Consider the following 57,671-nt stretch of genomic DNA (forward strand, 5'->3'; position numbering starts at 1 on the left):
TGAGATGAGATTTCCCCTTACGCCAAGTAAGTAAGATCCCTCAGAGACGATGAGGTTGATAGGTCCGAGGTGGAAGCGTGGTGACACGTGGAGCTGACGGATACTAATGGATCGAAGACTTATCTATCCTTTAAAAAAGAAGTCGGAAGAGACGTTCGCTCGTCCGATGGTTGAATGATTACCTTATCCAGTTTTGAGGGTTTACAAAAAAACTTGTAATTTGCCCTTGATTTTTCGCTCAAAAAACAATACAATATATCTTGTCCTTGAAAAAAAGGAAATAAGATCTGGTGGTGAAGGCGAAGAGGTCACACCTGTTCCCATGCCGAACACAGAAGTTAAGCTCTTCAGCGCCGATGGTAGTCGGGTCGATCCCCGTGAGAGTAGGACGCCGCCAGGTTTTACATTATTCCAACGTAGCTCAGTGGTAGAGCAATCGGCTGTTAACCGATCGGTCGTAGGTTCGAATCCTACCGTTGGAGCCATATTTTGGAGAGCTGTCCGAGCTGGCCGAAGGAGCACGATTGGAATTCGTGTAAACCGTTACCACGGTTTCGAGGGTTCGAATCCCTCGCTCTCCGCCATAAGTTCATTTTTCCACAATGGCCCGTTGGTCAAGTGGTTAAGACACCGCCCTTTCACGGCGGTATCACGGGTTCGAATCCCGTACGGGTCACCACTTCATATGGAGGATTAGCTCAGCTGGGAGAGCACTTGCCTTACAAGCAAGGGGTCGCAGGTTCGATCCCTGCATCCTCCACCATTACCGCAAGATAACTTCATACTTTATGGGAATTAGAAAACCCACAATATCGCGGGGTAGAGCAGTTCGGTAGCTCGTCGGGCTCATAACCCGGAGGTCGCAGGTTCAAATCCTGCCCCCGCAACCAAATTACTTTAATGAACTACGTTGAACTAACTTCTTCGTTCATTAATAGTTAATAGGGTCCGGTAGTTCAGTTGGTTAGAATGCCTGCCTGTCACGCAGGAGGTCGCGGGTTCGAGTCCCGTCCGGACCGCCATTTTCATACTTAGGCTATACATAAGATTCGGCTCGGTAGCTCAGTCGGTAGAGCAACGGACTGAAAATCCGTGTGTCGGCGGTTCGATTCCGTCCCGAGCCACCATTTTTTTAGCCGGCCTAGCTCAACTGGCAGAGCAACTGATTTGTAATCAGTAGGTTGGGGGTTCAAGTCCTCTGGCCGGCACCATTTGATGCTAGTAGGCATATACAACATGGAGGGATAGCGAAGTTGGCCAAACGCGGCGGACTGTAAATCCGCTCCCATCGGGTTCGTAGGTTCGAGTCCTACTCCCTCCACCATTTATAATTTAATCATTCAAATAGGGGTATAGTTTAATGGTAAAACTACGGTCTCCAAAACCGTCAATGTGGGTTCGATTCCTACTACCCCTGCTTTTTTTCTATGGCGGTTGTGGCGAAGTGGTTAACGCACCGGATTGTGGTTCCGGCATTCGTGGGTTCGATTCCCATCAGCCGCCCCATTTAATTTCACTTTGGGCCATAGCCAAGCGGTAAGGCAACGGTTTTTGGTACCGTCATGCGCTGGTTCGAATCCAGCTGGCCCAGCCATTTTCCACTGCGGGAGTAGTTCAGTGGTAGAACACCACCTTGCCAAGGTGGGGGTCGCGGGTTCGAATCCCGTCTCCCGCTCCATAATATTTCAATCATAATTGAGTACATGTTAGAATAAACTAAAATACTACTGATCTTGTAATGGCGGCATAGCCAAGCGGTAAGGCAGAGGACTGCAACTCCTTTATCACCGGTTCGATTCCGGTTGCCGCCTCCAATGAGATTTTGCCGGTGTGGCGGAATTGGCAGACGCGCACGACTCAAAATCGTGTTCCTCACGGAGTGCCGGTTCGACCCCGGCCACCGGTATTAAATAAAGGTGTTAAACCCTATGAAATCAGTGCTTTGATTAATTCAGAGCACTGATTTTTTTGTATTCAAAATTGATTAATTCAGTGCCTAATCGTGTGGACAACAAATACGGTTATTGAATGCCTTTTAAGACAAATCATCTTAAAGGGAGCTGAACATTATGACAAAAATGAACAAGCAAAACTTAGAGAAGCGGGAAAAGAGTGTAAAAGAACTTTATGAGGATTTCCAATTAGGGAATAGGGTGAAAAACCTTTCTGAAATGACTATCATTTACTATAAGCAAAACCTATCTTATTTCTTTGATTACTTAATTGAAACGAGTATAGAGTTTGTAGGTGACATTAGAAAATCTCATATCGACCGTTATATTATGTGGTTAAGAGATAAAAGCTTAAAGGATACGACTATTAATACTTATTTGAGAGCTGCTAGAGCACTTCTCTATTTTGGAATGCGGGAAAGCCATTTAGAAAGCTTTAGTATCAGTCTTATAAAAGCCAATAAAGAGCAAAAGGAACCATATAGTGATGAAGATATCAAACGATTAATTAAGAAGCCAGAGATGAAGTCTATTGGCTTTGTAGAGCATCGCAATTGGGTAATGGTTAACTACTTATTAGAAACAGGTAACAGGTTAAATACCTTACTAAACCTCAAAGTAGAGGACATTGATTTGGAGAACGGAATGGTAGTCTTAAATACCACAAAGAACAGAAAAGCTCAGTACAATCCAATCAGCGAGTACCTAATAATGATAATTAAGACTTATGTACGCAACTATGAGCTAGGAGCGGAGGATTACTTGTTTGTTAATGAGTTAAAAGAACAAATGACTAGAAATTCTGCTCAGCATGCCATCTCACGTTACAATAAAAGCAGAGGAGTTGAAAAGACTTCCATACATGCTTTTAGACATACATTTGCTAAACATTATATAACTAGTGGTGGAGATGCATTTAAACTCCAGCGGCTTTTAGGTCACTCAACCTTAGAAGTTACTATGAATTATGTGAATTTATATTCGGAAGACCTAAAAGAAGGATTCAATAACCATAGTATATTGGGCAAATTCAATGCAAATAAAAGATTTAATAGAGGTAAGAGATAAGAAGGAGCGGGTTTCCGCTACCATACACAAGATTTAACTTCTCAAACGATTAAACCATACCTAATGTATTGTAAGGATAACGGAAACAAGCCAAAGACATTTAACAATAAGCTTAAGCTTATTAGAGCTTGGGTTAGGTGGGTGTTAGATGAAGAGATAATTGATAAGGACATATGTAAGCACATCAAGTTAGTAAGAGAAGATGAGAAACGTTTTCATTAAAAGGTATTAATGTACAAGGCAAATTTAAGCGAGAGACAGTTGCTTGCCAGAGAAGTAACAAGACAGTACATTGGTTACTTTCAGCATGACCTTAAAGATATTTTAGATAAGTATGACCCGCTGCGAGGTCTTATATAAAAGAGGACTACATGTGTCCTCTTTTATAAATTACCACCTGTTATTTGCCACTTTTCACTTGATTACAAAACCTATGCATTAAACGTGCATTTTCCGTTATTGTTTCCCCGCCTCTCCAATAAGGTACATGATGGTCAACTACGCTATCATCAATAGAATGGATTCTTTGTTTGCAATAAACACAGGTGGGAATTTTGTTAAACAACTCTTCCTTGATTTCGTAACTAAAACTTCTTGGATTTTTTTTGCTATTTATGATTGACTGTAATTCTCCATTCCATATATTAAACCTATAACGGACATTCGTTCTAGAGACAGTTCCATCTTGCGGTAGAAATTTAGGGTCATTAAGCATTATATTTATTAAAGCTTCTCTTATTGCATCACTATTAGGGACAATCTCATGTTTACTGTACTGTGCAAAACTCGTGGTGATTAAATCAAACAGGGCTTTATTGGGTCTACCCCAAACTAACTTTTTGTTTTTGATTGTTGCAGTTTTGAAAGAATTTTCACCAAAAATCGTGTTAGTTAAGTGCAAAGCCTTTAGAAAATCCTTTTTGTAGCTTTCAAAAATTTTAATTCTATCAACTTCTTTTTCTTTATCAAACTTGACTTTGTTATCTTTCATGTGAGAGTTTAGAAAACGTTTAAGACTACCTTGATAATTGGACACTCCATTAAGGTGAAATGAGAAAAACCTTAACACCGTCTCTGAGTCTGCCATTCTCGTTGTAGAACGTCCATTAAACATCATAGAATGAAGAAGTTTGTTTTTAGCCATCTTTTTAATAAACTCATTATAGGAGCCTCTATAGACACAATTCCTAAGTTCTTGGTCATTTAGGTTTGCAGAGCCACTATTAATACGCTCGAAAATTTCAAATTTAACTTCCTCATCTGATTCTGCTGAAACTTTTATTACTGATAAAGGATAACGTGATATCTTTAATTGAAATTCTTTGTCTAATTGGGAGTAAGTTTTTCCATTTAATTCATTAAATATCTTTAGTCCATCTAGTTGGAATTCTCCATCCATAAAATTAAAAGTTGAGGTTAGCCTTTGTTGACCATCTATTACCAGTTCAATACCAGTAGTTTTATCTTCTGCTGTATATATAAGAGGTATAGGGACATTTAATAACAGCGACTCTATTAATTGAGAAGCTTTTTGTCTACTCCAAACGTAGTTGCGCTGAAAATATGGTTGCTTATCTAGTAAGCCATCTGTTTCATCATTTTTCAGGTCACGTATTCTTCTTTCAGACCTATTAAAGTCAATTTTCCTTCCAATAATGAAAACCCCATCATCATTATCTTCACCTTCAGTAGATATATCGTCTTCTTCAAATTCTTCTTCAAATTCTTCTTCAATATCTTCCTCAATATCTTCCTTATCTATCACTTTGGTACTTTTAGAACCTTTACCACCTGCATTTTCTGAAGACTCAAATAAGCTTATTTGTTCAATATCTTTCATCGAAAACTCCTCCTCCCAGAATATATTTATTATAATTCTTTATGGAATTTTTTACTAGTTTTTTTGGATAGAGAAAAAGTTGTAAGGGATTTTTAGTGAAATTTGAATGAATTTAAGCTACTAAAATGGTTGATATAATGTGATTTAGCCATCTATTTCTATAATAGTCATTTCAAGACCATATATTAGAAAGTCGCCCTGTGTACAGTGTATAAGACTTATTTAAGGTAAATACAGGAGCTAGACATACGATAATTGAAGTTCCTTAGTGTTTTCCGCTTGAATTGTAAGATGTGTTAAATAACCATGAGCAGTTGAAGGATTTATTTTAAGTTAGAGAAGACACAGCTTCAAACGTAGCTGTGTCTTTACTGATAAAGAAAGATTTATTCTAACCAAGCTTTATCTTTCTAAGTCTGTCATTCAGAATAAGCTCGACTTTTGTATCAAATCCTTGTTTTTTGTACAAAAGCATTTGTTTTAAATCTTCATCTGTCAGAGGGATTATAGTTCCTCTATCGTCATTAAGTGTATCCCTGCATCTATTTAAAAATAGGTTCATGTCATTTATTTCTCTACACATTAGAATACCAAACTTTCCTCTGTTCCATGAGAATCTACCCGAGAGTTGGTCTAACTCAGGGTTTTTTGGGTCTTCGGAATAATTTTTACACTCAAAGAAGATATACTGAGCAGGCGTTTGATGTGTAGTATGGAGGGAATGAAAAAAGCCGCTTCCTGCTGAATTATCAAATGTAAAATCAATTCTTTTCCTGCCTTCATGAATTGGTTGTTCTACCTGAGGAGCGGTTAACTTTGGGTAAAATAACAAGCTCACAATGCCTACAGTAAGTCTATGGTAATCAGAAGCTTTCTTCGCACCTGAAGGGATAGCTTCTAATTTGTCAATGAGATAGTCAATCACTTCCTCTATTTCTTCGTCTTCATCATTAATTTCTTGTAGTTCATCATTTCCAATGGGGGTTAAGTGTTTATCACTTTTAATCTCTTGTTTGAACTCACTGAATATTTCTGGATGGTCTTTTGTAAATTCTCTAATTTTTCCTTTGCTTGATGTGTACCCATGTTCTATTAAACTTTTCTTGGTGACAAACCTCTCTTCCTTTCCATCTTTGTCCCTTCTTTTTTGTACTAGGGTGGTATTTAATTTTAATTGTTCGTTTTGAAGAAAGTTCAGTACAAAATGCTGGTGGTATTTCTGGGGAGTATATTCTTTAGAAAAAGACACTAATGACTTAGGTGTAAGAATAATCTTTTCACTGTTAATTACTAGCATTTTTTCAAATGAGTTTTCCCACTGAGCAGTCGCTCTGTTCCAATAAAATCCAGTAGGTACATGTTCAGTTAAAGGTATTCCCCATAATTCACATTGATTAATAGTGTAGTCTATTAAGTGTTTTTTAATAATATTTGTGGTCATATCAGATAATTTGTCCTTGCCAAAGCCATCCACAAAAATTAGGCAGTCTTCTAATTCTTCAACTAACCCAGATTCAATTGCTTTACTTTCTATCAAACTATCTAAAATTGATTGAGTATCTTCACTTCCCACACCTTTCCCCTTAGGAGAACTAATAGATACCCCCAATCTAGTTTCGTTGGGTTCATCAAGGTTTTCGAATAGCCTCCTTGCACTGTCCATATCATTCCTACTTATTAAATCAATTAGGTGTTGGAAAAAGTGTCTAATTGTCTTTGAAGCCTCAAAAGACAGCTTATCGTTTTTTATTGCTAGAAATGCTGGGTCGATAAAAAGGGGGATATCAGTATTAATATCAATGTTTACAAAGTCTATTTCATGTTGAGATTTTTCTAGGTTGAATATTTCAGTAATTTTCAAACTACCACTCTCCTATAGGAATATTTAACCAATATAAACCTATTCTATATTATTAGTACTATTATGACTACTGTACAAAACATAAAGAAGTCCTAATTCTAGGAATCAGAAAGTTGCCAATTTGAATGAATATAAATTACAAAATATTTATTACATGCTTTATCTCTTAACGGTAAAATAGAAATGGTAAATAATATCTAATGGAGGTAATATATGTACGATAACGAGTCTTCTATTTCTTTTCTCGATAACTTTTCCTACCACAGAGAGTTTGGATATGCGTATTTTCTTCACTTTAGGTTCAAAGACCAACAAAATGTTAGTGTTATTAGGTTTAGTGAGGTACGGAGAATTTCTAAAGATATGTTCTTACTTCAATACTTTAATTATGACCAAAAGAACTCTAGGATAGCTAATATTACAGGTCACCAAATCCACGTCAAGGAAGAGGAAATTGTTAAAATTAGTATTTTAAAAGAAGATAATAGATTTCAACCGAGTTATGTTCTTAATAAGTAAAGGAAAGGTTATGCTTTTTAGTGTACGTTTCATAAGCTAAGTTTAGAAAATATTCTTTGGAGGGAAAAACTTTGCCAGATTTTACAGATAGTACTCATGTATTCCTAAAGTTTAATGAAACAACCCCAGAATTTAAAAATGTACAGTCTACAATATTTGAGCATCTTAACGTTTACTTGAAAAACAATAGTGTAATTTGGGGACATTTTTCAAGTAGAAATATCAAGGACATATCAGATAAAAGAAAAGCTAAGTTGAATACTCAGTTAAAGGAAGATAAAACCACTTTTGTCTTTTTATACAATAGCAAAAATAAAATCTTTTATGTAGCTAGTTTGTTAGGAATTTATAATCAAAAAGGGATTGTAAAGCACCCTAATCCAAAAGATTACATACCAGAATACTATCATAGTAAAGTTGGTAAAACTGAGAGAACAAAACCTAAAGAGCTATTACCATATATCTACTTTGAGTTAACTGATTTATATCCTATAGAATTGAGTGAGGCTCAAAGTATTTTTCTCCTCGATAAAAATAAAAAAATATTGGAAGTAGGCGGCATGTCAACGCTTATGTATGTTAGATTGACAAAGAAATTTTACGATAAATTATTAAATAAAGTTACCGAAGAGAAGGATAGAACTAAAGAAATATTACCTGAAATTGAGAACTTAGAAGAAAGTTACAATGTTGGTTCTTTGTCAAAAGTTGAAGCACCTGATTCAAAAGTAAATCTTAAGACTAAAACAAACGATGAAAGTAAAAGATACAACCCAATTAAGAGAAACTACTTGGAAATTCAGAAAAAAAATTCAAGAGTAGGACTAATCGGAGAAAAATTAGTCTTTGAAAGAGAAAAAAGTGTATTAAAGGAATTGGGAAGAGAAGATTTGGCTTCTAAAGTAGAACATGTTTCTCAAACAAAGGGGGACGGGCTTGGTTATGATATAGAGTCCTTTACAGAAGCAGGTGAAGTGAAGCATATTGAAGTGAAAACTACCACTGAAGGAATTGAAAGCGAATTTTTTATTGAAGAGTCAGAAGTTCAATATTCTCGTGAAAATCCAGATAAGTTCTATTTATATAGAGTTTTTAGTTACGATAAGGAAAGTGGAAATGCTAGTCTATTCACCAAAAAAGGTAATGTGGAAGATACTTTCAAATTAGAACCCAAAACTTATAGAGCCAAATAGAGAGGAGATAAAATAGGGTGTGATTTCTATATTGGTCTTTGCTCTAGAGATGGTTCTAGTTACAGAAAAGCAGCCTAATTAATGGTTGCTTTTTTTATTGCACGAAAATTATTTACACGTAATACAAAGTTACATGTTTAATATTTTGATTGTTCTGATTTTACCGTAAGTTAGTAACTTAGTGTAACAGTAAAATACTGTGTTACTAATTGACTGAATATTGAAAAAAATAAATTGACAGGCGCTGTGACGGTGCTTTAAGCTGTTATATGTGGTTCTCAGAACTATAATAATAGGAGGCGATGTTTATGAAATCTTACACCCATGCCAAAGGATTTAACGTCACATCAGTTGAAGGTATATCAGGAATATACTTATTCATGGATGCGAATCAAGACCTAATTTACATTGGAGCAAGTAGAGACTTTAGAAATCGAATAAATTCTCACGTCTATCAAATTAATCCAAAACTTACCAAGGATGTTCAGTATCTTTATGTAATAAAAGCAAACCCTGGGGAAGAGTCGACTTTACATGTACTTGAGCATCTGTTTATATGGTATCTTCATTCCCTCAAGAATCATGCTCATTGGCTTTACTATGGTTCAAATTTTCATATTAAAGAGATAGCTATTAAACATGGACTAAACATAAGGAGTACAATATATCACTACCTTATGAGCTTTGAAACTGGTCTTTTAATAAGAGAATATGAAGATGATGGTAGTTTCAAAAGGTACGGAAGTAAGGAAGAGTTTAAGCAAAAAAAAGTAATTTGTTCAAAGGAGGGAGGGTGCATGTGTTTTCGATGTGTAATGAAAAATAATCGTAGAGAGGGGAGGTAATTCTAGATAGAGGTATGGGGGAGGTTACGCATGATAGGGGAGAAATGCAAATTATATAGGAAGTGTAAAGTATGTAAGGGAACTAAGTGGTATCAAGAGTTTTCCTTGAAAGGTAAAGGGAAAAGAAAGACGTATTGTAAACGTTGTAAGTCTAAGAGACACACACTGAAGCTACCACAGACTGCTTATTCAATGAATACTGAAACATTGGAAAAGGGAGAAATAAAAGTACGTCTTAAATTGAATTCGAATCGAAAGATTGAATACACAGTGCCGCATGAGCAAGCAGTTCTAATGATAGATGAAGGAATTGCTGGAATAGTACATGAAACACTCATACATAAATTTTATGACAGGAAAAGTTTTAAGAAAGCAATATTAAAGAAATACAACTACACTTGCTGCTACTGTGGAAACTTCGGGGACACGGTTGACCATATTAAAGCTAAGTCCCAAGGAGGTATTAGTGGGTTTAAGAATTGTATATGTGCTTGTCGGAGTTGTAATAGAAGTAAAGACGACTTAAGTATAGAGGACTTCATTAATTACATGGAACCTTACCCAGATAATATTGAAAAATCGACAAGGCGACTATTTCAGCAATTCCAATACTCTATTAACCTTTTGAATATGGAGGAGGAACAGGAGATAAAGAATTCAGAAGACAATGATAATACCAAAGACTTAATCAACCTCATTGAGAAAACGGAAAAAATTCTAAAAATGTATAAAGTAAAGAAATTAAGTCGCCTTTAGCTGCCATTTAACTAAACATAATGACGTATTTAGTACGATAGAAGAGGAAGGGGGATAATTACCACATTTGCCCCCTCCTTATTCTGTGGAAGCCTATAAGTACACTCAGCCACACCAAAGACGGTGTAAATAACCGATACGAAGCGGATTTTTAGGGGAGGAGAGCCAATAATAATACTTCATTGAATAGGGTTTATATTGCAGTTTTCGAAACAAGTGGAGTTTAGCATTATTGTAATTTTAAGTGTGGGAACTTCATGAAACCCGGGTCATCTTAAGAGTGATTGACTTGTTACTAAATCATAAAGTGAGTAAAACTCATCCAGTGAAAATCTCTATTATTAATTAACAGGCTCTAGAAAAACAATTGTAATATCAAAATCTTGGAAATATAATGAAGTGTAATGCAAAAAAGTTAAAATAGACCATTAAAATTGATATGAATTAACTTAGAAAGAGAGAGACTGCTTATGGAACAACTGAATATCCAAAATCCAATAAACATAATTGATGCAACTTGTGGAAGAGGAAAAACCTCTTGGGCAATTCAAAGTATGAATGAGGCCGATGAAACTGAAAAGTTTATGTTTATTACCCCCTTTTTATCAGAGGTCAAACGCATAAAAAAATCTGTTACTAATAGAAAGTATTATGAACCAGAAGTTGATAAAGGGGTTACAAAACTAGATAGTCTAAAGAAATTAGTGAGACTTGGTAAGAATATTGTTAGTACCCACGAGTTATTTTCAAATATAGATGAGGTAACGTTAGGACACATTGCATCGCAAAAGTACACTTTAATATTAGATGAAGTAGCAAACGTTATAGAGCAAGCGCAAATATCAAAAGATGATATCAAATTGTTACTTGGTCACGATGGAAATGAACCTTACGTTACAGTTGATGAAAATGGTTTTGTGGAGTGGAAGAGAGAACAGTATGATGGAGCCTTTAATAGAATTGAGAGGCTAGCAAGAACAAACAATCTGATGATTTTTAATGATACAGCAATGTTTTGGACTTTCCCTGTCTCAGTATTTAAGGCTTTTAAAAAAGTGAATATACTAACTTATATGTTCTGGGGACAATCTCAACGCTATTATTTCAAAATGTTTAATGTTGATACGTATTTCCAGTCAGTAGAATTCGATAAATCTACTAATCGTTTCGAATTAGTACCGTATGTTAAGCCTACTAAAGAAAATGTAGAGTTGCTAAAGCAAAGAATTAAGATTTATTATCCTTCGAAATCAAATGAAAAAAACATGAATGAAATAGGGGATAAAAGGGGAGCTTTTAGCAGAAGTTGGTTAACTAATTCCGTAAAAGATGAAGAATTGATGAAACAAATTAAGAAACATTCCTATAACTTCTATTGGAACAAATGCAAGGTTAAATCTGATGGAGTGATGTGGACGTGTTTAAAAGATTTTGAGAAAAAAGTTTCGCCCAAATCTGCAGCAAAACAATTTGTCTCTCTAACTGCAAGGGCTACAAATGACTATATTGATAAAGAAGTCTGTATTTATCTAGCCAATCGTTTTATGAATCCAGTTGAAAAGAGATTCTTTCAATTCCATAAAGTTAAGGTGGATGAAGATTTTTGGGCATTGTCAGAACTAATCCAATGGTTGTTCAGGAGTAGAATACGACGTGGTGAAACTATTGATTTATATATCCCTTCAAGCAGAATGAGAGGATTGTTAGAAACGTATCTCAATGGAGAAGCTGTGGCGTGGTTTGAACAGGAAGAAATCTTTATCACAAACTAGAACTTTCTATGTAATATTTTGCATAAGTGAATGCTGAAACGCTTTATTTTACTGCTGTTATTCGGAAATTCCTTATAAAGAAGTATAAGAATATGCATAAGTGTTCAGTTTGAAATCTGATATACATGCCTCTAATCGAAGCAAAGCGGAGATTAGTGGCATGGTCGGGGAGGAGCGAGTGAGGGACGAACGAGTGACGGGCTGACAAGCCGAAGCTCTGTGAAAATAGAAGAAGGCGTTGACCACGCCCGTCACTTCGCTATCGCTTCGTTCCTCCTCGGCAGTTGCTCGTTCTTCACCTGCGTTCAGAACGGCAACTATCATTGTCATTACGCATGGGAAACAGATACTTGGTAAATAGATTACTCTAGAGAAGTCTAAAGAAAGTAGCATTTATATTGCTGCTTTCTTTATTATAGCTTCATAATATCTTTAGGTAAATGAGCACAATAATGGTGTAATTCACCTTCGAAAACTGAAAGGAGTACTTAATTTGTGAAGATAGCCTTGATAAGTTGTACTAAACTAAAAGCAAATTATCCGTGTAGTGCTAGAGAGATGTATCAAAATTCACCTTTGTTTAAGAAAGGTGTTAGTTTCATTGAACAGAAAAACTACGATGAATGGTTTGTATTGTCTGCAAACTATGGACTGTTAAAGCAGGATGATGTTATTGAGCCATATGATGTAACTCTTAATGACATGAAATCATTAGAACGAAAAAAATGGGCTGACTTAGTATTAAAGCAAATAGATTATTTGCAGCTGCACCTAGAACAAATTGACTTCTATGCTGGAAGAAAGTATAGGGAACATCTAATTCCTATCATTGAACAAAAAGGCATAAATTGTTGTGTCCCCCTTCAAGGAAAAGGGATAGGTGAACAGTTACAGTTCTATACCATAAATACTAAATTAAAATAAAAGAATGAGGTGGTATTAGGTGAGTATTCCCCAAAATATTAATAGGGAACATGTCATAGAGGCTATTCAAAAGATTGATAGAGATAGAGTGCCCAAAAAAAGGGCGAGGTCAAGATTTAAACTTTCTTATGAAGGTAGAAATTATCCCCCCAAATATGTAATATCAATTGCAAACATCTTTGCAAATGATGAAGAATACCCACCTTCTAAGTTTAGTGGGGGAGATGAAACAAATCGCTTCCTAAGGAAACTGGGGTTTACAATAATTGGGGATATTAAAAATGAAGATGAAGTTCAGAGGGAGAATGAAGATATTAGTATCCCAAATTTAGAACCGTCATCACGGTCAAGGGAATATAGTTTTTACAGTAATGATGAAAAGGATTCTGTAGTTTATGAGTACCTATTTAAATCTAAGCCTCATCGTTGGTTAGATGAAAGAATACTAGAAATTGCACCTGATAAGAAAACAGGACATGAAGCTATGAATATTCTCCACTTTATAGGGCTTAAAGACAAGCATAAAGGAATATTCAAGGGTTATGATATGGGGCGAGCTATAAACAAATTAGAGCAGCAAGATTCTAACTTTAGTTTAGTTATTGAATCTCTACAAAGGTACTCAAAAAAGAAGAATGAAGCAGCCCATTCTGCAACCAAATACATTGAACTTGATTCAATCGCTACATGTACACTAGAACAAATTGTAGTGAAAGAGACTGAGAAAGAACAAGTCATTAAGTCAAGAATAGGTCAATCAACTTTCAAAAAGGCTCTGTTAGCAAAAGAAAAGAAATGTGGACTATGCGGTGTCTCAATTGTACGATTGCTAGTAGCTAGTCATATTAAACCATGGAGTCAATCTAATCATAAAGAGCGTTTAGACGTTAATAATGGGTTGCTATTGTGTCCAAATCATGATGTTTTATTTGATAGTGGATATATTAGTTTTGATGAAAATGGTGCGATTTTAATTTCAGTTATTCTTGATGAGCAATCCAAGGTTTTTCTTAATATCAATGAAAATATGAATATAAGGATGAACGAAAGGCAACAGCAATATATGAAATGGCATAGAGAGAATAAATTTGATATCAAACACTTAGAGTAAGCTTGATAGAACCTCTATAAAGATTTTTTTAATAAAATGATGATTTTATTACTTCTAACCTCTGTTTCTTAAACAGACTGTACATGGTCTTTTTATTACTTTAGGGGACGATAAATTTGTTTCGGAATAAGCAGTAATTATTGAGATAGTAGATAATACTTAGTAAAAATTCCCTTCGATAAATGTTACAATTGCTTCAAATATTATTTACTGAGGTGGATGTATGTCAGACCGAGAAAAAGTATTACTTACTTGTCCTCATTGCGGTAATAAGACGCCAATGAGGCTATTAAACCAATACAGACATCATACTTGCGATTCATTTGAAGGACACTATGAAATTGATTTTGAGGACATTTTTGAGGTTTTTGAATGTCCAACATGTTCAAACATTAATTTATTCTACACCACATGGAACTCTGAAGACGCATTTTACTTAGGGGATTACAATTACGAAGGTGGGGAGTTTTTATTCCCTGTTGAAGATAGACTAAATACAAGCAGGCTACCAACTACTGTGAAGAACGCTTATGATTCTGCATTAAGAGTAAGAAACATTGATAATACTATGTGTATGGTAGGATTAAGACGAGCTTTAGAAAAAATGTGTAAAGATAAAGGGGCTACTAAGGGGCAACTACATCAAAAGATAAATGAATTGCAACAAAAGAACATTCTACCTCCACTTATGGGGGACATATCTTCTGTACTAAAGGATATTGGAAACATGGCGGCTCATGCAGATGAGGTAGAGTTTGAAAAGAGAATGGTTAATAGCATGTTTAGATTTACTAATAAAATTCTGGAATATGTTTACCTTCTTCCAAATGAATTGAAAAGAGCAAGGCAAGAGATAGAGTTACTTTCGGAACGAGCTGAAGCTGAATAAGGTGGATTGCATGTTTAAAAAGATTGATAGACGAATATGGATTGCTCTGGGGTTAATACTAATTTTCCCAATTATATTTAATTACACCTTCCTTCAATTTTCAGTTTGGGGAGTTGTGGGTGATGAGGATAGTTGGATAAGCTTTTGGGGGAATTACTCAGGTGGACTCATAAGTGCGCTGGTGGCTTACATAGTTGCTAAGACGCAAGTGAAAAAGCAGTATGAGAATGAAATGTCTTCTAAAAGATACACTGAGTTTATTTCGCAATTACCTTCTCTTATTAGAACTAAGATTGAGCTTGAAATGTGCTACCAGAACCTACTTGAAGCAGCAGGATACAGAGATGGATTCATCCAATATTTGATGACAGTTGAGTATGCTAACGAAGACTTAGATGATTATGCTGATGATATAGAAGTGGACAAAAACTCTCAGTCTTTAACTCTACAGCAGATTAATGCGAATTCCTTTGAACTAATTAATGACTTCTTTAATACAGATTTAAGTATACAAGTGGTAAGCTTCTTCAATTTTTACCATAGGTTTGTTAAAGCCTTGGCTTATGAAGATAACTTTAGGGCGAGAGATATGGAGGATACATATTTTATGGGTGAAAAGTTTCGACTATGGAATAAGTTTGATAACGGTAATGTATTAGACGAAGTGAACAAATTAATTGAAGACTTAAATAAAGAAATTCAAAGAGTAAAGATTGCAAAAGAAACTGGTTCAATCCCACCTCAATAGGAGTAATTCAGATGAACTTACCAGTAAAACAACACATTGTGCCACAAACACACTTAAAACAATTTTCTTCTGGAAGTGAAAAAATATGGTTGTATCAAAAAGATAATAAACACTTCAGAGAGCAAAGTATCAAGAAAGTTCCAATAGTGAAGGACTTTTACACTGTCACTGACGAGGAAAAAGATGAGAAGCTTTATGATTTGGAAAAATTTTTGGCAAATCAAATTGAGCCACTTTACCCGCCATACATAGAACAACTTCAGAAAAGAGAAGTGTTAAATAATTTGATGAAAAAGCAATTCGCTTATTTTGTATCTTCTCAAAAGTTGCGGACAGTTGGTATGAAAGAAAAGATAATAAACGAGATTGAAACAGCCTTTAGAAAAGGTGAAGCTGGTGAATGGTTTGATAAGACTTCAATAGAGCAATTTACTCGCAATTTCTATATTGGTGAAGAAGAGATTACATATGAAGAATTTCTTGAAAGAGCAGACGGGAAGTTGGAAGAAGTAACTTTGGATATTAGCGAGGATTGTTTTGTGCAATTCATTCCAGAAAAAATAACGGAATTTGCGGGAAAGCTTGCTGAAATGAATTGGAGCTATTTAATAGCTCCCAAACACAGATATTTTATTACATCAGACAATCCAGTAATTTTAGAAAGTGAAATTGCCGACTCAAATTTTTCTATCGAGGGTGGTGTATTTCCTTTAACTCCACATCTAGCACTTAATATTGGCTCTTCAGAGGAGAGGTTTAAAAAGATAGGTGCAAAAGATGTGAGGAAAATTAACGAACAAATAGTTAAACATTCTGATAGATTTATCTTTTCTCATAATGAACGGTTCTTAAAAAGTAATATTCAGAAATTCATTTAAAATAAAAAGAGACCATTTAATAGGTCTCATACTTCTTATTCAAATAGTTCATCCATTTTTTCAAAGTCTGAAGGTGCTTGGTTTTCGATTTTGGAAAATAAATCATTAAGTTGTTTTCTTAGCTTTTGAATATTTGTGGATAGAGAACCGTCTTGTGGCGATTTTGTTAATTCATAAATATGACCATTCTCTAAGTATTTAAGTCTGTTTTTAATTTCTTGAATCTCGAAATCATAGTCTTTAGCTATGTCAATTCTTTGAACGCTCATAGTAATTCCTCCTTTTATTATTAACTAATTCTCTGAGTGAGTTATGGATTCCTTCTATAAGTTATGACTTCTCCAGACAACTTTTCACAAAGCTCTTCGTAGTCTCCTTGTACAGGTTCATTTGTAAATTTCACCTCTGAGGCTGGAAGAGTTTTGTTCTGGTAAATTTCTTCATCGAACAAACCTTCAGTACTAATGCTTTTTGACCTCCAACTGCTACCATCCAAACCAGTTCTAACATAAATAAACATAATAAATTCCTCCTTTATACTATAATCGTTAGAAAAGAGGAATTTGGTGTCATAAATATTTTAAATAGAATACGAAAATGAAAGAATAGACGGAAAGAGTTTTTCATTAACCAGTTACTTTAAGTAGAGATAAGCCAGTAGGTCTAAGAAGTCTTTACCCACATGTCGCTATACACGAGTCGCTTTTCTGTTGTAAGCATTCCCAACTTATGATTTAATGAATTAAGAGGTATTTAATAATCGTATGGACAACTACATAATTAGCATTGATTAAACATTGGTTAAACCCAGTTATGACAACGGTGTGGCGGAATTGGCAGACGCGCACGACTCAAAATCGTGTTCCTTACGGAGTGCCGGTTCGACCCCGGCCACCGGTATTAAATATTATTGTAATGACGGCGTTATCCTTGTTGAAGGATAACGCCGTTTTTCGTTCCACTAAGTAAGTATCTTCCGAACAGTCGCATACTCATCTCAAGAAGGTTTTCCGATTAATTTTAGAGGGAAAGAGATAGGTAAATGTTTAATCTAGGAGGCACAAACATGGCAAATGAATCTAAGGTAATCCATCACATTACAGACTACAATGAATTTAAAAATACTTGCTTAGATAACGATGGAATGGCTTTTCCTGAACTTGAAAAGATAATGTATGACTATATATTAAGTCAGCCTTCTGAAACGATGAAATTTCAGGAGTGTGTGATTAAAGAAGAGCCAGGTGAAAATGAAGAATTGAGAAAGGTTCATCTTACTTTCCGCGATTATAATATGAATAATTATATTCGCTTATGGGGTTTTAAAAGTAATGCAGATGGCCGCGTTGTGGACATGAAGGTAGACGCTTTAGATCCAGAAACCAATGAAGTGGTGTACGAACGCCAATTGTCATAGAGGGGATTGGGTGCTTAGTTTTTACTTGGCCCCCTTTCTTAACTGGATATGCATATATTTTTAAACCAATGTCTAGTACATTGGTTTTTTTGTGCTGAAATAAAGAGATGATTTGGTAGATTGAAGAATTTGAAGAGCAAGATCACTCACTCCTCAGAGCTTCAAGTAAAAAGTCAGTATGGTATTCGGGTACTCTGGAATTCATGATAGAATTTGTGGTGATAAAGGAGGGTGTCCATTGCTCTATCTCATTCTATACATAGTTCAATTTGCAATCATTATGTACATTTACCGCAAGTGGGGGAGAGAAGAACCTTACTTGTTCCTGAAGCTTCTTGGCTACTCGGTTCTGGGAAGCTTTGCCTTCACGATTAATCAGTGGTCTCTTCCGTTAGGGTTTGTTATTTTTCTAGTGTTTTTTCGGGAGCCTGCTTGGAATCGGTTAGCGAAACGGTATGCAGCTTACTTAGGTCTGTTCCTATTCCTTACATCTTTAATCATTCCGCCTGTTCAAAATTATGTGTACGAGCGTCCCCGTCACATAGATGCCGCTAAAAGCCTGGCTGGGTCTGAAGAGTTTAATTTTAACGAGCACTGGAACAGGATCAATCAAACATTTAGTGATATACATAATCCACGCTTAGAGAGACTTGAAATGGAATTCACAGATGAGGGAGACGTGCAGTCGCTGTTCTATAATTTTAAGACAGTCGCCCAAGGGGACAGAGAAAGCAATTATTCTGTGGAGTTGAATTTGGATGAAAAAGAGTATGAAATTAAACGGAATCGTTATCAGAAGCAGAACCAGCAAGTCTTTCACATGGGTCAGGGCATGAACGGGAGGATTTCTCCGGAAGAATTTTTTAAGGTGATTAATGAAACGGGACTAGAGGCATTCATGCAAAATAAGGATACCCAATATTACTCGCTTAACGCAGAAGGAGCGGTTCGCTCTTTGTCTGGAAATCCTGAGAACACGTTTATGGTCACCACTTCTGGTATAAGACCCGTGATCGAAGGGCAGCTTCCTATAGATGCCGTACGAATGACCGTTAATGGGTTTGAAAACAGGGAGGAAGATCGTATTCAATCGAACGCGACCTATTACATTGAGCCTCGCGTGGTTTATAGGGTTAATTAAAAAGGCTGGAAACCAGACGTTCGATCTGGTTTCCAGCTTTCTATAAGGATACTTCAATATGCTGAAACGTTTCTACATCAAATAATCCCATGTCCGTTAATTTCAGGGAAGGGATCACCGGCAGCGTTAAGAAGGATAATGTAAGGAATGGATTGAAATCCTTCGTAAATCCTAAATTAGGCAGCGTTTCTCCGATATGTTCGAGCCGCTCCTTAACAAATGGATACGACTGATCAGACATCAATCCGGCAATTGGGAGGGGAAGGGACGATAAGATCGCTCCATTCTTAACGATCACAAGACCGCCATTGATTTCTTTTAAAGTAGTAATGGCTTTCAGGAGGTCTGGATCATTGGCACCCAGGGCCACAATATTGTGGGAGTCGTGAGCAATGGTCGTGGCGATTGCTCCATCTTTTAACCCGAAGCCTTTCACTATCCCTATGCCAAGATGTCCGGTTTTTTTATGGCGTTCCACTACCGTTAATTTCAATTGATCTTTATCTGGCGATGGAACAAAGACGCCGTTTTCTGTCTTCACTTCTTCCACCAATTTATTCGTAAGAAGCTGGTTTGGGTTTATTTTAATAATATGGGCCTGCTGGGATTCGCCAATAGGCAGTTTAAGCTGTTCTTCTGTGAGGTCCGGAAAATGAACCGTATCGGTAATAGGAGCTGCTTGTTTTTCTTTTTCAGCGCCAGCGGGTGTGTAAGTGCCGTTATGGCTGATTCTCTGGCCTTGTTTGTACACGTCACTAATTTTCACTTTTTCCAGGTCATCCAGTAGTAAAAAATCGGCGTCATAACCGGGAGCGATCGCCCCTTTATTCGTCAGACCATAGCATTCGGCTGCGTTTAAAGAAGCCATTTGCAAGGCGATTTGAGGCGATACTCCGTGTTGAATGGAAAGGCGGACATTATGGTCGATGCTTCCTTCCTCGATTAGTTCATCGAGGTGTTTATCGTCGGTACAGAATAGACAGCGCCGTGCGTTATGGGCGGTGACTACTGGAATTAATGCGTTTAAATCTTTCGCGGCAGAGCCTTCACGGATCATTAGATACATGCCGCGTCTCAACCGTTCCAGCGCTTCTTCTTCTTTCGTACATTCGTGGTCCGTGGTTATTCCGGCCGTACGAAAGAGATTAACGGCATTGGTCTCCAGTCCGGCAAGGTGGCCGTCAAGCTTCCCACCGTGCTGATGGGTCATCGTGATTTTATCGAGAAGGTTATCTTTTGTATGCAGGAGAGAGGGGTAGTCCATAACTTCCGCTAAGCCGAGCACGCTGGGGTGGGCTAAGTATTTTTCAAGGTCAGCGGCTGTCAGCTGAGCTCCTGAATGTTCGAATGGAGTAGCAGGAACACAAGAGGGAAGCATAAAGAACACCTCTAAAGGAAGGTTATCAGCGTTCTGGAGCATGAATTGCAGACCTTCTTCCCCGGTAACGTTGGCTATTTCATGGGGGTCTGTGACCACCGCGGTAACTCCGTGAGGGACAACGACTTTAGCATACTCATCCGGGGTGACCATAGAAGATTCAATGTGGACGTGTCCATCAATAAAGGAGGGGCAGACATAGCGGTTTTTGGCGTCAATGATCTGGGCTGCTTCATGATAGTGACCGATTCCGACGAATTTACCATCAGAAATAGCCACATCTGCCTCGATCCATTCGAGATTGAAGACATCCAGAATCTTACCATTCTTAATGATCGTATCTGCTGGGATTTTCTTGCTTGCGATGTTCAAATCTTTCGTTAGCTGTACTTTACCTGAGTTCATATATGATTTCTCCTTCCGTTTAATACCTGATCCATTTAAAGCAGGAGGCAGGATAGAATGCGATATCCGCATTCTATCTCCATCGCGCGGTAAGCAGATACGTTGAACAATATTTCCAAATTTATATGGGCATGTGAATTCGTTTCATGAGATAATAATTAATAGAGATTCTATAGGGCAGGGGTCGCTTTGTCAACGTGAAGGTTGGGAAGCCAGACTTGCTCGTGTAGAAAACATGTGAAACCCATTCTCATTTTATACATTCTGGTTTAGTATTAGTAGAGATGAAACAATATAGTCCACTGGTAAAGGAAGGTATGTATGGCGATGACGGAAGATAACATCACGAGACTTCATATAAATGATACAGAGTACATACTGATTGGTACTGCGCACGTTTCTAAACAGAGCGCGGAACAAGTCAAGCAGGTTATAGATGAAGAACAGCCTGATGCTGTATGTGTGGAACTGGATGAGCAGCGCTACCAATCAATTGTAAATGGTGATGCCTGGAAAGATACGGACATTTTTGCTGTGATTAAGCAGAAGAAAGCTTCCCTATTGTTAATGAATCTGGCTATTTCGTCCTTTCAAAAGCGGATGGCTAAGCAATTTGGTATTCAGGCAGGTCAGGAAATGATTCAGGGGATCGAATCTGCGAAAGAGCATGACGCAGAACTCGTATTAGCTGACCGGAATATTCAGGTAACCTTTGCACGAATCTGGGGAAATATCGGGTTCGGAGGCAAAGCCAAACTGTTAATGTCCATCATCTACAGCATCTTTAGTAACGACACGATCTCGGAAGCGGAGCTTGAAAAGATGAAGAAGCAGGATATGCTCGATGGCATGCTGAAGGATCTGACCGAGAACTTCCCGAAATTGAAAAAGCCATTGATTGATGAACGTGACCAGTATTTAGCACAGAAAATTAAAGATGCGCCTGGGAAGAAAGTGGTAGCGGTCCTTGGAGCTGCTCACGTGCCTGGTATTAAAGAAGCGATTTACAAAGATCATGATTTGACTCAATTGAATAAGCGTCCTCCTAAGTCTCCGTGGCCGAAGATTATAGGCTGGAGCATTCCCATTTTAATTATATCCATCATTGTTTATACGTTTATGGCAAATCCGGAAGCTGGTACCCAGCAGACCATCAGCTGGGTATTGTGGAATGGTACGTTTTCTGCGATCGGAACAGCGGCTGCCATGGCTCATCCGCTAGCTGTACTGGCAGCTTTCGTAGCCGCACCGATTACATCGCTTAATCCGCTGATCGCAGCCGGATGGTTTGCTGGCATTGTCCAGGCGTACTTTCGCAGACCCAAGGTATCAGAATTTGAAACTTTATCCGAAGATGTCTCGAGTCTGAAGGGATTCTGGCGTAACCGCGTCACTCGTATCCTGCTTGTGGTCCTGCTAGCCAACGTGGGGAGCTCTCTAGGTACATTTATAGGTGGAGCTGACGTGCTTCGACTGTTTTTTGAAAATCTTTAAAGAAAATGCGTGACCTTTTTCATAGGTTACGCATTTTTTTAATAGGAAAAAAGTGTACATGATAATCCGATGATGGTACACTTTTATTATAATTTTGGTAATATATCCATTATTTGGATTTTAAGGATGGAAACTTCGAGGGGAGGCTAGTGTATTCAATAACGTCTGGATTTCAAGTACAGTGGTCATGTCTCTCATATTTCTGATTCCTATTGCCGGCGCCCATGTTATGGATCACTTAGAAGATAAATACTTAAGGAAATTTCCAAAGAAATGGCTCGTTTCTTCTATTACTACGCTCACGATATTATTTGAAGTATCCCTGACTTTCCTAATATCAACCCGGACAGGGTTATCATTCATTGAATCTCATTTTACGGTCGGTTTTCTGCTGTTCATTATGGTGTGGTTCATGCAGTTTAATGAGTTTATGGGGAACCAGTATGCGAATGTGGACAACCAGGTTTTTGGAGATGGCAAAGATATCTACCGTGTGTCGATCTTTCAATTTAAGGTGAATCCTGTATCGATTGGAACGTTCTTTTATTTTTCAGCTGCCGTCGTGATTTCAATTGTAGCTTATACTTAAACTTAATAGGATTACCCGGCGAAGTTTCGAAAAGAGAAGCTTCGCTTTTTATGTATCGCTTTAATAAATCGGCCGGTGATTATAAGATGAAAGCAGAATCTAACGAAGAAGGGAAGGGATTCAATGTATCCATACATATTAATGATATTTGTCGTGTTATTTTATGCGGGTAATATTCTTACGGGGAAAGCAATAAATGATTTGCCGCCATTTACTATTGCTTTTTTCCGGCTGCTCGTTGCCTTTGTTTTTTTACTTCCAATTGGAATTAGAAGTGCCTGGAAAGCGAGAAAAACTTTTCGTGAATACAAGGGACCGCTATTTGTAATGACCCTTACCGGAGTCACTTTTTTTAATACGTTTATTTATGGTGCGCTTCAATTCACCACGGCTTCCAATGTGTCTGTACTCGAAACGGTCATTCCTGTTGTCACGGTCGTATTAAGTGCTCTGATCGTAAAAGAAAAGCTGCCGCTGATCAAGTGGATCGGAGTAATGCTGTCTTTTCTTGGAGCGGTATGGGTGGTTATGGATAGCCGGCTGTTTGAACTTTTCTCTTCTTCATGGAACGTCGGGGACGTCATTATGATAGGAGCAATTGCCTGCTGGGCAGTCTACTCAGTTGTAGTGAAGCAGTACATGCACTTGTTTCCGGCATACGGGGTTCTCCTGGTGATGACAGGATTGTCCGTGCTGATTCTCCTGCCGTTCGTCGCAGCTGAATGGGCCCTTGGTGATGTACCATCCCTCGGTGAAAGTAAGTACTGGATGGGATTCTTATACTTAGGTGTGTTTCCTTCTGTTATTGCGCTAGTATTTTATAACCGGGCGGTGGAGAGGCTCGGAGCCTCGCAGGCTTCTGTATTCTTAAATTTCCTACCTATCGTCACGATGGTCGGTGCCTATATGTGGCTTGGAGAAACTATAAAACTTCCGGAAATAGCTGGGGCTCTTCTCGTAATTGCAGGTGTAATTTTAACCACAAGAGGAGGAACCAGAAAAAGAAATAAACCCTTAAAATATGAAAAAACTTCATATAATTAGAAAAAATTTAGTTGTATGATCGTATTAGATGAGTGTTTATATAGGACGATGATCCTTAATTTCTTTACCTTGTATTAATATAGTGAAAAAAATATGACTGATCCTAGAGAAAGACCACAGGATGTGTCGAGAAAATCCTTCTTTCGAAATCCATGATTTATCCACTATAGATACAATTGTTTATTTTTGGTAAAAGTGGTTTTGAGCGCTCTATATCAGGCAATTAAGAGGAGTGAACCATAAAAATTAAGGAGGTAATTTTATGTCTACTGCTCTTAGGGAAAGGTTAACATCTTCTGTGGAAAATCTGCGTACGGTTGCATCTCTTGAATTTACGGACGAAGTCTTTGAATCAGATAATTATCGCTCAGCGGAAGTGCTTACAGAAGATCTGCAAAGTCTGTTTATTGTAAACATTCGTGAACGGACAATGACCATTTTGACAATGAATGAGGAAATGGAAGTTACGAAAGAAACCTTATTTACGGACAAGATTATCTCAATGAAAGAACTGTTCAGTGATTATAGCTTAAATCAAAATACTCCACCTTGGAAACTTGAGCTTGTCCTCTTGGACGGGCGCACGATAGAGGTTGAACCTGGATTATCTAAGCTTCATGATGAGAGCTATAAAGACCCTGAAATTGCCGGAGAAGTGGCCGAGGATTTTGAGAATTTCATCGCTGGTTTGAAAAACACATTAATTCTATAAAAGGTAAAGGAGTCCTTAAAGGGGCTCCTTTTTTTAGTTTACAGTTTTTATATTTGTCCGTATAAAAATGGGATATTGGGAGATTTTAAGATATAAGACAGCTTAAACTCCTACTTAATCTCCTAATGATTTTTCTCTTCTTCGGATCAGAGTTTATCGCACGCATGCTCACCGTCTGTCCAGATAGGAGGTGAGGATGATTTGGATACAAATGTGCTATTTGAACTTCTAAGACTATCTGTGGACGTACTAAACTTTCTGGCCTTTCTCTTGTTTTCGACGATATTTGTATTTAAATCGAAACAGCCATAGAGAATAATCATATCCTAATGGACCACTAGTAATAACTGGTGGTCATTTTATTTAATGTAGGGAATTGATAAACGTTGTTGATTAATCAACAACAGCTTACTAAAAGAAAGAATGGTAAACTCCTGTTGAAAGTAAATACAACGTAAGCAGGGTCAGCACAGTGATGAGGAGGATAAATTGTTTCTTTGATGCACTTACAACGAGAGCATTATTTGGGTCGAATTTATAACTCCAGAGGATTACACCGGTTAAAAACAGCATTCCGATACCTAGAAAGAGATTGATCATTAGAATCGCTCCTTTACATAATGTACGAATTCAGTAAATAAAAGTTTCAATTGTCAGAATTATTAAAATAGTAAGGATGGACTAGTTTAATTATCTGGAAATCGGTATATAATGTTAAAACCAACAGCGAGCACTACCCTTTTAACATCTTCATGTAAACAGAATATGAATTTTTCGACAAAAATTCGTAAAAATCGTGTTGCATCGTTAAAATGCGATTGTTATAATGAGAAACATACTCCAGTTGAGGCGAACCAATCTCATTTCATGCGGGTGTAGTTTAGTGGTAAAACCTCAGCCTTCCAAGCTGATGATGAGGGTTCGATTCCCTTCACCCGCTCCAATCACTTTTTTCAAAGTGAGATTGCTTTTATTTTATACTATGTGAACCAACGCAGTGTTTCGTTAATTGAGGTAACGAAGCATTGCGTTTTTTATTGAGGAAAAAAGGATACACCCTATAATAGACACAACCATAATAGGAGGATCCATGATAATGAAACAATTACAGCAGAAATTAAAACAAATAGACGGAAAAAGTTATAAAGGATATAAAGATATTCAAGGAAAGCACGCGTTTCAGAATTACGATGTATTTATGGATTATGTACAAGGTGATCCCTTCGCGGCCCCTTCTAAAATAAGAATTCGCATTCCAAATGAGAAACGTCCCATTCAAAAAGAATGGAAAGATAGCAGAAGCCGTAAGATTTATGCAGAAGATCGAATTGCCCGCGTCGTAGCGAAAGCAATTGCCAAGAATCATACAGATGTGAAAGGAACAGGAAAGAGCGGAATGGTCGCTATAGATCGTCCAGGTCAGGAGATTTTGGACCGTGCCGCAGTCAACCTGAATCCAGAAGATATGACGGTCTGCCTCACGATCGGCCTTCCGGCTAATGGACGCCGTATCAATGGCAGGGAAGCGGACAAGCTCTTCTTCAAAGTCATTCCAGAGATTATTCAGCATTCTGTTTTTTCAATTAAAGATGAAGAAATCGAAGCGGCCTGTCAATTGGCCGATCAGCATGAAGCTATTCAGGCAGAGATGAAGAAAAACAATTGGATTTCATTTGTGGCTGATGGAGCAGTCCTTCCTCGTGAGAGCGGGATCAGCGAGCGTCCGATGAAAAAAGCCGTTCCGTTTCAAAGTCCAGAAGAGAACCGGGTCTCCTTTTCTATCCCTCACAGAGAGGAGCCGCTGACAGGCATGGCGGTTAAGAAAGGGATTGTATTGATCGTAGGCGGCGGTTATCATGGTAAAAGTACCCTGTTGAATGCCATGGAACGTGGCGTGTATCCTCATATCAAAGGGGATGGCAGAGAATACGTGATGACAGACCCTGCTGCTGTAAAAGTTAGAGCAGAAGATGGCAGGCAGGTAACAAGTGTGGACATTTCACCATTTATCAAAAATCTTCCACATGGCACAGATACGACTCAGTTCTCAACGGAAAATGCCAGCGGAAGTACGTCTCAGGCAGCCAATGTTATTGAAGCACTGGAAGCCGGAGCTAAAACGCTGTTAATTGACGAAGATACAAGTGCGACGAACTTCATGATCCGTGATGAGCGGATGCAGGAGCTTGTCGTGAAAGAAAAAGAACCGATTACACCGTTTATTGATAAAATTAAGCAGATGCGTGATGATCTGGATGTGTCTACGATTCTCGTCATGGGCGGATCCGGTGACTACTTCCAGGTTGCAGATGATGTCCTGATGATGGACCAATATGTACCTTATAATGTTACCGGAAAAGCGAAAGATATTGCCGGCAAGTACCCAAGCAGCCGCACGACCACCGAGGATGAGAATTTCGGTTCGGTTCCGGCACGTGCGTTTTCAGCTTCCAGTCTTCAGACGAGAAAAGGGAAGAAAGAGAAGGTACAAGCCAAAGGAAAAACGACGATCCTTATGGGACAGACAGAAATTGATCTGGACGGAGTGGAGCAGCTCGTCGACCCTTCTCAGACACGCATGATTGCAGATGTAATTCTACACTTAGATAAAAAAGGAAGTTTGAAAACAGAGCAATCGCTGAATGACCTGCTTGATCAGATTGAAAAGCAGTTTGATGAGAAGGGACTGGCTTCGTTTGCTCCATTTAAAGATCAGCACCCGGGTGAGATTGCCCGCCCGCGCCGTTTTGAGATAGCGGCAACGTTAAATCGAATAAGAACTGCGAAAGTAAAAGATATCAGATAGGAAGGAGGACCCGCGATGGATTATCATGAGCTTAAAGAACAGGTGATCGCGTATAGTAAGGAAATTGGAATTGATAAAATAGGCTTTGCCTCGGCCGATGTGTTTGGCGAGTTAAAAGCCAGGTTGAAACGGCAGGAGGCTCTCGGCTACCAGTCCGGATTTGAAAAAGGCGATGTAGATGAACGGACGGAACCCGGACGCCTGCTTCCAGGAGCTCAGTCGATCATTTCCATCGCGATGGCTTACCCTTCCAAAATGCACGACGCTCCTAAAAGCAAAAAAGGAGAGCGCCGCGGTCTGTTCTGCAGGGCCTCCTGGGGCGAAGATTACCATACTGTACTGCGAGATCGTCTTAATAAGTTAGGAGCTTATCTACAGGAACTGTTTCCGGACGTGGAACTTAAATCGATGGTGGATACGGGTGAACTGTCCGACCGCGCCGTAGCGGAACGAGCGGGAATTGGTTTCAGCGGTAAAAATTGTGCGATCATTACTCCTGAGTTCGGATCATATGTATATTTAGCGGAACTTGTAACCAATATCCCCTTTGCCCCTGATGAGCCGGTCCAAGAAGGCTGCGGGGATTGTAATATTTGCGTGGATGCGTGTCCAACTGGCGCTCTTGTCCAGGGAGGGCAATTAAATGCCCAGCGCTGTATCGCTTTTCTGACACAGACGAAAGACTTCCTGCCAGATGAATTCCGAAGTAAAATCGGCAACCGTCTATACGGCTGTGATACTTGTCAGACAGTCTGTCCGATTAATAGAAAGAAAGATTTTCATCATCATGAGGAATTTGAGCCAGATCCAGAGGTTGTTAAACCGAAGCTGACACCGCTATTGTCCATTTCAAACCGCCAGTTCAAAGAGAAATTCGGATCTATTTCCGGATCGTGGCGAGGCAAGAAACCAATTCAGCGAAATGTGATATTGGCCCTTGCTCATTACCGGGATGAGACGTCTATCAGTGAGTTAATTCGATTAATGAATGAGGACCCGAGGCCCGTCATTAGAGGAACCGCGGCCTGGGGGCTTGGAAAAATCGGAACATCCGATTGTTTTACGGCCATTAAGGATGCTATGATAAATGAGAAAGATGAACAAGTCATCTACGAGATGGAAAAAGGACTTCAATTTGAAAAAATATAATCAAATCTACTTTTCTTATGAATAAGGTTTTTGTATAATAGAAAAAACTGTAAAAGAAGGGATTAATACTATGAACCATAGGTCTTTTTTATATTATGATTCTTTTATAACTCCTCTCGGACCTATTACGGTTTTAGCGAATGATGAGGGAGTTTGTCGTATTGATTTCGGCGAATTTGAAGAACGTCATTCCGCCTATCAATCCTGGAAAAAGAAACACTTACTCAGAGGTGAATTCGTTTATGATCCTGAGCAGAAGTATGTCAGGCAGACAAAAGAAGAATTAAACGAATACTTTGATGGAAAAAGAACGCAATTTTCAATTCCTTTGATTTGTTATGGAACAGATTTTCAACGCGGTGTCTGGAGAACGCTGGTTAATCAAATACCTTACGGTGAAACACGCTCCTATAAAGAAATTGCTTCCACGATGCTTTCTCCGAAGGCCATTCGAGCAGTCGGAGGGGCTGTGAACCAAAATCCATTTGCTATCGTTGTACCCTGTCACCGGGTGATTGGAAGTAATGGCAAGCTTGTTGGTTACGCAGGCGGTCTCGAGAAGAAGCGTCACTTACTGGATTTTGAAAAACAATACACGGTCGTACCTTTTACGAACTAGTCGTCTCCTGCGGGAGGCGGCTTTTTTGTATGGACCGCCCCTTTTTTTCATAGTATGAAAGGAAGGGGGAGGGGTTATGCAGGAAACCAACCAAATACAAAAGTATTGGGAAAAAATCATAAGTCGGTTATTAGAGCAGGAAGATGAAATGTGGCTTCATAACAAGGTGAAGAATTTGGATAGTCAGGGCATTCGGATCGAGCGTGCAACTTTCAGAATAAAGCCTTACCACAGGTGTGCCTATGAGAGGCAGAGCACCCTGCGTTATATGCTCAGCCTTTCCCTTCTTCTAAAAGATCATCGTCACTTTTATTTAGAAGAAGGGATTTATGAGGGGAGGATATGGTTTGAAGGGGATAAGATCAAGCACCATATGATACAAACCGAAACGACCTCTTCTGAGGCAAATCCTTGTTTACCTGAGTTCAGCGATAAAGAAGCAAGACAGCGTGCCCCTTTTACATATAACCGCAGGGATGCGGTTCGCTATGCTGAAAGGTGGTGGGATTCGTATAACCCTGCTTATCGTCATTTTGACGTGGACTGTACGAATTACGTATCGCAGTGCCTAAGAGCTGGAGGAGCTCCGGTATGGGGAGTACCGAACCGCAGCAGGGGCTGGTGGTACAGCGGAAGCAATTGGAGCTACAGCTGGTCAGTTGCCCATGCTTTTAGATGGTACTTAAGCGGGGCAAGGCAGGGGTTGACCGCTACAGAAGTGTCTTCCGCTCATGAACTTTCTCCTGGAGATGTAATCTGCTATGATTTCGAAGGGGATGGTCGTTTTGACCATAATACAATTGTTGTGAAAAAAAACGAGGACGGTATGCCGCTTGTTAATGCCCATACATCAAACAGTCGGCATCGCTACTGGGCTTATGAAGATTCTACCGCTTATACCCCCTCTATCCAGTATAAATTTTTCCGGATTGGTGACTGATGGATATGGTATAATAGTCTAGTTGACTAAGATTAGACTGAGGTGAATGGAATGCCGAACCATATTGTTTTGTTTCAACCTGAAATTCCTGCAAACACAGGAAACATCGCTCGTACGTGTCTGGCTACAAATTCCGTACTTCATTTGATCCGTCCGCTTGGATTTTCTACAGAGGACCGGATGCTGAAGCGGGCAGGGCTGGATTACTGGCACGACGTAACGATTCATTATCATGATTCAATCGAAGATTTATATCAAGCTTATCCTGAAGGGGACTATTATTATATAGAGAATTTTGGTACTAAATCATACGTAGACTTCGATTTTGCGTCTCCTGAAAAGGAGTTGTTCTTTGTTTTTGGACGAGAAAGTGATGGGATTCCGAATGAACTTCTTGAAGGCTTGGAAGATCGCTGTCTGCGTGTTCCGATGACGGGGAAAGTCCGTTCTCTGAACCTTGCGAACACGGTGTCCATCATTCTATTTGAAACGCTTAGACAGCAGGGATTTCCCAATTTGATTAAATAACCAAAGACGGCGCCAAGCGTCGTCTTTTTGTTACCTATTGTTTTATCTCTTAGGGCTGGTTTCTAAGAAAAGCTTCCGATACTGGAAGAATTGATTTCAAGATATTGGTGTGCGGAAGGTCCTTCGGGGGACGATTTCGCTTTCCGTGGGCATGTGGTAAGCTTCCTCGGGCTTCACAGCCCTGCGGGATCTTACCGATCATGTTCATCCCACAGGAGTCTACATCGTCCCCCTCCGGACCTGGCCGAATCAGAAACTCGAAACCACTAAATCCCCTGTTTGCTTGGTGAGAATAAGCATGGGATAAGGAGTGTATTTTCATGCTAGAACGATGTGAAAAAGCTTGTCATAGAAGCAATTAAGGCCTATTTAGAAGGAGAGCATTCACTTTTATGGAGGGTCCGTTATTCTCACTCAGCTGGGTTGGTGGGGAAATGGCGAGACTCCCATGGGAGAAGGAACTAGGTGAGATCCCGCAGGGAGTGAAACGAGCGAGGAAGCTCACCGTTCCCCCATAGGAAAGCGAGTTATTTCCCCACCAGCCCTTTTCCATAACAACATAACGGATCCAAATTATCTCGAAACTGAGTCTTACAGTAACGGGCCCTATTGTGTAAAAACTTTCTGCTTAAATAGAGGCGCCAAGTTTAAAATAGGCAAAGAAAAATCGCACCCGCTCAGGGGTGCGATTTTTAAGTGCTTATTTTTTAGGTCTGCCTGCTTTAACATCATATCCAGCAGCGAAGATGGACGTTAGGTATGTGATACAAACAAGAATAATCAAGGTTATTTTCATGTATAGTCCTCCTTTAATCTGTCGAGACAAGCTATTCTAATCTGTATTATACCTCATTTAATGGAGGATGTGAATTGTGGGAAGTAAATTTCTCCCTGAGATGAGGCTGATGCCTATACATGCTATGGGTCAATTACATAGGTTGAAGAGTAGGTGAATAACTAAGGATAGAAGTGGAGGAATGAACATGAATCAATATCCGTATCAGTATCCATACCCTGTCCAACAAGATTTTCGTGATGAGGATGAGAGATTTTTCTTTTTAGGCCCATTCGCGGGCGGTCTGCTGGGGGGATTTTTAGGCGGAGCGATTGCTCCAGGGTTATACGGAGGTTTCGGAGGAGGCGGCTATGGCTATGGTCCGGGTCCGGGACCGGGTCCAGGTCCAGGTCCTTATCGACCTCCTTATTACGGTGGAGGATATTACGGACGTCCGCCTTATGGTGGGTTCTGGTAAAATCAATTAAAAATATTTAAATAAAAGGAGGCCTCCTAATGAGGGGAGGCCTCCTTTTTTATGTTTAAAAGTTTGTTTTATCCAGTGTTTCTCCTTGTGATTCATAGCCTTGCATATACTTAATACGGCGCTGGGCGGAAGTATTATTTACCTGCTCATCAGCGTGGTAAGAAGAACGTACCATTGGACCGGCTTCGCAATGCTTAAACCCTTTTTCTAGTGCGATCTGTTTCAGCTCTTCAAACTCATCTGGATGGTAATAGCGCTCAACGTTCAAGTGTTTCTTTGTCGGCTGCAAATACTGGCCGATGGTCATGATATCAACGTTGTGAGCTAGAAGGTCGTCCATAGCTTCCACAATCTCTTCTTTGGTTTCTCCCAGACCGACCATTAAGCTTGACTTTGTAGGTGTATCCGGACGGATATCCTTTACACGCTGCAATAGCTCTAAGGAGCGGTCGTACATGGCGCGGGCACGAACTTTTTTCGTCAACCGGCGTACGGTTTCTATATTGTGGTTGAAGATGTCAGGCTCTCCGCCCATCAGAGTATGTAAGCTCTCGTAATCACCTTTCATATCAGATGGAAGAATTTCAACGGTACATCCAGGAACACGGCGACGGATTGCTTTAACCGTTTCACCAAAGACAGCAGCACCGCCGTCATTTAAGTCATCACGGGCTACGGCGGTTACGACTACGTGTTTCAGTCCCATGATTTCTACAGATTCTGCAACACGTTCCGGCTCGCCCCAGTCCAGTTCATTTGGAAGTCCGGTTTTAACGGCGCAGAAGCGGCAGCCGCGCGTACATGTATCGCCGAGGATCATGAAGGTCGCTGTTTTTCGTTCACTCCAGCATTCGTGGATGTTCGGACAGCGAGCTTCCTCACAAACGGTGTTTAATTTTTTATCGCGCATTAGTTTCTTAAGTCCTGTATAAGACTTGTTGGTGTTAATTTTAATTTTCAGCCAATCGGGCTTTCTTACATGCTCTTGATTTTTTGCCATAAGAATTCCACTCCTTTTTATCTGGAAAAATTCCATTCCTCTGTGCGATAGCGTTCTTCTGCAATTTTTTCTACTTCTTTCCATTGCTCATCGGAAAGTTCAAAAGGTTCTAAATGGATATCAAGCCCTTTTTCGAATCCTTCTCTAAAAGCTTCTTTCGTCTGATCAAATGTTACGCTCTTGTCCAGCAGTTGATTGATCGCTGCGGCTTTATCTCCAAATGCGCGGCGAGCCCGCTCTTTTATGCGTTCATTCTTATAAATAAACATATCAAAAAGTTTTACATCATCTACGTCAATAGGAATGGATCCATGTTGAAGAATAACACCCTTTTTCCTTGTCTGTGCACTTCCGGCAGCTTTCCTGCCTTCCACAATCAATTCATACCAGGAAGGCTCTTCAAAACACACGGCTGAACCGGTTGTATCCAGTTTTCCCTCGGGAACAGCGAATTCAGCTTCAATTCCGAGATTATGAAAACCTTCCAGCAGTCCTTTTGAAAGAACAAGGTAAGCATCTTTAACGGAAGCTGGCATGTCCGGATGATCTTCGGAAACAATAACACTGTACGTTAATTCCTTGTCATGAAGGACAGCACGGCCTCCAGTCTGACGGCGAACGAGTTCAAAACCATGCCGGTCGACACCTTCCAGGTCAATTTTACCTTTTACCTTTTGGAAGTATCCCACGGAAAGGCCTGCTGGTGCCCATCCGTAAAAGCGAAGTACCGGAGGGATTTCTCCTTGGCGATGCCAACTCATCAATGCTTCATCCAGAGCCATATTCATGGCTGGTGTACAATGACCAGAATCGACAAAGTACCATGTTTCCATTTTGCAGTCCTTCTTTCTATATGTAGTACTTTATTGGAGTAAAATGTTCATAAATCATTTTAACAAGGGTGGTGTATAGTGTCAAAATTTGCTAAACTATTTTTCTGTTAAACTTTTTTGAAATTTGAAAAATAGTCTCTATTAAATCTTGATGTTTATTATTCCAGATAAGTTCCTGATTGTGTATTACCATCTTCGAGATATCTAGTACATTTCGTAACGGACCTGAGTTGTCTCGAAACTGAGTCTGAATAAACCTATGGGGAATAATCTTTATCATAGTCAAAATTAAAAAATATCCACTGTACAGAACGGATATGCTTTACAATAGGGATAGGAGGGGTTCATCATGAGTCAATCTTTGCTATCTAGTATACTCTTTTTAATTAGTGCAGCTATTTGGGCGGTGCTTGCCATTTTTTATGATGAATTCCGGTGGTTGAATATTGGATTATTTATTTTATTTTTAGTAATAGGACTCTCACATCGCCAAAGATATCTTAAAGAGAGAGATTATGAGGAGGACTGATCGTTCAGATCGGTTCTTTTTTTTGTGGAAATCTAATAAAGATAACCATACAGGTCCTTTCAGAAATGATGGCAGCAGGAGAAGAAAGTTCTTAAGGAATCCTGTGAGAAAGTACTTTTTAGCAGTGGGAGCAGGAACTGTGAGCGTAGTGCTGCTTGTCTTTAAGACACATGTTTTCTCTTATCTAAGCATAGGATGTATTAAATTTCGTCTATGATGACGGAGGAGGTCTCGCTAAGTGGATATATTGAAGAAGATACAAGACCACAGGGAACAAGCTGAAGAGTTAAAGTGGGAAGGTACATTCGCAGAATACTTAGAGCTATTAAAAGAACAGCCGTATTTAGCACAATCCGCCCATTCCCGCGTTTATAATATGGTGAAAGATGCGGGTGTCGTGGAAGAACATGATCACAAGAAGTTCAAATTCTTTGATGATGATATTTACGGATTGGACGAAGCTATGGAGAAGCTCGTTGAAGAATACTTTCACCCGGCAGCCAGACGTCTTGACGTTCGAAAACGTATTCTATTACTAATGGGTCCTGTCAGCGGTGGGAAATCCACATTGGTCAATTTGTTAAAACGGGGTCTTGAAAAATATTCCTACACAGACCGAGGAGCCGTTTTTGCGATTAAAGGCTGTCCCATGCATGAAGACCCGCTTCATTTAATTCCTAACCATATGAGAGAGGAATTCCATGAGCATTATGGCATCCGAATTGAAGGAAGTTTATCACCATTAAATACGATGAGAGTAGAGAAGGAGTACAGCGGACGAATTGAGGATGTTCTGGTAGAAAGAATCTTTTTCTCAGAGGATAAGCGTACAGGCATTGGTACCTTCAGTCCATCCGATCCGAAATCTCAGGATATTGCGGATTTGACTGGGTCTATCGACTTTTCTACCATAGCGAAGTACGGTTCTGAATCCGATCCTCGTGCCTACCGTTTTGATGGCGAACTAAACAAAGCGAACCGCGGGATTATGGAGTTCCAGGAAATGCTTAAATGTGATGAGAAATTCTTGTGGCACCTTCTTAGCTTAACGCAGGAAGGAAATTTTAAAGCTGGACGTTTTGCCTTAATTTCTGCCGATGAACTAATCATTGCTCATACCAACGAAGCAGAGTATCGTTCCTTTATTGCCAATAAAAAGAATGAAGCCCTGCATTCCCGAATGATCGTTATGCCTGTTCCATATAATTTAAAAGTCAGTCAGGAAGAGCGTATCTATGAAAAGATGATTCGTGAGAGTGATATACGGGATGTGCACATTGCTCCTCATACGCTGCGTGTAGCAGCTATGTTCACAATCTTAACGAGATTGAAAGATTCTAAGAAAGCTTCTGTGGATGTATTGAAGAAAATGAGATTGTATGACGGTGAAATTCTGGAAGGCTTCAGTGATGTAGATGTAGAAGAACTGAAAAAAGAGTTTTCTGATGAAGGGATGAGCGGAATTGACCCGCGTTATGTAATCAACCGCATTTCTTCAACGATTATTAAGAAAGAACTAACGTCGATTAATGCGCTGGATGTGCTGAGATCTTTGAAAGATGGACTGAGCAGCCATGCATCGATTTCAAGTGACGATAAAGACCGCTACCTTGATTTCATCTCATTGGCAAGAAAAGAGTACGATGAAATTGCTAAGAAAGAAGTACAGAAAGCATTCGTCTATTCCTATGAAGAGTCTGCAATTACACTCATGGATAACTATCTTGATAATGTAGAAGCGTACTGTAACAAAGCGAAACTCAGAGATCCGCTCACTGGTGAAGAGTTAAATCCGGATGAACGCCTGATGCGTTCTATTGAAGAGCAGATCGGAGTGTCCGAGAATGCTAAGAAAGCGTTCCGTGAAGAGATCCTTATCCGCATTTCAGCTTACGCCCGTAAAGGCAAAAAGTTCGATTACCAGTCTCACGAGCGTTTGAGAGAAGCCATTCAGAAGAAACTGTTTGCTGATCTGAAAGATGTGGTCAAGATTACGACATCGACCAAAACGCCGGATGAACGCCAGTTGAAGAAGATTAATGAAGTTGTCGCTACGCTTGTTGATGAACATGGATATAATTCAAGTTCTGCCAATGAGCTATTAAAATATGTGGGAAGTCTATTAAACCGATAATAAAAAATTATAAAATCCACCCTCCGCTTTTTCGTTCAGGAGGGTGGATTGTTTATGTTATAATGGCCTCAAAAAGAAATGCAGGTGAGAGGATGTCAAAAAGTTATTACGCCATTATCGATGTAGGTTCCAATACGATGCGTCTCGTTATATATTTAAGGGAAAAAGGCGGGCGGCTTCGTGAAATTGAAAACGTAAAAGCAGTAGCCCGGCTGCGTAATCATTTGAAAAAGGACAACCGTCTTTCTGAGGAAGGAATCCGGACCCTCTTGACCACCCTGACAAGCTTTAAAGAGGTTGCTCAAAGCTATCAACTGGAAGAAATGGTCTGTGTAGCTACGGCAACGATTCGCCAGGCTTCCAACCAGGAGGAAATCACCGAAAAAGTATCCGAGCACACAGGGTTTGATATGAGAATTCTTTCTGAACATGAAGAAGCCTACTATGGATATTTAGCCGTTGTTAACTCAACGCCTCTGACCGAGGGAATTACCGTAGATATCGGTGGAGGAAGTACGGAGGTTACATACTTCAAAGACCGGGAGTTGGTGGAAGCCTATAGTTTTCCTTTCGGAGCTCTCACGCTGCAGCAGGACTTTTTCAAAAAAGAACTGCCGACCGAAGATGAAATGTCGAATCTCCGTCAATATTTAATGGAACAATTCAATACGCTGCCATGGCTTCAAAAAAGAAAAGTACCTCTAGTTGGAATCGGCGGGGGTGCACGTAACCTTGTGCAGATTGATCAGAACCTTAAAGAGTATCCACTCGCTGGTCTGCATCAATATAAGATGAAAGACAGCGATTTATCGTTTGTCAAAAACTATCTTTTTACACTCCCAATGAAAAAACTGCAAAAGGTGGAGGGGCTGTCAAAAGATCGCGCGGACATTATTCTGCCGGCTACAGAGGTTTTCCATTCTTTATACGATGTGTCTCAATCCAGTGGATTTATTCTAAGCCGCAAAGGGTTACGTGACGGTGTTTTTTATGAGCAGTTAACAAGAGACATGGGCACGAATCTGTTTCCGAACGTGTTGGAAGAGAGTATCCAGGAACTGGTCACTGATTATGATTTAAGTGTGAAGCAGATTAATCATGTGCAGCACCTTTCGAATGAATTGTTCCATCAGCTCCATGAAAAAGGCCTAGGCGGCTTGAGGAAGAAAGACTGGCAGGAAGTAAAACGGGCGAGCTATGTTTTTAATCTGGGTGATTATATTGATAGTGAAGCAAGCTCCCAGCACACCTTTTACCTGTTAGCTAACCGTACGATTGACGGCCTGATGCATATGGAGCGCCTACGTCTTGCTCTTCTTGCTTCTTTCAAGAATAAGACGCTCTTCAAACAATTTCTTCATCCTTATAAAAAGTGGTTTCTAAAGGACGAGCGTAAAAAGCTCCGCCTTTTAGGAGCGCTGCTTAAATTCTGTTACTGCCTGGACAGTACGAGGCGTCAGACCGTAGAGAATCTTGAATTAGAGGTCGATGGTGATGATCTGAATATGACCCTTTACTGTAAAGGGGAATGGATGCCGGAGGAGTATCAGGCTGAAAAACAGAAAAAACATTTAGAAAAATCCCTTAAGAAGAGTATTAATCTTTCGTTTGTGGAAAAATAATACCGAAATGGAATATAATGCTTTTTATTAATCCGCTGTTTACGAAAACTTAACATGGTATTAATATGCCCTATAAAATGACATACTAATGTGGACGTGAGACTACAATGTAAAGGGTGTGGAACATGTCGAAGAGCAACGAAATAATAGAACTTGATAATCCTCTTTTTTATAACAATAGAGAACTCAGCTGGCTTGCTTTTAACGAACGCGTGTTAGAAGAAGCCATCGATACCGACAACCCTTTGCTGGAGCGGCTGAAGTTTTTAGCAATATGCTCTTCCAACTTGGATGAGTTTTTTATGGTCAGGGTAGCCGGTTTGAAAGACCAGGTAAAAGCCGGGTTTAACAAGCCTGAGAATAAAGCAGGTCTTACTCCTAAACAACAGTTGGCTAAAATAGCAGATATTAACCACGATATTGTTGAAAAGCAGTATGCGACATATCAAGCTATGAAGCCGGAATTGGAGAAAGAAGATATATCCATTCTATCCATTGAGGATTTAACGAAAGATGAGATTGATAATCTCGAAACGTATTTTAATGAAGAGATCTTTCCTGTATTAACTCCCATGGCTGTAGATGCTTATCGTCCTTTTCCAATGCTTTTAAATAAGTCTATTAACCTGGCTGTGGTCATTCAGGATGCGCTTGATCCTCACGATAACGAAACCAAAACGGCTATCGTGCAGGTACCGGCTGTATTGGATCGATTCGTGCAGGTGGAGCATGATAAAAAGTATCAGTACATTCTGCTTGAAGAAATTATCAGCCATTTTATAAACAAGCTGTTCAAAGGATATCAGGTTAAATCGATTACAGAGTTCCGAATTACGAGGAATGCGGATATGACGATTCACGAGGAAGGAGCACGAGACCTTCTGAAAGAAATCGAAAAAGAATTGAGAAAAAGAAAATGGGGAGCGGCCGTCAGACTTGAAGTGAGAAGTGGGAAGTATGATGACAAGGTCGTCCGTTTCTTGTTAAGCGTACTTGAAATTCACAAAGATGATCTGTATATTACAAATGGTCCGCTTGATCTTACATTCTTATTTAAATTCCATAAAACATTCTCTGAGATTAAGGATCATTTAGTGTATGAAACTTTAATGCCTCAGCCACCTCGGGATTTAGAAGAGGAAGAAGACATATTTGAAGCGGCATCACATCGTGATCTATTTCTGCACCATCCTTACGAATCGTTCGAACCCGTGGTTGATTTCGTATCAGAAGCCGCGGATGATCCATACGTACTTGCCATTAAACAAACGCTTTATCGGGTCAGTGGGGATTCCCCGATCATCGATGCTTTGAAACGGGCAGCAGAGCAAGGAAAGCAAGTAACTGTGCTTGTAGAATTGAAAGCCCGGTTTGATGAGGAAAATAATGTGCAATGGGCGAAAGAACTTGAAAAAGCAGGATGCCATGTGATTTATGGCATGACCTATTTAAAGACGCACAGTAAGATCACGCTTGTGGTAAGAAAGAAGAAAGATAAAATACAGCGTTTCGTTCATCTGGGAACAGGGAACTATAATGATCAAACAGCGTCCTTATACACGGACATGGGGATTATCACTTCTAAACGAAAATTTGGAATCGATGCTACAGATTTCTTCAACTATTTAAGTGGCTTTACTGAGAAGCCGAAGTATCATCACATTTCCATGGCCCCGTTTGATATTCGTAATGATTTCATCCGTTACATTAATAATGAAATCCGTTTCCAGAAACAGCACGGAAACGGCCGGATTATTGCCAAGATGAATTCATTAACGGATAAGAATTTAATCATGAAGCTCTATGAAGCCTCACAGGCTGGTGTTCAGATTGATTTAATTGTACGCGGAATCTGTTGTTTACGTCCTGGTATTAAAGGGATCAGTGAAAACATACGCGTGATTAGTATCGTCGGACGTTTCTTAGAGCACAGTCGCATTTATTACTTCCACCATAATGGTGATGACCGCGTGTTTTTGTCCTCCGCCGATATGATGACGAGAAACATGGTAAAACGTGTGGAGCTTTTATTCCCGATTCACGAGCCTGGAGTGAAAAGCCGTTTACAACGGATATTATCTGTCATGTTAAGTGACAATGTGAAGGCCAGGGAACAGCAGAACGATGGAACATACCGTTATGTTGAAGCTCCCAAAGGTGCCGAACGAATTAACAGTCAGATGAAACTTTATGACATGGCATACCGCGTTCTCGAAGACGAAGAGTGACAAATTCATATCACTTTACTGGTAAAAAGTGAAAAAGGCGTACCAAAGGGTGCGTCTTTCTTGTTATAATGTAAATGTTGGCAAATGAAAAAATAACCGAAATTTGTTGAATACTTATGCGTTTCAATTCTATAATGGTATTTGGACTTGGAAACGTTTACGAAGAAATTAATTACATCCAACAACTACTTGGGGGTATTACACGTGTCTAATTTAGGCTCCAATGAAAGATTCTGGGAAAATTTCCATGGCCCCAATATGGGCTATGTCGAAGAACAGTATGAATTATATGAAGAAGACCCTGAAGCTGTCGATCCTTCTTTAAAAGAGGTATTCGATGAGCACGGGGCACCTGAATGGATGAAAGAGGGGGACACACAAAACACCAGTGCTTCTCATACATCAGAAGTAGATATCGCAAAGGTTACCTCAGCACTGAAACTTGTTGAGGCTATTCGTCGTCATGGTCACCTGCATGCTAATATTTATGCTGTAGGAAGCGATGAGCGCCCGAGTACCAACCTGTTGGATATTGAAACCTATGGTCTTACTGAAAAAGACTTAGAGAACATTCCGGCTAAGTGGGTATGGCCGGACTCACCGCTGCGACTTGATAATGCCCTGCAGGTCGTCAAAACGTTAAAAGAAAAATATGCTGGCACTACTTCTTTTGAATTTGGGCATGTGAATAATGAAGAAGAGCGTAAATGGCTCCTGGACAAGGTCGATACTGGTTCCTTTCATGTCTCTTTTTCCAATGAAGAAAAGAAGCAGCTTTTGCGGCGTTTAGCCCAAGTGGAAGGTTTCGAAAACTTTTTGGCTAAGACATTCGTTGCACAGAAACGTTTCTCCATCGAGGGTCTGGACGTTATGGTTCCGATGCTGGATCACATGATTCAGTCAGCTTCTACCGATAAGATCAAAAATATTATGATGGGTATGGCACACAGAGGGCGCTTGAATGTGCTCGCTCACACGCTAGGAAAGCCTTATGATCGAATTTTCTCTGAATTCCATCATTCTCCTGATAAAGAGCTGATCCCTTCTGAAGGCTCTACAGGGATCAACTATGGCTGGACTGGAGATGTGAAGTATCACTTTGGTGCGCGGAGAGAGGTCGGAAATGGCGAACAGTCAGCAACCCGAGTGACATTGAGTCACAACCCTTCCCATCTTGAATACGTAAATCCTGTAGTGGAAGGCTTCACGAGAGCAGCTCAAGATGACCGCTCTAACCCTGGATATGCAGAGATGGATGAAGACGAAGCGTTTGGTGTGCTCATTCATGGAGATGCTGCGTTTATCGGAGAAGGGGTCGTGGCCGAGACCTTGAATATGAGCGATCTGCCCGGGTACCGCACAGGCGGCACGCTTCATATTATTGCCAATAACCTGGTCGGCTTCACAACGAATCGTGAAAAAGGGCGCTCCACCCGTTACGCAAGCGACTTGGCTAAAGGTTTTGAAATTCCAATCGTCCACGTAAATGCGGATGATCCACTTGCGTGTATGTCAGCCATGGCACTTGCTTATGAATATCGTCAGACATTCCATAAAGACATCTTAATCGACTTAGTTGGTTATCGTCGTTTCGGACATAATGAGATGGATGAACCTCGTGCTACTCAGCCTCGTCTTTATAGTGAAATTGATGAGCATCCGACGGTGGCTGCTATTTATGAAGAGCAGCTTCGTAAAGATTCCGTCGTTGAAGAAGGCACGCTTAATGATATGAAAAATGAAATTGAAAATGAATTGCGTAACGTGTACAACAACATGAGCGAACATGAAACAACCACTCCTGATGTGAAAGAGCGCCCAAGCGGGGTTGAACGAACCCTGGATGAAATTGAAACAGCTGTTGATATAGATCGTCTGCGCTCCTTAAATGAAGGAATGCTCAAACGTCCAGAAGGTTTCAATGGATTTAAGAAGCTTGAAAAAATTCTTCAGCGCCGCAGTAAAATGCTTGAAGATGGCCAAAAAGTAGACTGGGCTACTGCAGAAGCCCTGGCTTTTGCATCAATACTGGAGGATGGAAGACCGATTCGTATTACGGGTCAGGATACAGAGCGTGGAACGTTTGCACACCGCCATATGGTCCTTCATGATGTGGAGACAGGAGAAACCTATTGTCCGCTTCACGGCTTAGAGCAGGCAAATGCATCGTTTGATATTCATAACAGTCCGCTATCCGAGGCCGGAGTGCTTGGTTTTGAATACGGCTACAGTGTCCAGGCTCCAGAAACTTTAGTCCTATGGGAAGCCCAGTTCGGAGACTTTGCTAACGCGGGACAGGTTATTTTCGACCAGTTTGTTGCAGCAGGCCGAGCTAAATGGGGCGAACAATCCAATATGGTATTCCTCCTTCCCCATGGGTATGAAGGACAAGGACCGGAACACTCCAGTGCCCGACTCGAACGCTTCCTGCAGTTGGCTGCAGAGAACAACTGGACGGTAGGCAACGTGACCTCTTCTGCTCAATATTTTCATTTATTGAGGAGACAAGCTGCTATCAGCACGGAAGAGGAAGAACGCCCGCTTGTATTAATGACACCAAAAAGTCTTCTTCGTAATCAGAGAGTGGCAGTTGAAGGTAAATACTTTAGTGAAGGCAAGTTTCAGCCGATCATGAGACAGCCGGGACTGACTAAAGAAGATGATAAAGCTAAAGAAAAAGTGAAAACCTTGCTTCTTGGAAGTGGTAAAATTATGGTTGATATAGAAGATACGGTTGAAAAAGCAGAAGATCATTCGTTCGAAACGATCGATGCCGTACGTATTGAGCAAATCTATCCATTTCCAAAACAAAGGCTAAAAGAAATTCTTGAAACGTATCCGAATTTAGATGAACTCGTTTGGGTTCAGGAAGAACCTCAAAACATGGGCAGCTGGTACTTTGTAGAAGGAATCTTGCACAAACTGCTTACAGGCAGTCAGATTCACCGTTACGTAGGAAGACCGCCTCGTGCGTCGCCTTCTGTGGGTGAACCAAATATTCATAAGACCGAGCAAAATCGTATAATTCATGAAGCGCTACAGATGTCTAAAGGAGGAAAATCAAATGAAGGAAATTAAAGTTCCTGAATTAGCTGAATCCATTACAGAAGGTACGATTGCTGAATGGCTTGTTCAAAAAGGAGATCAGGTTGAGAAAGGTGATCCTATTCTTGAACTTGAGACAGATAAAGTAAACGTCGAAGTAAACGCTGACGCAAGCGGTGTTATTTCGGAACTTCTAAAAGAAGCTGGAGATGACGTAGAAGTAGGGGACGTTATCGCTAAAGTTGATGAAAACGGAGAAGCAGGCGGAAGCTCGGAAGAAGAATCCTCCAGTGAAGAAGAGGAACAAGAAGCTTCTGAGGAGAACAAACAAGCCGAGGAAGATAAAGAGCAACAGCAAGAAACAAAAGAGTCCAAACAACAAGAAGAGTCTAAAGATGATCAGCAGCAAGGCTCCAATGATGATGACAAAAAAGAAGTCATTGCTACTCCAGCGGCTCGTAAACGAGCGCGTGAGCTTGGCATTAACCTGAGTGAGATTTCTGCGAGAGATCCACTTGGCCGCATCCGTCCGGAAGATGTAGAAGAAGCGGCTCAAGGCGGAGGAAAACAGGAGCAGAAGCAGGAAGCTAAAAAAGAAGAGAAAAAAGAAGCTCCTAAAAAAGAGAAAAAATCAGAGCAGAAAAGTGAAAAAACGGAGTTTGAAAAGCCGGTGGAACGAGTTAAAATGTCCCGCCGCCGTCAAACAATTGCGAAGCGTCTCGTAGAGGTACAGCAAACCTCCGCGATGCTTACCACCTTCAATGAAGTTGATATGACGAATGTGATGAACCTTAGAAGCCAGCGCAAAGAATCCTTCCAGAAGAAACACGATATTAAACTAGGATTCATGTCTTTCTTTACGAAAGCTGTGGTAGGCGCATTGAAAGAATTCCCTCTAATCAATGCGGAAATCCAGGGCAATGAAATTGTTATGAAGAAATTCTATGATATAGGTATGGCTGTATCTACGGAAGAAGGTCTTGTTGTTCCAGTTGTCCGCGATGCCGATCGTCTTGATTTCGCAGGAATTGAAAAAGGAATTGCTGACGTGGCAACGAAAGCCCGTAATAAAGAACTTCAGCTGGAAGATCTCCAGGGTGGTTCCTTCACGATTACAAATGGCGGTATTTTCGGTTCCATGCTTTCAACGCCGATTCTGAATTCTCCGCAAGTCGGTATCCTGGGTCTGCACAATATTGAAAAGCGTCCGAAGGTTATGCCGGATGATACCATTCAAGCTCGCCCTATGATGTATATTGCTCTATCATACGATCACCGGATCGTGGACGGTAAAGAAGCTGTACAGTTCCTGAAGAGAATTAAAGAAATGATTGAAGATCCTTATGATTTATTACTAGAAGGATAAACTGATTACCCGCTGGGAATAATTCCTGGCGGGTTTTTTTGTGAAAAAGTGAAACATTTACGTTAAGATAAACGTATGTTTACGTATTCATTAATAAAAAGGGTTGGAACTATGGCCATTATAATAGAATTATTTGACGGATCATTCGATTTACTGTTCTTGTCTTTATATATCACATTGCTTGCTGGAATAGCTTTTGAATCCATGTGGACTCATATGGTTTCAGGAAGTTCTTTATGGCTGCAATCGCGACACGTTTTCCTGCAGGAGGATACAAAAGCATTTTCCCTGCAAGAAACATCGGTTTCAATTACTCATGGATTAATTCATTGGATACAACGCACTGTCGGAAGAAAAGAAGACGATGGAGACGAGGATCACTACCTCTTTGTTCGTGCCTGAAGATACGAATAAAGAGGAGGACTAAATTTGAAAAAGTGGATAAGTTTATTATTGTTCAGTACCATTTTATTAACAGGATGTGCACCAAAGGAAAGCGGTGGAGGATTCTTCAGCCAATATTTTGTTGAGCCTTTCGTTGAGGCTATCACCTTCATTGCAGAGTTGTTCGGAGAAAATTATGGCATAGCGATTATTTTGATTACTCTCGCGCTTAGAGTGGTTATTATGCCGTTCATGCTAAAAACATTTAAAAATAGTCAGGACATGCGTGGAAAAATGGCTGCGGTAAAACCTGAGCTGAATGATCTTCAAAGTCGACTAAAGGAAGCATCCAGCCAGGAAGATAAGAAAAAGATTCAGAGCGAAATGGTGGAATTGTACCGGACTAATGAGATTAACCCGTTAAACATGGGATGTCTGCCGATCGTCTTACAGATTCCGATCTTTGCTGGAATCTATTATGCGATTCGAAGCTCGGAAGAAATCGCAACCCATTCATTCTTATGGTTTGATTTGGGGCAGACAGATTTAACCATGGCTGTAATTGCAGGTATTCTTTATTTCATTCAATATAGAGTGTCTCTTATTGGAATGCCGGAAGAACAACGAAAGCAGATGAAGTGGATGGGCCTGTTATCTCCCGTCATGATTCTGTTTATATCCATCTCCTCGCCTTCAGCTCTGCCTCTCTATTGGGCAGCAGGAGGAGCTTTTCTTGTGATTCAAACAGTGATTTCCAAAAAACTTTATACAACCTGAGGGTGACAAATAAAGTTCTGTACAGTTGCTGTGCAGGGCTTTTTTTCTTGCAGGTTACTCTAAAACCAGGCTAAATAATCAAAAAATTCACACATATTTTATTATGTTTCATCCATTTACGTGGACCTGCATACGATAGAGTAATACTCGGTTAGGAGGGAGAAAAACATGGATGAAGAGAAGAGTTTCGTAATCGCCGAAGACGACTGGTCCCTCCATCGGAAAGGCTACGACGATCAGAGGCGACATCAGGAAAAAGTTAAGGATGCGATGAATAAACAATTGCCAGATTTGATTACCGAAGAAAATATTGTAATGTCGAATGGAAGACGTGTCGTCAAGATACCAATACGTTCGCTTGATGAATATAAAATTCGTTACAATCATGAGAAGAACAAGCATGCAGGACAAGGCGAAGGTGATAGCGAAATTGGTGATGTAGTAGCCCAGGCGCCACAATCCAAAGGAAAGCCCGGTCAAGGAGAAGGAGCCGGCGATCAAGCTGGCGAGGATTTCTATGAAGCTGAAATTTCACTGGCAGAGCTCGAGGAGGCATTTTTCAAAGAGCTGACGCTGCCAAACCTGGATGAAAAAGAAAAAGATAATATTATTCAAACAGACATTGAGTTTAGTGATATCCGTAAAACAGGTTTAACAGGTAATATTGATAAAAAAAGAACAATGCTTGAAGCCTATAAGCGTAACGCTCTTGGAGGGGAAGCTTCGTTTAACCCCATCTTCCCGGAAGATATACGCTATAAAACCTGGAACGATAAGACGAAACCTGAATCAAAAGCGGTTGTTATTGCGATGATGGATACGAGTGGTTCCATGGGTCAGTGGGAAAAGTACATGGCCAGAAGCTTCTTTTTCTGGATGAACCGCTTCTTAAGCAAAAATTATGAGACAGTGGATGTAGAATTCGTAGCTCACCATACGCAGGCAAAAGTGGTTAGTGAAGAAGATTTCTTTTCTAAAGGGGAAAGTGGAGGAACAATTTGTTCGTCAGCCTACCGGAAAGCACTGGAGTTAATTGAAACTAAGTACTCACCGGATCGTTATAATATCTATCCGTTCCACTTTTCAGATGGGGATAATTTAACGTCTGATAACAAGCGTTGTTTAGCTTTAATTGAAGAGCTTCTTGAGGTTTCTCAGATGTTCGGATATGGAGAAGTCAACCAGTATAATCGGTCATCTAGTTTGATGCAGGCGTACAAAGCGATTGATCACCCTAAATTCCGTTATTACATTTTGAGAAGAAAAGCCGATGTATTTCATGCGATGAAACAATTTTTTAGCGAAGCCAGTCCAGAAGAAGTCGTGAATTAAAAAAAGAGCCAGGTAAAGGCTAATCCTTACCTGGCTCTTTTGATTGTGCCTCTGTACAACTTTCGATTGTACTAGGGGTAGAGGCGTAGTAGAATTATTTTTATATATAAGTTGATCTGCACGAATAACTGAACCGCTTCTTCAGTCATATAAGAAGCCGACATAAATACACCCCCAACGTGTTATATTTGGTCATCTAACATATAATGCATATTGCGCTAAAGGGCCGGATTGTGAAAGACTCCGTTTCGAGATATTGTCTGGAGAAAGAGGCTCCAGGGAACGGCTCGCTTTCCGCGGGCATGTGGTGAGCTTCCTCGGGCTTAACAGCCCTGCGGGATCTCACCGATCATGTTCATCCCGCAGGAGTCTTCGCCGTTCCCTTCCGCCCCTTTGCGATTATGGAGAGCTCGAAAATCTTTCCATAATCGCCTTCCCATGAACGAGATCCACACTGGTTTTCACGTGTGTTTACACGTGTAGGAACCCTGTTATAGAAGCATTTGAGGCAGATACAGCTTGGCTCCTGTCTTCTATAGCAAGGTCCGTTCACTAGATATCATTGGGGTGGCGGTGGAAACGACGAGACTCCCGCGGGAGAAGGAGCTAGGCGAGACCCCACAAGGAGTGTTAACGACTGAGGAGGCTTGCCAGTTCCCCCGCAGGAAAGTGTTCAAATGTGGAATCACCCCGAAAGACACGACCAGCATAAGCCGACCATCAAAAGGATTGTGGTTTTTCAACCCGTTGATGAGCGGCTTATGTCTCGAGTGTCTGGGTGATGGAACAAGACGAGTTGTTTCCGTAGCCGCCCTCATCTAATGTTTGCAACGGACCCGAGTTATCTCGAAACTGAGTCTTCCAGTATCGGGAGCTATTCTGAAATTATGAACAAGAAAATAGAACTGGGTTTTATGGGCTGCTGATAATAGTTTGTTTTGTGCACGTGAGAGGAGTGGATAGGATGGATGAGAACCACGAGGAATGGCAGCAAGAAGAAAAAAGAATAGAGGATATTAAACGGATATTATCAGAGAAAAAAAATGAATTAATCGAAAATAACAAAGAATTAATGGGAGATATACTGGAACTGCGTCAAGGGTTTTGGGACGATGTTACCGTTAATATGGATGAACCCGACGAAGCTATTGAAACGTACGCAAGTATTAAACAGCAAGCTGAACTATTGTCAGAGCGGGAGAGAAGCTACGGACAGTTTCATAAACTGGTGAAGCTTTACGCACGGCAGGAGGATTCTCCCTATTTCGGAAGAATCGATTTCCAGGAAGAAGACGGCGAGATAGAGTCTATATATATCGGCATTGGTTCATTGATGGATAAGAACAAAGAAGACTTCCTGATTTATGATTGGCGGGCACCTGTATCGAGCATGTACTACGATTATGCTCCCGGCCCGGTTCAATATGAAACCCCTGTGGGTGAAGTGACAGGGGAGATGAAGCTGAAGAGACAATTCATTATCCGCCGTGGCTCACTTCAAGGTATGTTCGATACAGGGCTCACAATTGGAGACGAACTGCTCCAGCACGTACTTGGCGGAAATGCCACCTCCCATATGAAAAGTATAGTAGCTACGATTCAAAAAGAACAAAATCAAATCATACGATATGATAAGAATAAAATGCTGATTGTTCAGGGAGCAGCAGGAAGTGGAAAGACCTCAGCGGCTATGCAGCGCATTGCTTATCTGCTCTATCGATACCGTACGTCAATAAGTGCAGATCAAATTTTACTCTTTTCACCCAACCACATGTTTATCAGTTATGTGGCTTCAGTTCTTCCTGAGCTTGGGGAGGATAACATGCGGCAAGTAACATTCCAGGAGTATGCAGCTGGACGTCTGGATCGAGATTTTGAGCTGGAAAGTCCATTTGAGCAACTGGAATACTTGTTGTCCGATCGAGACAGTCAGAGACATGAGAGAAGAGTGGCAGCGATTCGTTTCAAATCAGCATTGGATTATAAGAATCTGCTGGATGATTACGTAAAAGGATTAACTGAGAAAGGGATGAAGTTTAGGAACATTACCTTTCGAGGAGAAACAATCGTAAGGGCTGAAGAGATTCACCGTTACTTTTATAAACTCACAGGCCGTATTCCAAACCGGATAGAAAGCGTTAAAGTGTGGCTGCTCGATCAATTGGATGCTTTCCAATTAAATGAACAGGATAAAGATTGGCCGGTGGAAGAAGCAGCTTTTTTAGCCAAGCATGAATATGTTGAGGCGTTTAATGAACTTGAGGAGCATCAAGGATTTAACGAAGATACTTTCGATGATTTTGCTAGGGAGCAGAAGCTGCTTGTAAAGAGAATCGTGGAGAGGAAAATGCGGCCATTAAAAAGAAAGATCGAGCAGTTAAAGTTTATTAAGCTGAGAAGGCTGTATGAACAGATGTTTGATATGCTATCTGTTCCTGCAGAGTTGAGTGAGGAAGAGTGGAAAGATATTGGACTCGAAACAAAAAAAGCGCTGAACAAAAAACACTTATATGCTGAGGATGTTACCCCTTATCTGTACTTACAGGATCAAATTGAGGGCAGAAGTGTTAATACAGTTATCCGACACCTTTTTATTGATGAGGCGCAGGATTATTCACCGTTTCAAATTGAGTTCATCAAGCAATTATTTCCGAATGCACGCTTCAACCTGCTAGGCGATTATAACCAGGCGATTCATAATCTTTATACTAAAGCTCCGAGTTTATTGGAAGAAGGAGAAGAATTAGAAGAAGATAATAAGGTGGAACATTTGTATTTAATGCGAAGTTACCGTTCCACTAAACCGATTGTTGAATTCACTAAGCATCTGCTTCCAGATGGGGAAAAGATTGAAGCATTTAATCGAGAGGGGCAGAAGCCTCGTGTTCATAAGGAAGACAACGAGGATGAACTTATCAAGTCTATGCGGGAAACCATACTAAGCAGGCTGAAAGAAGGTCACGAAACCATTGCTCTTCTGACACGAACGAAGCAGGAGGCGAAAGAATTACATGCGCACATAGGTGAGAGTTTGGCGGCCAGGTTGATTTATAAAGAATCACAATCCTTTGAAAAAGGTATTCTTATTCTTCCTGGATATTTAGCCAAAGGAATTGAATTTGATGCTGTGATGTTACCAGAAGTGTCCAATGCGACTTATAATAAAGAGGAAGAACGGAAACTATTATATACAGCAGCAACAAGAGCGATGCACGAATTGGATTTATTTTATACCGGAGTGATGAGTCCATTGCTTCAATCGGTATCTGAGGATTTGTATGAGATAAAATGAACAACAGCTTCTGCGTTGCAGAGGCTGTTTATTTCGATAAGATGAATTAGTAGGGGACGGAGGCGTTGTATTGCTATAATGAACGATAGATGTAATGGAATAAAGGAGATTAACAATGATACAGGAACTGCTTGAATCGGACAAGTTTATTATGCTAGTAGCTTTATTATTAATTACCAGTATTCTCGTAACCAAGTTCTCAACAAGACTCGGGGTGCCTTCTCTTGTCTTATTTATTGCCGTAGGAATGCTTGTGGGGAGCGATGGGCTCGGGTTAATTTATTTTGATAATGCCGAAGTGGCACAGCTGGTCGGTGTATTTGCTTTGATCATTATTTTATTTGAAGGCGGAATGCAGACGAAATGGAAAAATATACAGCCAGTAATTGGCCCATCGGTGACACTTGCAACTGTCGGTGTGCTACTTACCACAGGGATCGTCGGGGTAGCAGCAAGGTACATATTAGGCTTAGACTGGGTAGAAGCCATGCTGCTCGGTGCAATCATTGGATCCACGGATGCTGCGGCTGTGTTTGCGGTTTTAAAAGGAAAAAATGTAAGAGACAAACTGGAGGCTACACTCGAAGCCGAATCGGGTACTAATGACCCAATGGCTGTGTTTTTAACCATTGCGTTCATTCAAATTTTAACTACGGGAGAAGCGGAAATATTTCCAATGATTGGATCCTTCTTCTGGCAGATGGGAGCAGGACTGCTCATTGGGGTTCTCGTAGGGTACGTCGGAAGCTTCAGCTTAAACCGTATTAATCTGGATTCAAGTGGATTGTATCCTTTATTCGCCCTCGGATTCGCTTTTTTAGCGTATAGTGCGAGTTCACTTGTGCAGGCGAGCGGATTATTAGCTGTGTATGTAGCAGCGGTGTTGATAGGTAATGCAGAATTAGCCTATCGGTACTCGATTCTGCGCTTCCATGAAGGATTCGGATGGATGGCCCAAATTTTGATGTTTATTATTCTGGGGCTGTTTGTATTCCCGAACGAAGTCTTTACTCTATCGGTTATGATTGATGGTTTGCTTATTGCTCTGGCTCTGATTTTCATTGCCCGTCCGTTGGCTACATTTATTAGTCTCGCCTTCTTCTCCTTTAGTATAAAAGAGAAACTGTTTCTTTCATGGGCCGGATTGAGAGGAGCAGTTCCCATCGTCTTAGCTATATTTCCCATGCTTGCCGGAGTAGAGAACAGTCAGTTGATCTTTAATGTGGTCTTTTTTACAGTTCTGACATCTACCCTCTTCCAAGGATCATCGATTACTTGGGTAGCGGAGCGATTTAAGCTGGTGTCAGATAAGATGACCAACCCGATCCATTCTCTGGAGTTGATCTCGATTGGGAAAGCGAATGTCGAACTGATGGAGTTTGATGTCGTACAAAATAACGAGGTGGTAGGGCAGACACTTGAGAATATCGAACTGCCTGATCGTGCGTTGATTAATGCCATCATCAGAGAAGGAGATGTAATCACTCCGTATGGCCAAACGGAGATTAAAGCAGGAGATACTCTTTATATCATGGTTTCACGGAGCAGCAAGAAAGAAGTTAAGAAATTGCTGCAGGCCGTTAAGCCTGGAGAAGGAGCTGTGAACCACGAAAAAAGCCGAGCTTAAGGCAGCTCGGCTTTTCTCGTAGCAGCTATGATATTTTTGGTCGTTCGCTATGATATGAAGAATACAATTCTAATTATAGGTAACTTGTACGCATTTGTAAACCTTTTCCCCATAAAACATGAAATATTTACTAGTCACTTACATAAATTCAATCGAATCAGATCGACAATTGTTATGTGAGAAATAATCCTATACAATGGAGAGAATAAGGAGGAATGCCCGGTGGATAAAAAAATAGGATTTATTGGCTGCGGACAGATGGGACAAGCTATGATCCAGGGAATGATTGATGCGAAACTGTTGAAAGCGGAAAACATAGCAGCAACCGCCCTCTCGGATGAAACCATCGATTTTGTCTCAGATGAATATGGAATTCACATATCAAATGACAACAAGCAGCTTGCACGTGAAAGCGATTTATTATTTCTAGCTATTAAACCTTACATTTATCATGGAGTTATTCAGGAAATAAAGGATGAAGTTCCTCCGGACACCGTTATTGTTACGATTGCAGCGGGAATTACACTGGATGCAATCAAAGAAGCATTCGGCCGCAATGTTAAGGTTATTCGTTCAATGCCTAATACGCCTTCTCTTGTCGGAGTAGGAATGAGCGTGTTATGCCCCAATGATTTCGTTACAGAAGAAGAATTAGCGGATGTAATGGAAGTCTTTGAAAGTTTCGGGGAAGCAGAAATTATTGAAGAAAAACTAATGGATGCGGTTCCTGCGATTAGCGGTTCTTCTCCAGCCTTTGTTTACATGTTTATTGAAGCGATGGCTGACACAGCTGTTCAGCAGGGCTTTCCTAGAGATAAAGCCTATAAAATTGCCTCCCAGGCTGTCCAAGGGGCGGCGAAGATGGTTAAAGAAACTGGCAGACATCCAGGTGAGTTAAAAGATGCGGTGTGCACCCCTGGTGGCGTAACGATTGCCGGAGTGACGGAACTCGAGCACTCCGGCATGCGCAGTTCAATTATTCAGGCAATGGAAGCTTGTACGAAGAAGTCGAGAGAATTATCAAAAGGTGAATAGACTTCTCAGAAGCCAGATATGACATGCTTGTCGTGTCTGGCTTTTTTAAAGGATACGAAACTTTTAGATTAACTCTTTCGTATCTAAGATAGATGATGGAGGAGGTATGGTTTATGTGGAGAGAACCGGCACAGCGGATTTCCGAACGAGCGCTGTCCTTATGGCGGGTCTACGGAGCTATCCAGGCAGGCGTGACACTTCTTGTCAGTATAGCAGTCGGAGGAGCCGTCTATTTCTGGGGGTGGCCTGAATGGCTGCTTGCGATTGCAGCTGGGATTATATTAATGGAGTTGATCCTCTCGGTCTGGTTAATACCTGACCTGAGGTGGAAACGTTGGCGGTATGAAGTGACAGAACAGGATATTGAGCTTCAGCACGGAATTTTTATCATTCAGAGAACACTCGTCCCAATGGTCCGTGTTCAGCATGTGGATACGGAACAGGGACCGTTACTTAGAAAATATCGTCTGTCAACGATCAGCATTTCGACAGCGGCAACGGTACATAAAATTCCTGCTCTTGATGAACAGGAGGCAGAGGAACTTAGACGTTCGATATCATCTTTAGCAAGGGTGGCTGAGGATGATGTATGAACCTAAGCGACTTCATCCAGTATCTGCGGTTATTAATTTTGTAAAAGGATTAAAAGATTCTGCTCTTCCTATTATTGCGCTCATCTTCCTGAACGGTAATATATTCAGTGGGGAAGTAGAGTGGATCCCTCTTTTAATAACGGTTGGTTTTCTGCTTTTTGTACTAGGCGGAGGGATAATCCGTTGGCTTCGTTTCACTTATAGAGTAGAACAGGGAGAACTGAGAATTGAGCATGGGTTAATTCTAAGGAAAAAGCGTTATATTCCTTTTCACCGAATCCAAAGCCTGGATTTCTCTGAAGGGATCTTTCACCGTCCTTTTAACCTGGTGAAGGTATCCATTGAAACAGCCGGCTCAAGTGATCTTCAGAAGGCGGAGGCAGAACTTACGGCGATCAAGCGCGAAGATGCAGATGAATTAGAAGCCATCATATCGAGGGAAAAGAATAAACGTACGACAGATGAAGAATATGTAGAAGAAGAACACGTGGTTTCCAGCAGGGAAAAGGTATATGAGATGAAAATGAAAGACATTGTTATAATGGCTATTACTTCAGGAGGAGCCGGAGTCGTGTTATCAGGAGTGGGAGTGTTCGGCTCTCAGCTTACCGAAGTTCTTCCCCTGGGTACGATTTACAGTGAGGTCCTCGCCTGGCTCCGTATTGGGGTCATAGTAGTCGCTCTTGCCGCATTTGTCATCTTGTTAATTGCCTATGGTATATCGATTCTTCTCACCATCTTCCGTTACGCAAACTTTAGCGTTTTTCTGGATGCCGATGACCTGGTCATTACAAGAGGATGGCTTGAGAAGAAACAAATGACGATTCCGTTAAACCGCATTCAGGGCCTGAGGATTGATGAGAATTTAATCCGTCAGCCACTTGGCTATGCGTCGGTAACGCTCGTCAGTGCAGGCGGAGCCATGCAGCAAGGTGCCGAGCATCAGCTTCGGCTTCTTCCGTTGATTAAAAAGAAAGAGATCGAAAAAGTATTGCATCAGATGATCAGTGATTATGAGCTGGATGTAGAGTGGAATCGGCCGCCGACAAGATCTAAACGCCGCTATATGCTTCGTCATTCGTGGTTCGCCTGGGTGGCCGTCATTCCACTAAGTATTTTCCTATTCCCATATGGCCTGCTCGCGATCATCGCTGCGCTTGCGTTTACAGGTATAGGTTTCTTAGCCTATAAAGATGCGGGGTGGAACTTGTCTGATCAGCAATTGACGCTGAAGAGCCGCTTAATTAATAAGCAGACGTTTGTTATGAAAAGGAAACGGATCCAGTCGGCTGCCGTTACTCAGACCATCCTTCAGAAGCGGGTGGATCTGGAAAGTATACGTGTAACTTTGAAATCTGGGGTAGGTGGGGCCGTCGCACGCTGTCTTTATTTAGATCAGCAGGACACCCGGAAGATGATAGACTGGTATCGTCCGAATGACACAGTTGAAAAAAGGTCTGACCTCTAGGTTCAGACCTTTTTTATGTGAAATCTCCATTAAAACACGAACATTAAAGTTAAAACCATTGATTTTTGTTCGTTTTCATCTTATGATTAGAAACGTTGTGATTTTACATGCGAGACAGGGGATTTAAAAAATGAAGAAATTATTCAAATTAGAAGAAAACCATACGAATGTAAAAACTGAACTATTAGCCGGAATCACTACGTTCCTTACGATGGTGTACATCGTGGTAGTGAACCCGGGAATCCTTGAAGCGGCTGGTGTGCCATTCGAACAAGTATTCATGGCGACCATTATAGCTGCTGTGGTTGGAACATTAATTATGGCTTTTGCCGCAAATTACCCGATTGCCATTGCACCGGGAATGGGGATGAATGCTTATTTCGTCACCGAGGTTATTCAGCAGGATGTTAGCTACTCGGTTATCCTTGGAACCGTATTTTTAGCCGGTATTCTTTTTGTTATTTTAAGTCTGACTAAACTTCGGGAAACCTTAATTACCGCTATACCTGCTTCTTTAAAATATGGAATTACTTCAGGAATTGGCTTATTTATAGCCTTTTTGGGACTGCGCATGTCAGGGATCATTGTAGCAAGTGAAGAAACGCTCGTGACGCTTGGAGATCTGACTGCCCCGGGTACACTTTTGACTATTAGTGGATTGTTCATTACGTTAATCCTTATTGCGCGTAACGTGACGGGCGGCTTGTTTATCGGTATGGTGATTACAGCTGTAATCGGCTATTTCACTGGTCAGCTAGAGATTGGCGGAGTCATGTCCGTGCCGCCAAGTCCTGTATTCTGGGATATGGATATTGCCGGAGTATTTACCAATAGTTTATATACGGTTATTTTTGCGTTCTTGCTCGTTACGATTTTTGATACGACAGGTACGATGGTTGGAGTCGCTGAACAAGCAGGCTTTATACGTAAAGATGGCAGTCTGCCCCGGGCGAGAGCTGCTTTAATGGCTGACGCTTCTGCCACTACGGTGGGTGCCATGTTCGGTACCAGTCCATCTTCTGCTTACATTGAATCTTCGTCTGGAGTGGCCGCGGGTGGAAGGACTGGACTGACGACCGTGGTAGTTGCTGGTTTATTCCTTCTTTCCATGTTCTTTGCTCCGCTGGTAGGAGCTGTTTCAGGACTGCCTGCAATTACAGCGCCTGTACTGTTGATTGTTGGTTGTTTTATGATGGAAGGTCTGGCTAAAGTAAATTGGACTACCTTTGATGATGCCTTCCCTGCTTTCATAATCATTCTTACTATGCCGCTTACGTCCAGTATAGCTACTGGGATTGCGCTTGGATTCATTACGTATCCTGTTTTGAAACTGGTTATGGGGAAAGGAAAACAAGTACACTGGATTCTCTATGTGTTTGCAGTCATCTTTATCCTGCAAATGGCCTTTTTCCCAGGGCATTAAAGAAATCTGCTATTAACTCTCCAGGTTGATGTTCCAGTATAGTTCCCGTTTGTTGAGGACTCAGTTTCGGTATATTTTTTTGAGCGGAAGGTCCTGCGGGAGACGATTTCGCTTTTCGGCCCTGCACGACCGCACTTCGTGTAGGGCAGCAGGAAAGTGTTCAAATGTGGAATCACTCCGAAAGACACGACCAGCATAAGCCGATCATCAAAAGGATTGCGGTTTTTCAATCCGTTGATGATCGGCTTATGTCTCGAGTGTCTGGGTGATGGAACAAGACGAGTTGTTTCCGTAGCCCCCTCATCAAACTTTTGGCAAAGGACCCGAGTTATTTCGAAATTGAGTCTTCCACAATCCGGCGCTATGCTTTAATAAGCATTTTATGAAAATCACCAACCAGGTGGACGGTTCTGCGTTCATCTGGTTTTTTTGTGTAATGGAAAATTTGTATAAGGACTGCCTTTATGTGGAAGCCTAGAAGCAGGTGATGCTAAATGGGATTTCTAAGAAATTTATTAGGAAATAGAGATAAAATTGAAGATACGAGCAATAAAAATAGAGCGCAAGAACCGAACCAGCCGAGCTCTAAAAAATTATCGGATAATGTGGAATACCTTTTAAATGAATTTAAGAGAACAGATGATTTGAAAATAAGAGCGATGAATAATGGACAGGCGGTTCTGATGTACTTTGAGCCACTTGTGGATCAGGAGAAAGTCCAGCAAAATATTTTTACTCCGCTTGAAATGGGGCACGTCGAACATATATCGGAAATCCCGAACGCCAGAAGTTCTGAAAATCTGGAAGAGATGATTCCTACCCTGCTGCGAGGCCATGCGATTTATATGGAAAACGGTTGCTCGACTATCACACGTTTTAATGTAACTTCGGTATTCAACCGAAATGTGGAAGAGCCTCAAAATGAAAAAATAGTTCGAGGTTCGCATGATGGATTTATTGAAAATTTAATGATTAACCTCAACCTCGTTCGGAAGAAAATTGAACATCGTGATTTGGTAGTCAAATATTTCAAAGTAGGAAAAAAAACGAATACCAATATTGCCATCGTTTATATGGATGGAATTGCAGACCCTGAGATAGTTAAAAAGATGGAAAAACGCATTAAAGCGATCAGTGTAGACA

At 40.5% G+C, this 57,671-nt stretch carries 48 protein-coding genes, 17 tRNA genes, 2 rRNA genes and 1 pseudogene (1 of these 68 running past the window's edge); 59 read left to right on the plus strand and 9 right to left on the minus strand.

All coding sequences use genetic code 11. The annotated features are described in order from the left end of the window. The 20 genes and pseudogenes from ACTWP7_RS14070 to ACTWP7_RS14165 form a co-directional block, all read left to right on the plus strand. Positions 1-127, plus strand: a 23S ribosomal RNA gene (locus ACTWP7_RS14070); the annotation flags it as partial. A 159-nt stretch (positions 128-286) separates the two neighbouring features. Beyond that, positions 287-400, plus strand: a 5S ribosomal RNA gene (rrf, locus tag ACTWP7_RS14075). Positions 401-410: 10 nt separating this feature from the next. Next, a tRNA-Asn gene (locus ACTWP7_RS14080) sits at positions 411-485 on the plus strand. A 6-nt stretch (positions 486-491) separates the two neighbouring features. Beyond that, positions 492-584: transfer RNA gene (locus ACTWP7_RS14085), tRNA-Ser, on the plus strand. Positions 585-604: 20 nt separating this feature from the next. Then, positions 605-679: transfer RNA gene (locus ACTWP7_RS14090), tRNA-Glu, on the plus strand. 8 nt (positions 680-687) lie between these two features. Further along, positions 688-763 (plus strand) — tRNA-Val (locus ACTWP7_RS14095). A 50-nt stretch (positions 764-813) separates the two neighbouring features. Further along, positions 814-890 (plus strand) — tRNA-Met (locus tag ACTWP7_RS14100). Positions 891-945: 55 nt separating this feature from the next. Next, positions 946-1,022: transfer RNA gene (locus ACTWP7_RS14105), tRNA-Asp, on the plus strand. Positions 1,023-1,051: 29 nt separating this feature from the next. Continuing rightward, positions 1,052-1,127, plus strand: a tRNA-Phe gene (locus ACTWP7_RS14110). 8 nt (positions 1,128-1,135) lie between these two features. Beyond that, positions 1,136-1,211, plus strand: a tRNA-Thr gene (locus ACTWP7_RS14115). A gap of 27 nt (positions 1,212-1,238) precedes the next feature. Next, a tRNA-Tyr gene (locus tag ACTWP7_RS14120) sits at positions 1,239-1,324 on the plus strand. Positions 1,325-1,346: 22 nt separating this feature from the next. Continuing rightward, positions 1,347-1,417: transfer RNA gene (locus tag ACTWP7_RS14125), tRNA-Trp, on the plus strand. Positions 1,418-1,430: 13 nt separating this feature from the next. Beyond that, positions 1,431-1,506 (plus strand) — tRNA-His (locus tag ACTWP7_RS14130). 13 nt (positions 1,507-1,519) lie between these two features. Continuing rightward, a tRNA-Gln gene (locus tag ACTWP7_RS14135) sits at positions 1,520-1,594 on the plus strand. A gap of 9 nt (positions 1,595-1,603) precedes the next feature. Then, positions 1,604-1,678: transfer RNA gene (locus tag ACTWP7_RS14140), tRNA-Gly, on the plus strand. A gap of 62 nt (positions 1,679-1,740) precedes the next feature. After that, positions 1,741-1,814, plus strand: a tRNA-Cys gene (locus ACTWP7_RS14145). Positions 1,815-1,824: 10 nt separating this feature from the next. Beyond that, a tRNA-Leu gene (locus ACTWP7_RS14150) sits at positions 1,825-1,906 on the plus strand. Positions 1,907-2,069: 163 nt separating this feature from the next. After that, positions 2,070-3,020 carry a tyrosine-type recombinase/integrase gene (locus tag ACTWP7_RS14155; protein WP_443123743.1) on the plus strand — a complete coding sequence of 317 codons (951 nt, stop codon included), beginning with the start codon at positions 2,070-2,072 and terminating at the stop codon, positions 3,018-3,020. A gap of 39 nt (positions 3,021-3,059) precedes the next feature. Beyond that, positions 3,060-3,242 (plus strand): annotated as a pseudogene (locus ACTWP7_RS14160) (hypothetical protein); the annotation flags it as partial. A gap of 9 nt (positions 3,243-3,251) precedes the next feature. Further along, positions 3,252-3,380, plus strand: coding sequence for a hypothetical protein (locus ACTWP7_RS14165; RefSeq protein ID WP_443123744.1), 129 nt, complete (start codon positions 3,252-3,254; stop codon positions 3,378-3,380). Positions 3,381-3,420: 40 nt separating this feature from the next. Here the strand turns inward: ACTWP7_RS14165 and ACTWP7_RS14170 are convergent, their stop codons facing one another. Next, positions 3,421-4,860, minus strand: a complete 1,440-nt coding sequence (locus ACTWP7_RS14170; RefSeq protein ID WP_443123745.1) for an HNH endonuclease family protein — start codon at positions 4,858-4,860, stop codon at positions 3,421-3,423. A 391-nt stretch (positions 4,861-5,251) separates the two neighbouring features. After that, positions 5,252-6,721, minus strand: a complete 1,470-nt coding sequence (locus ACTWP7_RS14175) for a hypothetical protein (RefSeq protein WP_443123746.1) — start codon at positions 6,719-6,721, stop codon at positions 5,252-5,254. A gap of 590 nt (positions 6,722-7,311) precedes the next feature. On the opposite strand from ACTWP7_RS14175, the gene ACTWP7_RS14180 reads away from it, so the two are divergent. The 4 genes from ACTWP7_RS14180 to ACTWP7_RS14195 all read left to right on the plus strand — a co-directional run bounded on the left by ACTWP7_RS14180 (position 7,312) and on the right by ACTWP7_RS14195 (position 11,806). After that, on the plus strand, positions 7,312-8,433 hold the full coding sequence (locus tag ACTWP7_RS14180; RefSeq protein WP_443123747.1) for a DUF3883 domain-containing protein: 1,122 nt from the start codon (positions 7,312-7,314) through the stop codon (positions 8,431-8,433). 308 nt (positions 8,434-8,741) lie between these two features. After that, a complete protein-coding gene (locus ACTWP7_RS14185; protein WP_443123748.1) occupies positions 8,742-9,278 on the plus strand; it encodes a GIY-YIG nuclease family protein in 537 nt (178 codons plus the stop codon). Positions 9,279-9,308: 30 nt separating this feature from the next. Further along, complete coding sequence (locus ACTWP7_RS14190) at positions 9,309-10,034, plus strand: HNH endonuclease (protein ID WP_443123749.1); 726 nt, start codon at positions 9,309-9,311, stop codon at positions 10,032-10,034. A gap of 470 nt (positions 10,035-10,504) precedes the next feature. Next, positions 10,505-11,806 carry a hypothetical protein gene (locus ACTWP7_RS14195; RefSeq protein WP_443123750.1) on the plus strand — a complete coding sequence of 434 codons (1,302 nt, stop codon included), beginning with the start codon at positions 10,505-10,507 and terminating at the stop codon, positions 11,804-11,806. Positions 11,807-11,878: 72 nt separating this feature from the next. Here ACTWP7_RS14195 and ACTWP7_RS14200 read toward each other — a convergent pair whose 3' ends face one another. Next, entirely contained in the window at positions 11,879-12,136 is a 258-nt protein-coding gene (locus tag ACTWP7_RS14200; protein ID WP_443123751.1) for a hypothetical protein, read from the minus strand. Positions 12,137-12,301: 165 nt separating this feature from the next. Between ACTWP7_RS14200 and ACTWP7_RS14205 the strand changes: the two genes are divergently transcribed. From ACTWP7_RS14205 to ACTWP7_RS14225, 5 genes are all read left to right on the plus strand, one after another. Beyond that, complete coding sequence (locus ACTWP7_RS14205) at positions 12,302-12,730, plus strand: DUF6884 domain-containing protein (RefSeq protein WP_443123752.1); 429 nt, start codon at positions 12,302-12,304, stop codon at positions 12,728-12,730. Between the two features lie 19 nt (positions 12,731-12,749). Further along, positions 12,750-13,841, plus strand: coding sequence for an HNH endonuclease (locus tag ACTWP7_RS14210; protein WP_443123753.1), 1,092 nt, complete (start codon positions 12,750-12,752; stop codon positions 13,839-13,841). Between the two features lie 223 nt (positions 13,842-14,064). Next, a complete protein-coding gene (locus ACTWP7_RS14215; RefSeq protein ID WP_443123754.1) occupies positions 14,065-14,730 on the plus strand; it encodes a DUF4145 domain-containing protein in 666 nt (221 codons plus the stop codon). Between the two features lie 10 nt (positions 14,731-14,740). After that, positions 14,741-15,478, plus strand: coding sequence for a hypothetical protein (locus tag ACTWP7_RS14220; protein WP_443123755.1), 738 nt, complete (start codon positions 14,741-14,743; stop codon positions 15,476-15,478). An 11-nt stretch (positions 15,479-15,489) separates the two neighbouring features. Continuing rightward, a complete protein-coding gene (locus ACTWP7_RS14225) occupies positions 15,490-16,356 on the plus strand; it encodes a DUF4238 domain-containing protein (RefSeq protein WP_443123756.1) in 867 nt (288 codons plus the stop codon). Positions 16,357-16,391: 35 nt separating this feature from the next. On the opposite strand, the gene ACTWP7_RS14230 is transcribed toward ACTWP7_RS14225, so the two are convergent. Then, positions 16,392-16,625: a hypothetical protein gene (locus ACTWP7_RS14230; RefSeq protein WP_443123757.1), complete on the minus strand. Its 234-nt coding sequence runs from the start codon at positions 16,623-16,625 to the stop codon at positions 16,392-16,394. A 41-nt stretch (positions 16,626-16,666) separates the two neighbouring features. Further along, positions 16,667-16,876, minus strand: a complete 210-nt coding sequence (locus ACTWP7_RS14235; protein WP_443123758.1) for a hypothetical protein — start codon at positions 16,874-16,876, stop codon at positions 16,667-16,669. Positions 16,877-17,174: 298 nt separating this feature from the next. On the opposite strand from ACTWP7_RS14235, the gene ACTWP7_RS14240 reads away from it, so the two are divergent. The 3 genes from ACTWP7_RS14240 (at position 17,175) to ACTWP7_RS14250 (ending at position 18,914) form a co-directional block, all read left to right on the plus strand. Then, positions 17,175-17,253: transfer RNA gene (locus ACTWP7_RS14240), tRNA-Leu, on the plus strand. A gap of 169 nt (positions 17,254-17,422) precedes the next feature. Further along, entirely contained in the window at positions 17,423-17,773 is a 351-nt protein-coding gene (locus tag ACTWP7_RS14245) for a hypothetical protein (protein WP_422166491.1), read from the plus strand. A gap of 238 nt (positions 17,774-18,011) precedes the next feature. Then, positions 18,012-18,914: a hypothetical protein gene (locus ACTWP7_RS14250; protein ID WP_443123759.1), complete on the plus strand. Its 903-nt coding sequence runs from the start codon at positions 18,012-18,014 to the stop codon at positions 18,912-18,914. 40 nt (positions 18,915-18,954) lie between these two features. Here the strand turns inward: ACTWP7_RS14250 and ade are convergent, their stop codons facing one another. Further along, positions 18,955-20,697 (minus strand): adenine deaminase, encoded by a 1,743-nt coding sequence (ade, locus tag ACTWP7_RS14255; protein ID WP_443123760.1) that lies wholly within the window; start codon positions 20,695-20,697, stop codon positions 18,955-18,957. Between the two features lie 327 nt (positions 20,698-21,024). Between ade and ACTWP7_RS14260 the strand changes: the two genes are divergently transcribed. The 4 genes from ACTWP7_RS14260 (at position 21,025) to ACTWP7_RS14275 (ending at position 24,536) form a co-directional block, all read left to right on the plus strand. After that, positions 21,025-22,191, plus strand: a complete 1,167-nt coding sequence (locus tag ACTWP7_RS14260) for a TraB/GumN family protein (protein ID WP_443123860.1) — start codon at positions 21,025-21,027, stop codon at positions 22,189-22,191. Between the two features lie 187 nt (positions 22,192-22,378). Beyond that, complete coding sequence (locus ACTWP7_RS14265; RefSeq protein WP_443123761.1) at positions 22,379-22,780, plus strand: hypothetical protein; 402 nt, start codon at positions 22,379-22,381, stop codon at positions 22,778-22,780. 141 nt (positions 22,781-22,921) lie between these two features. Next, positions 22,922-23,824 (plus strand): DMT family transporter, encoded by a 903-nt coding sequence (locus tag ACTWP7_RS14270; RefSeq protein ID WP_443123762.1) that lies wholly within the window; start codon positions 22,922-22,924, stop codon positions 23,822-23,824. Positions 23,825-24,086: 262 nt separating this feature from the next. Then, positions 24,087-24,536 (plus strand): hypothetical protein, encoded by a 450-nt coding sequence (locus tag ACTWP7_RS14275; RefSeq protein WP_443123763.1) that lies wholly within the window; start codon positions 24,087-24,089, stop codon positions 24,534-24,536. 411 nt (positions 24,537-24,947) lie between these two features. On the opposite strand, the gene ACTWP7_RS14280 is transcribed toward ACTWP7_RS14275, so the two are convergent. Next, positions 24,948-25,136: a hypothetical protein gene (locus ACTWP7_RS14280; RefSeq protein ID WP_422164040.1), complete on the minus strand. Its 189-nt coding sequence runs from the start codon at positions 25,134-25,136 to the stop codon at positions 24,948-24,950. Positions 25,137-25,405: 269 nt separating this feature from the next. Here ACTWP7_RS14280 and ACTWP7_RS14285 point away from each other — a divergent pair. The 7 genes from ACTWP7_RS14285 to ACTWP7_RS14315 all read left to right on the plus strand — a co-directional run bounded on the left by ACTWP7_RS14285 (position 25,406) and on the right by ACTWP7_RS14315 (position 31,831). After that, positions 25,406-25,479: transfer RNA gene (locus ACTWP7_RS14285), tRNA-Gly, on the plus strand. A gap of 153 nt (positions 25,480-25,632) precedes the next feature. Beyond that, positions 25,633-27,342 (plus strand): ABC-ATPase domain-containing protein, encoded by a 1,710-nt coding sequence (locus ACTWP7_RS14290; RefSeq protein WP_443123764.1) that lies wholly within the window; start codon positions 25,633-25,635, stop codon positions 27,340-27,342. Between the two features lie 15 nt (positions 27,343-27,357). Then, the gene (queG, locus tag ACTWP7_RS14295) at positions 27,358-28,491 is read left to right on the plus strand and encodes a tRNA epoxyqueuosine(34) reductase QueG (RefSeq protein WP_443123765.1); all 1,134 of its coding nucleotides are present in this window, start codon (positions 27,358-27,360) and stop codon (positions 28,489-28,491) included. Positions 28,492-28,561: 70 nt separating this feature from the next. Beyond that, positions 28,562-29,110, plus strand: coding sequence for a methylated-DNA--[protein]-cysteine S-methyltransferase (locus ACTWP7_RS14300; protein WP_014642345.1), 549 nt, complete (start codon positions 28,562-28,564; stop codon positions 29,108-29,110). Positions 29,111-29,186: 76 nt separating this feature from the next. Continuing rightward, complete coding sequence (locus ACTWP7_RS14305; RefSeq protein WP_443123766.1) at positions 29,187-30,050, plus strand: amidase domain-containing protein; 864 nt, start codon at positions 29,187-29,189, stop codon at positions 30,048-30,050. Positions 30,051-30,101: 51 nt separating this feature from the next. After that, entirely contained in the window at positions 30,102-30,578 is a 477-nt protein-coding gene (trmL, locus tag ACTWP7_RS14310; RefSeq protein ID WP_443123767.1) for a tRNA (uridine(34)/cytosine(34)/5-carboxymethylaminomethyluridine(34)-2'-O)-methyltransferase TrmL, read from the plus strand. A gap of 983 nt (positions 30,579-31,561) precedes the next feature. Next, positions 31,562-31,831 carry a hypothetical protein gene (locus tag ACTWP7_RS14315; RefSeq protein WP_443123768.1) on the plus strand — a complete coding sequence of 90 codons (270 nt, stop codon included), beginning with the start codon at positions 31,562-31,564 and terminating at the stop codon, positions 31,829-31,831. Positions 31,832-31,895: 64 nt separating this feature from the next. Here ACTWP7_RS14315 and lipA read toward each other — a convergent pair whose 3' ends face one another. Next, positions 31,896-32,840, minus strand: a complete 945-nt coding sequence (lipA, locus tag ACTWP7_RS14320; RefSeq protein WP_422168786.1) for a lipoyl synthase — start codon at positions 32,838-32,840, stop codon at positions 31,896-31,898. 17 nt (positions 32,841-32,857) lie between these two features. Further along, entirely contained in the window at positions 32,858-33,673 is an 816-nt protein-coding gene (locus tag ACTWP7_RS14325; protein ID WP_443123769.1) for a lipoate--protein ligase family protein, read from the minus strand. Positions 33,674-34,022: 349 nt separating this feature from the next. On the opposite strand from ACTWP7_RS14325, the gene ACTWP7_RS14330 reads away from it, so the two are divergent. From ACTWP7_RS14330 to ACTWP7_RS14405, 16 genes are all read left to right on the plus strand, one after another. After that, complete coding sequence (locus ACTWP7_RS14330; protein WP_041601214.1) at positions 34,023-34,202, plus strand: hypothetical protein; 180 nt, start codon at positions 34,023-34,025, stop codon at positions 34,200-34,202. Positions 34,203-34,440: 238 nt separating this feature from the next. Further along, on the plus strand, positions 34,441-36,336 hold the full coding sequence (locus ACTWP7_RS14335; RefSeq protein WP_443123770.1) for a PrkA family serine protein kinase: 1,896 nt from the start codon (positions 34,441-34,443) through the stop codon (positions 36,334-36,336). A gap of 92 nt (positions 36,337-36,428) precedes the next feature. Further along, complete coding sequence (gene ppx / locus ACTWP7_RS14340) at positions 36,429-37,958, plus strand: exopolyphosphatase (protein ID WP_443123771.1); 1,530 nt, start codon at positions 36,429-36,431, stop codon at positions 37,956-37,958. A gap of 125 nt (positions 37,959-38,083) precedes the next feature. Beyond that, positions 38,084-40,186, plus strand: a complete 2,103-nt coding sequence (locus ACTWP7_RS14345) for an RNA degradosome polyphosphate kinase (protein ID WP_443123772.1) — start codon at positions 38,084-38,086, stop codon at positions 40,184-40,186. Positions 40,187-40,444: 258 nt separating this feature from the next. After that, a complete protein-coding gene (locus ACTWP7_RS14350) occupies positions 40,445-43,264 on the plus strand; it encodes a 2-oxoglutarate dehydrogenase E1 component (RefSeq protein WP_443123861.1) in 2,820 nt (939 codons plus the stop codon). Beyond that, positions 43,251-44,597 (plus strand): 2-oxoglutarate dehydrogenase complex dihydrolipoyllysine-residue succinyltransferase, encoded by a 1,347-nt coding sequence (gene odhB / locus ACTWP7_RS14355; RefSeq protein WP_443123773.1) that lies wholly within the window; start codon positions 43,251-43,253, stop codon positions 44,595-44,597. The genes ACTWP7_RS14350 and odhB overlap by 14 nt, the downstream gene beginning before the upstream one ends. Before the next feature lie 111 nt (positions 44,598-44,708). Then, the gene (locus ACTWP7_RS14360; protein ID WP_443123774.1) at positions 44,709-44,999 is read left to right on the plus strand and encodes a hypothetical protein; all 291 of its coding nucleotides are present in this window, start codon (positions 44,709-44,711) and stop codon (positions 44,997-44,999) included. Between the two features lie 27 nt (positions 45,000-45,026). Next, complete coding sequence (gene yidC / locus ACTWP7_RS14365) at positions 45,027-45,758, plus strand: membrane protein insertase YidC (RefSeq protein ID WP_443123775.1); 732 nt, start codon at positions 45,027-45,029, stop codon at positions 45,756-45,758. Between the two features lie 168 nt (positions 45,759-45,926). Then, positions 45,927-47,090 (plus strand): sporulation protein YhbH, encoded by a 1,164-nt coding sequence (gene yhbH, locus ACTWP7_RS14370; protein ID WP_443123776.1) that lies wholly within the window; start codon positions 45,927-45,929, stop codon positions 47,088-47,090. 964 nt (positions 47,091-48,054) lie between these two features. After that, complete coding sequence (gene helD, locus ACTWP7_RS14375; protein ID WP_443123777.1) at positions 48,055-50,382, plus strand: RNA polymerase recycling motor HelD; 2,328 nt, start codon at positions 48,055-48,057, stop codon at positions 50,380-50,382. Positions 50,383-50,497: 115 nt separating this feature from the next. Further along, entirely contained in the window at positions 50,498-52,009 is a 1,512-nt protein-coding gene (locus ACTWP7_RS14380) for a potassium/proton antiporter (protein ID WP_443123778.1), read from the plus strand. Between the two features lie 222 nt (positions 52,010-52,231). After that, positions 52,232-53,044, plus strand: a complete 813-nt coding sequence (gene proC, locus ACTWP7_RS14385) for a pyrroline-5-carboxylate reductase (RefSeq protein WP_443123779.1) — start codon at positions 52,232-52,234, stop codon at positions 53,042-53,044. Positions 53,045-53,157: 113 nt separating this feature from the next. Beyond that, positions 53,158-53,637, plus strand: a complete 480-nt coding sequence (locus ACTWP7_RS14390) for a PH domain-containing protein (RefSeq protein WP_014642363.1) — start codon at positions 53,158-53,160, stop codon at positions 53,635-53,637. Further along, positions 53,627-55,105: a PH domain-containing protein gene (locus tag ACTWP7_RS14395; RefSeq protein ID WP_443123780.1), complete on the plus strand. Its 1,479-nt coding sequence runs from the start codon at positions 53,627-53,629 to the stop codon at positions 55,103-55,105. The genes ACTWP7_RS14390 and ACTWP7_RS14395 overlap by 11 nt, the downstream gene beginning before the upstream one ends. Positions 55,106-55,235: 130 nt before the next feature. Further along, positions 55,236-56,528 carry an NCS2 family permease gene (locus ACTWP7_RS14400; protein ID WP_443123781.1) on the plus strand — a complete coding sequence of 431 codons (1,293 nt, stop codon included), beginning with the start codon at positions 55,236-55,238 and terminating at the stop codon, positions 56,526-56,528. Between the two features lie 494 nt (positions 56,529-57,022). Then, positions 57,023-57,671: the start of a spore germination protein gene (locus ACTWP7_RS14405; protein WP_443123782.1), read on the plus strand. It continues 887 nt past the right edge of the window; only the first 649 of its 1,536 coding nucleotides appear in the window; it begins with the start codon at positions 57,023-57,025; the stop codon falls past the right edge of the window.

This window comes from Halobacillus sp. B29 (assembly GCF_052246755.1).
In the GTDB taxonomy this organism is placed as follows: domain Bacteria; phylum Bacillota; class Bacilli; order Bacillales; family Halobacillaceae; genus Halobacillus; species Halobacillus halophilus.

Coding starts and splice junctions, on each gene's coding strand:
- ACTWP7_RS14155 (WP_443123743.1), top strand. CDS start 2,070: ATGACAAAAATGAACAAGCAAAACTTAGAGAAGCGGGAAAAGAGTGTA.
- ACTWP7_RS14165 (WP_443123744.1), top strand. CDS start 3,252: ATGTACAAGGCAAATTTAAGCGAGAGACAGTTGCTTGCCAGAGAAGTA.
- ACTWP7_RS14170 (WP_443123745.1), bottom strand. CDS start 4,860: ATGAAAGATATTGAACAAATAAGCTTATTTGAGTCTTCAGAAAATGCA.
- ACTWP7_RS14185 (WP_443123748.1), top strand. CDS start 8,742: ATGAAATCTTACACCCATGCCAAAGGATTTAACGTCACATCAGTTGAA.
- ACTWP7_RS14190 (WP_443123749.1), top strand. CDS start 9,309: ATGATAGGGGAGAAATGCAAATTATATAGGAAGTGTAAAGTATGTAAG.
- ACTWP7_RS14195 (WP_443123750.1), top strand. CDS start 10,505: ATGGAACAACTGAATATCCAAAATCCAATAAACATAATTGATGCAACT.
- ACTWP7_RS14200 (WP_443123751.1), bottom strand. CDS start 12,136: ATGACAATGATAGTTGCCGTTCTGAACGCAGGTGAAGAACGAGCAACT.
- ACTWP7_RS14215 (WP_443123754.1), top strand. CDS start 14,065: ATGTCAGACCGAGAAAAAGTATTACTTACTTGTCCTCATTGCGGTAAT.
- ACTWP7_RS14220 (WP_443123755.1), top strand. CDS start 14,741: ATGTTTAAAAAGATTGATAGACGAATATGGATTGCTCTGGGGTTAATA.
- ACTWP7_RS14225 (WP_443123756.1), top strand. CDS start 15,490: ATGAACTTACCAGTAAAACAACACATTGTGCCACAAACACACTTAAAA.
- ACTWP7_RS14230 (WP_443123757.1), bottom strand. CDS start 16,625: ATGAGCGTTCAAAGAATTGACATAGCTAAAGACTATGATTTCGAGATT.
- ACTWP7_RS14235 (WP_443123758.1), bottom strand. CDS start 16,876: ATGTTTATTTATGTTAGAACTGGTTTGGATGGTAGCAGTTGGAGGTCA.
- ACTWP7_RS14245 (WP_422166491.1), top strand. CDS start 17,423: ATGGCAAATGAATCTAAGGTAATCCATCACATTACAGACTACAATGAA.
- ade (WP_443123760.1), bottom strand. CDS start 20,697: ATGAACTCAGGTAAAGTACAGCTAACGAAAGATTTGAACATCGCAAGC.
- ACTWP7_RS14260 (WP_443123860.1), top strand. CDS start 21,025: ATGACGGAAGATAACATCACGAGACTTCATATAAATGATACAGAGTAC.
- ACTWP7_RS14265 (WP_443123761.1), top strand. CDS start 22,379: ATGTCTCTCATATTTCTGATTCCTATTGCCGGCGCCCATGTTATGGAT.
- ACTWP7_RS14270 (WP_443123762.1), top strand. CDS start 22,922: ATGATATTTGTCGTGTTATTTTATGCGGGTAATATTCTTACGGGGAAA.
- ACTWP7_RS14275 (WP_443123763.1), top strand. CDS start 24,087: ATGTCTACTGCTCTTAGGGAAAGGTTAACATCTTCTGTGGAAAATCTG.
- ACTWP7_RS14280 (WP_422164040.1), bottom strand. CDS start 25,136: ATGATCAATCTCTTTCTAGGTATCGGAATGCTGTTTTTAACCGGTGTA.
- ACTWP7_RS14290 (WP_443123764.1), top strand. CDS start 25,633: ATGAAACAATTACAGCAGAAATTAAAACAAATAGACGGAAAAAGTTAT.
- queG (WP_443123765.1), top strand. CDS start 27,358: ATGGATTATCATGAGCTTAAAGAACAGGTGATCGCGTATAGTAAGGAA.
- ACTWP7_RS14300 (WP_014642345.1), top strand. CDS start 28,562: ATGAACCATAGGTCTTTTTTATATTATGATTCTTTTATAACTCCTCTC.
- ACTWP7_RS14305 (WP_443123766.1), top strand. CDS start 29,187: ATGCAGGAAACCAACCAAATACAAAAGTATTGGGAAAAAATCATAAGT.
- trmL (WP_443123767.1), top strand. CDS start 30,102: ATGCCGAACCATATTGTTTTGTTTCAACCTGAAATTCCTGCAAACACA.
- ACTWP7_RS14315 (WP_443123768.1), top strand. CDS start 31,562: ATGAATCAATATCCGTATCAGTATCCATACCCTGTCCAACAAGATTTT.
- lipA (WP_422168786.1), bottom strand. CDS start 32,840: ATGGCAAAAAATCAAGAGCATGTAAGAAAGCCCGATTGGCTGAAAATT.
- ACTWP7_RS14325 (WP_443123769.1), bottom strand. CDS start 33,673: ATGGAAACATGGTACTTTGTCGATTCTGGTCATTGTACACCAGCCATG.
- ACTWP7_RS14330 (WP_041601214.1), top strand. CDS start 34,023: ATGAGTCAATCTTTGCTATCTAGTATACTCTTTTTAATTAGTGCAGCT.
- ppx (WP_443123771.1), top strand. CDS start 36,429: ATGTCAAAAAGTTATTACGCCATTATCGATGTAGGTTCCAATACGATG.
- ACTWP7_RS14345 (WP_443123772.1), top strand. CDS start 38,084: ATGTCGAAGAGCAACGAAATAATAGAACTTGATAATCCTCTTTTTTAT.
- ACTWP7_RS14350 (WP_443123861.1), top strand. CDS start 40,445: ATGGGCTATGTCGAAGAACAGTATGAATTATATGAAGAAGACCCTGAA.
- odhB (WP_443123773.1), top strand. CDS start 43,251: ATGAAGGAAATTAAAGTTCCTGAATTAGCTGAATCCATTACAGAAGGT.
- ACTWP7_RS14360 (WP_443123774.1), top strand. CDS start 44,709: ATGGCCATTATAATAGAATTATTTGACGGATCATTCGATTTACTGTTC.
- yhbH (WP_443123776.1), top strand. CDS start 45,927: ATGGATGAAGAGAAGAGTTTCGTAATCGCCGAAGACGACTGGTCCCTC.
- helD (WP_443123777.1), top strand. CDS start 48,055: ATGGATGAGAACCACGAGGAATGGCAGCAAGAAGAAAAAAGAATAGAG.
- ACTWP7_RS14380 (WP_443123778.1), top strand. CDS start 50,498: ATGATACAGGAACTGCTTGAATCGGACAAGTTTATTATGCTAGTAGCT.
- ACTWP7_RS14390 (WP_014642363.1), top strand. CDS start 53,158: ATGTGGAGAGAACCGGCACAGCGGATTTCCGAACGAGCGCTGTCCTTA.
- ACTWP7_RS14395 (WP_443123780.1), top strand. CDS start 53,627: ATGATGTATGAACCTAAGCGACTTCATCCAGTATCTGCGGTTATTAAT.
- ACTWP7_RS14400 (WP_443123781.1), top strand. CDS start 55,236: ATGAAGAAATTATTCAAATTAGAAGAAAACCATACGAATGTAAAAACT.